This is a genomic window from Nodosilinea sp. LEGE 06152 (assembly GCF_015207525.1).
Classification (GTDB): Bacteria; Cyanobacteriota; Cyanobacteriia; order Phormidesmidales; family Phormidesmidaceae; genus Nodosilinea.
In genome coordinates this window covers 136,724-192,524 of record NZ_JADEWR010000007.1, presented here as the reverse complement: position 1 = coordinate 192,524, position 55,801 = coordinate 136,724, and the positions used below count along the sequence as shown (strand labels likewise).

The following is a 55,801-nucleotide window of genomic DNA, read 5'->3' as shown; positions in this document are numbered from 1 at the left end:
ATCCCTTGGGATTGGGCAAATTCCATGGCGCTGTAGCTCCAGAGGGAGTAGCGTTCGTAGATTGCATCGAAGGGGGCGGCCAGCGCCAGTTCGGTACGCAGGTTGGTGTTAATCGCCAGGGCGGCCCGTTCCCGCTGGGCCAGGTCGCCCTTAGGTACGGCGGGCAGGGGATGCAGCGGTACATCGGCTAAATCTGCTGGTGGTGATTCGCCCCAGCGCACCGCAAACAGCTCCACCGTAGCGCCCTGGTGACGCAGGGCGCGAATCACCTCCTGCACGTGGATGGAGCAGCCCTTGTGACCAAATACCGGAATTCCCGGATCGGCGCAAATGTAGGCAATCCGCATAGTTCACACCTCCTGAAGCTGAGGGGCAGGGCAAAAGTGAGTGCGCAGGGCGGCGGCGTTGCGGGCAATGTCAAACTCGGCTTCAATCAGCGATCGCGCCCTAGCCGCCAATTTCTCCCCAAGTTCGCCCTCGCTTAGCAGCCGTCGCAGCGCCACCGCTAGCGCTTCGCTATCCCCCTGGCCCACCAGCAGCCCGGTGTCACCCTCGCGAATAATTTCGGGAATTCCCGTCACGTCGGTGGCCACGCAGGGAGTCCCCAGGGCCATCGCTTCGAGCAGTGCGGTGGGTAGTCCGTCGCGGTTGCCGTCGCGGCCAATGATGTAGGGGGCGGCGAACACAGCCGCCTGCTGCATCAGCTCAAATACCTCCTGCTGGGGTCGGGGGCCAAGAATGTCTACCCAGTCATCGAGGTGCAGAGCCTGAATCTGCGATCGCAGCGCTCCCTCCAGCGGCCCGGTGCCCACAATTTGGCAGGTAAACTCAAGGCCCTGCTGACGCAGCCGGGCGCAGGCATCGATCAGGTGAGAGAGCCCTTTTTTCTCGACCAGGCGGCACACCGAGAGAATAATGGGCGATCGCCCCGCCGGAGCCTGAAACTGCAGCTCCGGTAAGTTCATCCCGTTGTAGATGCGCTGCACCGCACAGGCATCGGCCCCAAACCGCTGGCGCAGGTAGGCCAGGTTGTAGTCGCTCACCGTCACCACCGAGGCGGCATCCCGCAGTTTGCGGCGCAGGTCTTCAGGGTCTACCGATTCGTGAAAAATATCCTTAGCGTGGGCGGTAAAGCTGTAGGGCACCCCGGCGAAGTGGGCCGCCAGTCGAGCCACGCTGGTGGCCACGCTGCCAAAGTGGGCGTGCAGGTGGGTAATACCTCGCAGACGAAGCTCCTGAGCCAGCCACGCCGCCTGGTAAACCACGCTGGAGCGCTCGGTGGCCGCGTAGCCCAGCTTTTTCCATAGGTCGGGGAACACCTCAGCCGCCTCTTTTAGTTCCGACCAAAAGTAGGTGGCCGCGCTGGGGTTCAGGGTATCAATCGACGGATTGCTGCGCCCCTGATCCGGTTTGCGCAGATAGGTGACTGGAGCCCGTACCCGAGCAATTTTGTCTTGAAAGTGGGTATCAGCTGGGGGCCGCAGGGCAAAGATGTGAACTTCGGCCCCCGCTGCCTCGTGGGCCAGAATTTCGTTGACGATAAACGTCTCCGAGTAGCGGGGGTAGCGTTTGACAACGTAGGCAATGCGGAGCATGGAAAATTGGTGGGTGAATGGTGGATGGGTAGGTGGGTGAATAGGGATGGGGGATAGATGTGAGGCGGCTTCCCGCAGGGTGGAAGGAGACGCTGGTTGAGCCGGCTAGGCGATCGCCCCCGTTAAGAGGCTTGGGGGCTTGGCAGGGTAGCGACCACCAGCAGCCGTTGCAGATCGGCTACCAGGTTGTCTAGACCGTTGAGGTTGACGCTGGCCCCACCAGCGGAGCGAGCTGGCAGGGGTTGATGAATCCAATCGGTTAGAGCCTGAGGGCTGAGGTGGGTGGGATGCAGCACATCGATGAGGTCGTGGCGGTGCAGGCGATCGGCCCGAATCCACTGTTCCTGGCGAGGGCTAACGCGCGGCACCACCAGCGCTGGCTTTTGATAGGCCAGGATTTCACAGGTGGTATTGTAGCCGCCCATCGCCACGACCCGGCTGGCCTGCTTCAGCAGGAGCGTCGGCTCGGCCAGGTAGTCGACCAGGTGCAGCCGAGGGTTGGTCTGGGCCAGGAGGCGCAGTCGCTGCTGCGCTTCAGCGGGCATAAAGGGGCCAGTGAGCAAGACGCCTACGACAGATGCCGGAAATGTCGCCTGGGCAAAGGCTGCGGCCAGGGCAGATCCGTCTTGGCCACCGCCCACCTGACACAGCACCAGTTCGCGATTGTCCTTTGGGCAGGCCGCGCCAACGCCGGGTAGCCCCAGCTGCTGAATTTGATTGTGGGCAGCCGCGCTGGAGTGTCGGGTGCGCGGGTCGAGGTAGCCCACGGGGCGCATTTTAGCGGCAATATCGACCGGGAAGCGGTACTCGCGGCGGGGGTCGTAGATCGCCGGATCGCCGTAAATCCATACGGTGTCGTAGTAGCGACGAATCGCAGCCATACTCTCAGCTCGGTGCCAGTCGCGGCGCACGGCGGCGGGGGTATCAAGCACGTCTCGCAGGCCCAAAACACAGCGGGTAGGCAGGTGACAGCGAATATACTCCAGCGTGGCATCCAGCTCTCGCACAGCACCCCGCGGCACGTTGTCCACGATTAGCACGTCGGGCCGAAAGTTTTTGATGGTGGCTAGAATTAGCTGCGATCGCAGCTTGACAATTTCCTGCAGCTCCAGATTCAACCGCCGCGACTGGTACTGTCCATCGGACAGTTTGGAGAGGGCGGGCAGGGTGAGGGTGTCAATACCGGCGGCAGCTGGCATTGCGTTGGCTTCGCCCATGCCGCTAATTAGCAAAATATCGGCGTCTAGGCCGGCACAGCCCAGGGCTTGGGCAATCAGCAAATTACGCCGCTTGTGGCCCAAGCCCATTGTGTCGTGGGAGTACAGCACGATGCGCGATCGCCCGCTACGGTGAGACTTTGGGGCGCGATCGCGCTTGGCAGGAGGCGCTGCGATCGCTGGGCTAGCCAGTGCTGGCACTAAAGTCGTAATCGGCTTCTGGGTTCGATGCGGTGGACGCAAAACAGCCTCCTCAACAGCTAAAGCGGGAATTAAGCCATAAACTGGTTTTTAAGATGTAAAATCAGCGAAAAAGTTCCAAATATCGCTAAAATCTCTCAATTTTTCTGTTTATAGGCTTTTCAGAGCTGGGTTTCCTACTCTTTAGCATGGCTGACTACTCTAAATAGTCTGTGAAGGTTCTATGAGACCCCTCTCATCAAGCTGAACCACAGCGGCCCAAAATTATGCGGTGGTCATTTTGAAGTTAGGTTGCTAAAGTAAATAAGCTTTGAGGTTTGTAAAGAAAATATTAATAAAGCTTATCTGTAGCAGCGTTCAGTGATACCAAGTTGGGCCGCCTCTAACGGTGGGGAGTTTCTGTAGCTATGTCTGCGATCACCATTTTTTGCGATTTCGACGGCCCGATTGCCGATGTATCTGAGCGCTATTACGCCACCTATCGGCAGGGTCTGGCGTGGATCCAAGCTGCCGCCAAGGTCCAGGGCGAACCCCTGACCGTGCGGTACCTGTCCAAGTCCCAGTTTTGGACCTTTAAGCAGAACCGCGTGCCCGATCGCCAAATCGCCCATTGGTCGGGGCTCAACGGTTCCCAAATTGACGCTTTTTTGGCTCAGGTCAGCCGCATTGTCAACCAGGCCGCCCTGCTCGATCACGACCAGGTGCAGCCCCAGGCCCGAGCCGGGCTCGATATTTTGCGCCAGTCCGGCGTGCGGGTCGTGCTTGTCACCCTGCGCCCCCCCGACCAGGTGCTAGAGTTTCTCGCGCAGCACGATCTGGCTTGGGCCATTAGCGACCTCTATGGCATGCCCCAGGTCGAAGCCGCCTACAACAACCAGGCCAGCCACAAGATAGACCTGCTGCGCACGGCGATCGCCACCCAAACCCGCCAGGGCTACGACCTCAGCCAGGCTTGGATGATCGGCGACACCGAAGCCGACATCATGGCTGGGCAAACCCTGGGCATCGACACCGTCGCCGTCACCTGCGGCATTCGCAGCAGCAGCTACCTACAGAGCTTTCGCCCCACCCATCTGCTGCCCGATCTCTGGACAACCTGCCAAAAGATTCAGCAGCGCGCCATCGTAGCTCGCCAGCGAGGTTAGTAGCCCGCGTCGACGCTGCGATCGCTGGCTGAGCCGAGTTGCGCTCTAGCGATCGCAGCGAGTCAACCCAGGGCTTCGCATCGCTGGTGACAACGGGCTTTTAAACAGCTGGGTTAGGAATAAGGACCGAATTGAAGCCATTTATGGCTTCGGCTCCTGCTTGACCACGGGGCAGGTTGTAAACGTCCACTGGGCTAAGACGTGTTCGGTGCAGGGGTATTGACTGCAATGCCGCTACCAGAGAGTTCGCCGGTTAAAGTGTCTCAACTAAATCGACTGCTGCAATAGCCGTCTCGGTTGTGCCACGGTGTTACGTTCCCGGGTTTGCCGAAGGGGCTAAGCATCTGACGAATATCGATCCCACCAGCGGTTGAGGGGGTAGTACAGTGCCGGCGCCCAGAGACTACTCAAAATAGCTGAGCTAAGCGCTATGCGCTGATGGTAAAGCCAAATACTTCCCAGGGGCGGATAAAGCGACTCGGCTGACACTAGCTGGTTGAAACTAATTTGCAGCGCCAGTACGGTTTCAGCAATGACCGCCATGGCAAACACAATCAGCGCCACCGACACGATGTCTTCCTGTAGGTAGCGCTGCTTTTGCAGGCGCGCCGTCAGTACGCCCACCACAATCAGGCTTAGGGTATGGGTGGGGTGGGGTGCAGTCATGGCATCTTGCAGCAGGCCCAGCACTAGGCCGGCCATCGCCCCCTGCCACTGATTGCGCTTAATGCTCCAGGCCACCACCCAGATCAGCAGCCAGTGGGGCGCGACCCCTAACAACTCCATGCCCGGTATGCGACTGGGCAGCAGCAGCAGGCACACCAGCACCGACGCTGCCGTTACCATGCTGTTGACGGCCCAGGGCTGTCGCCATATCGGCAGTGATGATACCCGCGCGACTGAGGTCATGGCCTGGCCTCGCCCGCTTCTGGCACCACACCGTTTTCAGGCGTGGCACCCGGCAGCACAGGAGCGTCGACGGTTTCCTGAGGTTCAAAGGGATGCACCATAGCCCACTCTAAAATGGACAGCGGCGACGATAGCTGAATGACTGCCTCGGGGGCCGGGCTTTTGGTCAAGTCAATCGACTCAATTCGCCCAATCGGAATATCTCGGGGAAACAGGCGGCTGTAGGAGGAGGTGACAATCACATCGCCGGTTTTGACATCGGGTAGTTTCTCAAAAAACTCTATGACCACTCGATTGTTAGACTGCCCCCGCACCACACCCATAGCCCGGCTACGGCTGACCTTTGCCCCTACCCGACTGGTGGGATCGCTAATCAGCAGCACCCGAGAGGTGCTAGGAGATACCGCGATCACTCGCCCAATCAATCCACCCGGCCCCGTCACTACGTGCCCTACCGCCACGCCCTGACGGCTACCGCGATTCAGCACGACCTGCTGCCACCAGTGGTCAGCGGCGCGGCCAATGACCGCAGCCCGCACCCCTTCCTGAACAGCGGCGGCTTCGTAGTCAGCCATGGTTTGGAGGGAGCGGTTTTGGTTTTCTAGCTCCACAATGCGCTGCTGTAGCTCAAGAATATAGCTATTCTCAAACTGCTGCTCGCGGCTAAGGCCCGGCTGTAGCGGACGTGTTAGCCAGTTGTAGGCTTCGTAAATTAGGGCACCATCGCTAGCCCGCAATAGCCAAGCTGAGGAAACGGCCAGGGTAACCATTCCCGCCTTGAGGGCATGACGTGTCCACCAGCGGCGTAAAGCAAACATAGGTTCTGGGTAGATGACGACTTTGGCGCGGCCCTACAGGCTCGATCGCCCGCTGAACACCCGCCCCATCTGGCTAAAGTTCTCTAGCACCCGCCCGGTGCCCAGGACAACACAGCTCAGCGGGTCGGCGGCGACGTGCACCAAAATGCCGGTTTCGTGGCTAATTAGGGTATCTAGCCCCTTGAGCAGGGCACCACCCCCGGCCAGCATAATGCCGCGATCAATAATGTCGGCGGCCAGTTCGGGCGGGGTCCGCTCCAGGGTGCGCTTCACCGCCTCCACAATCACCGAGAGAGGTTCGGCCATGCTCTCCCGGATTTCGGCACTCTTGACGGTTACGGTGCGGGGCAAACCCGACAGCAGGTGCAGACCCCGCACATCCATGGCAATTTCGTTATCGTCGGGGCTGGGATAGGCCGAGCCGATGGTGATTTTAATTTCCTCGGCGGTGCGTTCACCCACGACCAGGTTGTGCACTTTTTTCATGTAGCTGGAGATGGCCTCGCTGAGTTCATCGCCTGCCACCCGCACCGATTCACTCAGTACGGTGCCCTGCAAACTGAGCACCGCGACTTCGGTGGTGCCGCCGCCGATGTCAACAATCATGTTGCCGGTCGGCTCGGCCACGGGTAGACCTGCGCCGATCGCAGCGGCCACTGGCTCATCAATTAAATAGACGGTGCGGGCTCCCGCCTGCTGAGCGGCATCCATCACCGCGCGGCGCTCAACGCCCGTGACACCGCTGGGAATACCGATCACAATGCGGGGCGACACCAGGGTGCGGCCTTCGTGCACCTGGCGAATAAAGTGCTTGAGCATCAGCTCGGCGGTATCAAAGTCGGCAATGACGCCATCGCGCAGGGGGCGCAGCGCCATCACGTTACCAGGAGTACGACCCAGCATCCGCTTGGCCTCTTCGCCCACCGCCAACGGTTTCTTTTCGACCTGGTCGATAGCGACTACAGAGGGTTCTTGCAGGACCACCCCTTTGCCAGAAACGTATACGAGAGTATTGGCTGTACCCAGGTCAATACCCATGTCGCGAGAAAATCTGTCGAAGAGAGCCACAGGCAATCACGCCCCTAAACTAAGAAAAAACAATTGACCAACGCCAAAGCGCCACCCTGAAGACTAACGCTGATGTCGAAGTGGATTCTATTACGTTTCGTATCGATGCGTCCAGTCAGCAAATAAGTATCTGTTAGCGAAAAATAGACTTTGGCAGAAAAACTCCGGTGCAGCGAGGCTTTGGGGACTTGAAGCGGCAGCCCCTTCTCAAGGCAACCAACGGCCTGATCCTAGACGTAGGGCATGCTAACTAAGTTCCTCAAGGAGGTGACATCCCGCTGACGGATGATCGAGGTTTCGCCTACAATGCGGGGACGTGCGTTGGGCAAGTAGCGATGACAGTTAACGTAGTAACCCTGGTAGGCCGGGTTGGCACTGACCCAGAGGTAAAGTATTTTGAGTCGGGCACGGTGGTGTGCAATTTAACGCTGGCCGTGCGGCGGCGCTCTAGCCGGGACGACAAACCCGACTGGTTTAACCTGGAGCTGTGGGGCAAAAATGCTGAAGTGGCGGCCAACTACGTACGCAAAGGAAGCTTAATTGGCATCAGCGGCTCCCTAAAGCTTGACCACTGGCAAGATCGCTCTAGCGGTGCAGCCCGCTCCAAGCCGGTGGTACGAGTCGATCGCCTCGATTTGCTGGGCTCTCGCCGCGACAACGAGTCAGCGATGACCTACAGCGATGACGAATTTTAGCTATCGCCCCATAACAGGTTTACCCCAGCTTCGCTAGTTGCTTAGCTGGATCTAAGGGGCAGCTGGGCCAACATCCTCTAGCCAGTCAAAGATTTGGCTGAGCTGTTCGGTGGTGACTAGACCGTACTGCCAGAGGGCCATGGGTAGCAGGTTGGTGGTTTGACCCGCCTTGCGCAGTCCCATCGCGATCGCCTCAGACGAGACGGCTAACTCGGTCTGGAGAAACTCAATTAGCTGCTTTTGGCGTTGAGAGGGCATGGTGTGAAGGGCGGAGAGCCGATAGTTAGCGTTTACTATAACGACTCTGACCAGGTTTTGCCTCCGCCCTGCGGAATCTACGCCATTCGACTTAAGGAAGACTACTTAGGACGGCTTTCTAAATAGTCGGTGAGGCGAATCAGGGTGTCATTGAGCTTTTCCTCAATGGTGGGCTCGACCTCGGCGGCGGCCTCTTTTCGTTTGAAGCGCTCAAAGGTGCGGATGATGATGAAGAGCACCAGGGCAATAATTGCAAAGTCGATGACGGTACCCAGGAAGCTGCCTAGGCGAATTCCTGGGCCGACGACGGCCTCACGCCAGTCAGTACCAGCTGACGACAGCAGGGGATTGATAATAGCGGGCATCAAAATGTCTTCCACTAGGGAGCTAATGATGGCACCAAAGGCTCCGCCAATAATTACCGCTACGGCTAGATCGACTACATTCCCTTTCAGGGCAAAGGCCTTGAAGTCATCCCAAAAACTCTGGGCTCTTCCCCGAACGCGTCGTCCGCTAACGCCATTGGCCATAGGTTTGATTCCTCGTAGTATGGATCTATGCACAGGGGCACAGGGACACATTATTACAGGACCCATAAGGAATTTATAAGGAATTTATAGAGTCTGATCCACAAACAGGCATCGTCCTACTGCAAGCATGACCGAGAGCTTAAGGTGGCGTTAACCTCGTCCTGACAACGAGGGCTATAAAATTGCGGCGGCCCGCCTGAGTAAAGACCCATGCTAAACCCGACTCAAGTCGTCGAGCTGCTTATGACAACCCCCAACCATCAAGACGTTGAGGCCGGGGAGACCATCTTTGCGGTTGGCACCGTTGGGGAGGTTATGTATGGGGTAATTGAAGGCACGGTCGAGCTTTGGGTCAACGATCGGGTGGTCGAAACCATCTCTGCGGGAGATGTGTTTGGGGAGGGAGCGCTGGTACAAATTCCCCATCTGCGAGCCTCGACAGCGGTGGCGAAAACCAAGTGCCGTCTGGCGCTGGTCGACGAGGCCCACTTCAAGTTCTTGGTGCAAGAGACGCCGCTGTTTGCCCTGGAGGTGATTCGCAGTCTCTCAACTCGTTTGCGTAAACTCAAAACCGCTTGAGCCGCACCACTTGAGCCGCATGCTAGGGCAGGCCTAGGGCAGGATTATTTACGTTGGCGTAGGGATGACAGGCTGTATGTTTAGCCACCCTTTTTGTTGTCGTCGCCGTCCTATCCTAAACTGCACCTCAGGACGTTAGCGAATACGGTTTAGACCGAGGAGTTACAGGATGGACGCCGCCGCTCTCTGGCAACGCTATAAAGACTGGCTCTACTACCACGAAGGTCTGGGCTTTTACCTAGATGTCAGCCGCATGGGCTTTGACGATGCCTTTGTGGCTGACATGCAGCCCCGCTTTGAAAAGGCCTTTGCGGATATGGCCGCCCTGGAGGCCGGGGCGATCGCCAACCCCGACGAAAACCGCATGGTGGGTCACTACTGGCTGCGCGATGCCGATCTGGCCCCCACTCCCGAACTCAAGCAGGATATTCTCGAAACCCTGACCAGCATTGAGCAGTTTGCCAGTCAGGTACGCACCGGCAGCATTTACCCGCCTGGGCGAGAGCACTTTACCGACGTGCTCTCCATTGGCATTGGCGGTTCGGCGCTGGGGCCGCAGTTTGTTGCCCAGGCGTTAGGGCCAGACTTTCCGCCCCTCGACATCCACTTTATCGACAACACCGACCCCGAAGGCATCGATCGCCTGCTGGCCCGCCTCGAAGACAAACTGCCCACCACCCTGGTGATTGTCACCTCCAAATCGGGGGGTACCGCCGAGACCCGCAACGGCATGGTCGAAGTGCGCACCCGGTTTGAGCAGCGGGGGCTAAACTTTCCTAAGCAGGCTGTCGCCGTCACCGGGCGGGGCAGCAAGCTGGAGAATCAGGCGCTCGGCGAGGGCTGGTTGGCCACCTTCCCCATGCGCGACTGGGTGGGCGGGCGTACCTCGGAGCTGTCGGCGGTGGGGCTGCTGCCGGCCGCGCTGCAAAACATCAGTATTCGCTCCATTCTCGGCGGCGCTAGAGAAATGGATGCCGCCACCCGCGTGCCCGACCTGCGCCGCAACCCTGCCGCCCTAATTGCCCTAGCCTGGTACTACGCCGGCAACGGCAAGGGCGAAAAGGACATGGTGGTGCTGCCCTACAAGGACAGCCTGCTGCTGTTTAGCCGCTACCTGCAGCAGCTGGTGATGGAGTCGCTGGGCAAAGAGAAAGATCTCGATGGCAACCTGGTCTACCAGGGCATTGCCGTCTACGGCAATAAGGGGTCTACTGACCAGCACGCCTACGTGCAGCAGTTGCGCGAAGGGGTGGCCAGCTTCTTTGTCACCTTCATTGAAGTGCTGAAGGATCGATCGGGGGACTCGGTGGAGATGGAGCCCGGTGCCACCAGCGGCGATTTTCTGTTTGGTTTCCTGCAGGGCACCCGCAAGGCCCTCTACGACAACCAGCGCCAGTCGATTACCCTGACCATTCCCGAGGTCAATGCTCATACCGTGGGGGCTATGATTGCGCTGTACGAGCGGGCAGTGGGCTTCTATGCCTCGCTGGTGAATATCAACGCCTACCACCAGCCGGGGGTGGAGGCGGGCAAACTGGCCGCTGCCGGAGTGCTCGATCTACAACAGGCGGTGGTCAACGCCCTGGCCCAAAGCCCACAGCCGCTGACCCTCAATGAACTCGCGGCCCGGGCTGGGGCACCCGACCAGGTGGAGACGATCTATGCGATCGCGCGTCACCTCCACGCCAACCAGCGCAGCCTGGTCATCCAGGGCAACCCTGGGCATCCGGAGGCAATCAAGATCTCGGCTTTGAAATAAATATGTAGGTTGCTGGCTGGCTGGTTTGAATACCCAAACCAGCCAACCCAACTATTAATCGGGAATCCACACGTAGGGGCTGCCCGATACAGTAATGCCCTCAGTCTTAGAAAAGCGGATCACCACCAGCCGAGAGCTGTCGCGGCCCAAATCGAGGTAGCCGCTGGCCCAGACATCTGAGCGCACTACGCCCGTGATTTCGAGTCGATAGCCGCCGGGGGGCAGGTAGAGGGTTTCCTGGCGATCGAAGTTGTGGGGACGGTACACCAGACGGTTGTTGAGATAGACCGAGCCCCAGTCGGTGCCGCGAGCATCGAACTCAACCCGCACCTGCTCAGTCTCGGGGGTCGAGGGCGGGTAGGGGAGAATAATAATCGACGGCTGGCGCAGAATGTTTGGCGACTGCCGAATGATCACTCGCCGATTGGAGCGAATGACACGGTCTGGGTTAACCTCTGCCCCAGCGGAGCTGTTCTCCTGGGCCTGGGCGATCGGTGCCCACACCAGAGCAACCGTGGCGGCTACTCCAAAAAAGAGTCGCCACCAGCGCTGTGACCCCCCTCGGGCGATTTTTGCCCTTTGCCTGCCTGCTTTGGCCCTACAAGACTCGGCTGCCATCCCAACGCTCCTTGACCAGTGGCCTCTAGTTCGATGGTAGTTGCCCCTGGCCCTAATCCAGGGCGGCCTGTGACTCTTAGTCAAGCGGCGGCCCGTTGGCATGTAGATATCCACACCTCAGGCAACCCGCTTAGTTTAGTAAAGTTGACTAAAATCTAAATAAGGAAAAACAGTTTACCCAGGTTTAGCGGCTAAGCTAGCTCTGAAGCCTAATTCAGCTTGGGCGATCGCCCTGACTGGGCACCTAAATCTATTTTGCCAAATCTGTTTCGTTGGAGAGGATAGGGCTTTGAGTAATACCAGCAACTTTCGTGAAGCGATTAGCAAGGCCAAGGGCCAATCCCTAGTCGGCCCCAACGTGATCAAAAACGCCCTGCCCTTTGTGGGCGGTGGCCTAATTTTGACCGCTCTGGGCTCCTTCGGCGGCCTGAGCGTGATGGCCAGCAATCCGACCATCTTTATGCCCACCTTTTGGGTGGCGTTCGTTGCTCAAATTGCGCTTTTCTTTGTGGCCATGAACGTGGCGGCCAAAGGCAACAACAGCACCGCCCTACCGCTACTTGCTACCTATAGCCTGCTCACTGGCTACACCCTCAGCGGCCTACTAGCCGTTGCCCTGGGTACAGCCGGAGTGGGTATCACCGGCATTGGCTTTGCGGCTCTGGCCTGTGGCATTGTCTTTATTGCGGCCCGCCAAATTGGGTCAAACCTCTCAGAAGAAGATGGCTTTGCTCTGACCCGCACTATCGGCATCGGCATAGTTGCTGTCCTTATTGCGGTAGTCGGCCAGTTTATCTTTTCTCTGTTTGGCGGCCCTATTCCCCAGTTTCTTGACATCGCCATCTCTGGCCTAGGCGTGCTGGTGTTTTGTGGCGCTTCGGTGGTTGATTTCTTTGTACTACCCCGCACTTACAAAGACGAGCAGTACCTGTCGGCGGCGCTGTCGATGTACCTCACCTACATCAACCTGTTCGTGTTCATTCTGCGCCTGCTGATTGCCATCAACCGCGACTAATCAGATGGCTGGGGCGATCGCACCCGCCGCAATTGAGCTTTAGTCCAGGTTGAAGAAGCCCCAAAACCAGCTGGTTTTGGGGCTTCTTTGTAGAAAGAATTAGCCTCGATGCGAACCTCTGATACCAATCGTCCATGCCGCTAGCGCGGCACCCCCAACGATAAAAATAGCCATAGCCGGTCCCTGAGCGAAGTCGAAGGGACGGCTATTTATAGAGCAAGTCTCGAATGAATACCCCCGATTGGTAGGGGCGTAGCATGCTACGCCCCTACGGGGTGCCTAATTACGAATCGGAGTTTACCAAGTCGGATTTGGTAGCAGAGCACCTTTCTAAGCCAGGGCTACGCTCCTGCTATCCTGCCCTGCTTGAATCTGACTATTGGTTTGAGGATTAATGCTCGGATTGGACTGGTTTGCGATCGCCGCGTAAACTGCCGCCGCCGCCAGTCGTCCGGTTTGGGCCGCCCCGTTCATATAGCCGTAGTACTCATCGCTGAACTGCTCGCCAGCAAAGGCTAGATTACCCACTGCCACGGTCTGCTGCTGAAGGGGATCCTCAGACTCGACATAGAGAAAGTCTTTGAACTTGAGGTACTGCCCTGGCCTAAAGGTGGTGTAAGCACCGCCAAAGTCAGGGTCTTTAGCCCAAGCCGTGCGGGCATAGCGATCGCCCGCTGCCCCCTGCAATTCCCGCAGGTGAGGGACTGTGCGACCAATCATCTCCCGCCCGCGATCGGCCACATCGCCCTCGGCGCAGCGCAGCTCGTCGCCACCTAGGAAGAACGTCAGCACGCCCTGGTGGTGCTCGGGCTGGCGCTGGGTATCATCCCACAGGCCGCTGTAGCCCAGGTCGCTCCAGGCTCCGCCCGTAAACCCCTTGGGCTGTAGCCAGGGGCGGTGGGTAAATCCGGCAAAGAGTTTTTCGTTGCGGCCAGGGCCACATTCCCGAATAAACTCACGCAGGGTCGTGGGTAGCTCGACCTGCAAATCAATCCGCCGCAGGGCCGGAAACGGCAGGGCTAAGATCACGTAGTCGGCCTCGATCGCCCCCTGGTTGAAGCTCAGGCAGAACCCCTTGTCCTGACTTTGAATGGTCTGCAACCGCCAGCCGGTCTTGACCGGGTGCTGCAGCCGCGCCGCCAGAGTTTGGGGAATGCGCCCGGTGCCTCCCTTAACCAGAAACAGCTCGTCGGCAGTCAGCGGCTCAGCCCGGCGTTTGCGCACCCCGGGCAGGTTGTAGATTAGCTGCAGCGCCGCAGACTCGTGGGCTTCAACGCCGTACTCGGTGCGAATGGTGGCTTCAAGCAGCGATCGCACGTACCGTCGCCCAATTTTGTCGCTGTGCAAATCTAAATAGTCGGCTACCGATAGCGCATCAAACTGAGGCGCGTAGCGATCAAAGTCTTGGACCAGCTGGGCACCATCGCGCCCAATTTGTGCCGCCAGGGGTGTGAGCGCCTCAACCAGTTCCGATTCCTTTAGGGTACGGCCCTCAAAGTAAAAAGCCACCTCTGGAAAAGGCAGGGTCTCGGTCAGGGTACGGCGATCGAAAAGCTCTAGCCCCAGCTCTGCCACTAGCGCCAGCAGATCACGGTGGTCGGAGTTGATGAAGGCCGCCCCCAAATCATTGACCAATCCTGGCACAATCAGCCCCTCACGGGATTGAATACGCCCGCCCACGTAGGGCTTGGCCTCGTAAACCGTGGCGGTTAGGCCCAGCTTTTGCAGCGTGTAGGCGGCATTTAGCCCGGCAATTCCCCCTCCGACTACGGCAATCCGTGGCGCTGAAGTCGGGGTTGGGTGCGTGGGAATTAGTTCTGCCAGGGCCAAAGCCCCTGCGGCCAGGGCTGAGCAACGCAGCAGGCGGCGTCGAGATAGGGCGACACTGGTTGGGGGCCTCTCGCTTTCGCCATCGTCGGCGTCATCAGCATTGCTCAAAGAAAAATCTTCAGACGAAGAAGCCCTCGCAACGGTCTGCTGCAAAAGCTGAAATAAGGACGTGTGTGCCATAAAAATGCCGCTGATCGGCTGACCCGCCCCGCTCAAACACCAGGGGCACCGGAGCAACAGACCAAAAATAGAAGTGAATTTAGCTCAAACCTATTGTAGTTCTACCAATAGACGGTTGGCAGCCGCCTCTGCTCAACTAAAAACTGTGTTTCGCGCCCTATCCTTCCTATACTGATACCTTGGTATCCGTTACCTTTTGTCGTCATCAGAAGTTGCCCCAGACCCGTCGATCTAGATTCAGTTGTTAAGGAGTCCCATGTCTGTCATCCGCGCCCTGCATCAACAGTTGGTCAGCAAAGAACGCTCCGCGGTGGAGATTACCCAGAGCTACCTTGACCAGATTGCAGCCCTGGAACCCCAAATTCGCAGCTACCTGACGGTTACCGGTGAGCAGGCCCTGGCCCAGGCGGCCCAGGTAGATGCCCGCATTGCCGCTGGCGAAGAGATTGGTATGCTGGCGGGTATTCCCATCGCGCTTAAAGACAACCTCTGTACCCAGGGAGTGCGCACCACCTGCGCGTCAAAAATTTTGGAGAACTTCGTGCCGCCCTACGAATCGACGGTAACTGCGAAGCTGCGAGATGCGGGGGCGATCGCTTTGGGTAAAACCAACCTCGACGAGTTTGCCATGGGCAGCTCCACCGAAAACTCGGCCTACCAGCTCACCGGCAACCCCTGGGATGTCAGCCGTGTACCCGGCGGCTCCTCTGGCGGGTCTGCCGCTGCCGTGGCCGCTAGAGAGTGCGCGGTGGCTCTGGGGTCGGATACGGGTGGTTCAATTCGTCAGCCCGCCGCGTTCTGTGGTGTGGTCGGGCTCAAGCCCACCTACGGCCTGGTGTCGCGGTTTGGCCTGGTGGCCTTTGCCTCTTCCCTCGACCAAATTGGCCCCCTCACCCCCACCGTTGAGGATGCGGCTCTGCTGCTTCAGGGTATTGCAGGCCACGACCCCAGAGACTCTACCAGCCTGGATGTCAAAATTCCTGACTACACCCAGTGCCTCAAAACCGATCTCAAGGGCCGTAAGGTCGGCATCATTACCGAAACCTTTGCCGCCGAGGGCATTGACCCCGCTGTTCGAGCGGCGGTCGAAAAAGCTATTCAGCAGCTCAAAGATCTCGGGGCTGAAGTTCAAGACATCTCCTGCCCCAGGTTTTCCTACGGCTTGCCCACCTACTACATCATCGCCCCCTCAGAGGCTTCGTCTAATTTGGCCCGCTACGACGGGGTCAAGTACGGCAACCGCAACAACAGCGACAGCTTGATGTCGATGTACACCAAAACTCGCGCCGAGGGCTTTGGGGCTGAGGTCAAGCGCCGAATCATGATCGGCACCTACGCGCTGTCGGCGGGCTACTACGATGCTTACTACCTCAAGGCCCAGAAGGTGCGCACCCTAATCAAACAGGACTTTGAGGCTGCCTTTAGCCAGGTGGATGTGCTGGTCTGCCCTACCACCCCTACTACCGCTTTCAAAGCCGGGGAGAAGGTCGATGACCCGCTCAGCATGTACCTGGGCGACTTGATGACCATCCCGGTCAACCTGGCCGGGCTGCCGGGGCTAAGTTTGCCCTGCGGCTTTGACGACCAGGGCCTGCCCATTGGTCTGCAGCTGATCGGTAACGCTCTGCGCGAAGACCTGCTGTTTGAGGTGGGCTATGCCTACGAGCAGGCGACGGATTGGCATCAGCGGGTGCCAGGGTAGGGGAGTGGGTGGATGGGGTATGGTCCCTGAGCGGAGTCGTTCGTCCTGTGGACAGGCTTCGCCAACGCGCTAGCGTCTCCCGTGGGGATAAAGGGGGWGGATGGGCGATWTAGGGTGTTGATCGCTGGGCTGGGACGAGGGGGTTTGGTTGGGGCGCTTCTACCGCCGGAAGTCTTTATCCAAACCTTTAGTGACTAAAAAATCGTCACAGGGGAGCATGGGTATATAGAACATATCCTCCATAATGAAGAGCAAGTATTTAGGTGTTCCTGGCGTTGCTGATTGCTTCTGTTCCCCACCTATCCCTCTACTTACTTTCTCTCTACCCTCCCTCCTCCATGTCCATGCTCAAATTTCTTGCTGGTGTTCTGGGCATTGTAGGGATTATTTATCTTTTGCTGTGTGGGTGGCTGTGGCTGGCGCAGCGGCGGCTCATGTATCTACCCAGCCCTGCCATGGGGGCTACCCCAAGTGCCTTTGGCCTGGCCTACAGCGATGTGTGGATTCCGCTGGCTGAGGGTGGTGGGCAGCTACACGGCTGGTGGTTGCCAGCAGACAATGGCGATGAGCTGACTATTCTGTACCTCCACGGCAACGCCGGGAATGTCTCTAGCAATTTGGGCAAGGCTGTTCAGCTGCGATCGCTGGGTGCTTCTGTCCTTGCGATCGACTACCGGGGCTTTGGCCTCAGCTCAGGGCCGTTTCCCGATGAGCAACGCCTCTACGAAGACGCCCTGGCGGCCTGGCAGTTTTTGCAGCACGAAAAGCACGTTGCGCCCAACCATCTGGTTGTCTATGGCCATTCCCTGGGTGGGGCAATTGGCATTGAGCTAGCCAGCCGCATTCCTCACCTGGCGGGCCTGGTGGTAGAAGCGTCATTCACCTCTATGGGCGATATGGCCGCTCTGTCCTCGTACAACCGCTGGTTTCCAGTCAGTCGGTTACTCAACCAGCGGTTTGACTCACTGGCTAAGGTCAGCCGTCTGAAGGTGCCTACGCTATACCTGCATGGCCTGGCCGATGGCTCGGTGCCAGCGTTCATGAGTGAAGCCCTCCATCGCGCCAGTGGTGGACCAAAGGCTCTATGGCTCGTACCCAATGCTGACCACAATGATCTGCCCAACTGGGCGGGCGACGAGTTTGACCAACGACTGCGTCAATTTTTGCAGGACCATGTTTTGGTGCAGCACTGAGCGCCCGGTGGCTTTGCAAAGCTGGCGTAAAACCCATCGCTCCTGGGCTGGGGATTTCCATGAATTTGCTATCGTTAGGGCCATAGCTATAAAGCGATCGCCCTAATTATCGGCGATCGCTTTTAGCTATCCGGGGGCAGACTCGGCAACGGGTGCCAACCCCCGCTGGCTACTGCCCTAATCCTTATTCATTTCCCTATAGAACCTTGTATGGCCCGTCTTTCTACAGAACTTAACCGCTACTTCTTTGAAGAGGTCGGCAAGCCCCAGGTGACCCTGAAAGAGATTCTCACCCTGGCTGGAGAGCGCACCTTTGGTTTTCTGTTTGTGCTGCTGGCCCTGCCTTCGGCTCTGCCGGTGCCCGCCCCCGGCTACTCAACCCCCTTTGGCATTGTGATGTTTCTGCTGGCGGTACAGCTAATTGCCGGGCGCACTCGCCCCTGGATGCCAGAGGGCTGGAACCACAAGCAGTTTGACCTGGTTTCGGTGCAAAAGATCGTCAAGGCGGGCAGTCCCTGGCTGCGGCGGCTGGAGGCGGTTTCTCGGCCTCGCCTGACACCCGTATGCACTAGCCTGGTGGGGCGTACCGTGCTGGGCATTGCGATCGCGCTGATGTCGATTTCGATGATGATCCCCATCCCAGGCACCAACACGCTGCCCGCCATGGGTATTTTCGTCACCGGCTTCGGTCTGCTCGACGACGACGGCATCATCAGTCTGGGCGGCCTGGTGCTGTGCCTGCTGGGGGGCAGCCTGACCACGCTAATTCTGCTGTTTGGCTACGAGGCGGTCAAAACCGGAATTGAGTTTCTGCTGCAGCGCTAGCTGGCTTCCTTAACTGACGCCTAGGGTTAGGCTCCAGCTCAGCAGGGTGCCAGTGGCACTGGGGGCGCTGTCTACGACGCGCAGTCGCCAGGTGCCCTGGGCCGGTTGACCAATCAGCCGCATCAGGGCTGGGGTTGTTTGCAAGCTGTAAATCTGGCGCAGCTCCGTTTGTCGGCCCAGGGTACGGCCTTGAATGAGTACAGTAGTGCCGCCCGGCGCAACTAAGCTCATGCTTAGGTCGCCCAAAAAAGCGTGGTCAACCCTAACCGCTACCTGCACATCGCTAACGGTGCCGGTAGCCGCGATCGCCACGCTGCTCTCTACCCCGCTGGGCTGATTGTCTGGAACCGCTGCCGAAGTTTGGTTTTGCTGCTGCACTACTCGACCCAGCTGCCGACCGGCAAAGGCACGCTGCTGGGCCTCGCGCACCGCTGCGGCCGCATTCACCTTGCCATAGCCAAACCACTGGGAGTGGCCGTTGGCATTGTAGGTGCCGTACTGTAGGCCCAGCTGGGGGTCAGGGGTGCGATCGACCAGTTTGTCGGCGGTAGCCTGAAGAATTTCGCGCACCTGCCGGGCCGTTAGGTTGGGGTTGACCGAGAGCATGAGCCCTGCCACCCCCGCCACCACCGGGCAGGAGCTAGAGGTGCCGCCAAAGGCATTGGTGTAATCGTCGCTGGAGTAACCAGCTGCCTGGGTGCGATCGCTGGTAACCATGCCCAAGCCCGGCAAATACTGCCGCAGCGGCGGGCCTGTCGCCACGCTCCCCACCTGGGGCAGGGCCATGCTGGGGGGCGCATTGTTGCTGGGGGCGGCCACGGCAATATGTTCGCCCCAGTTGCTGTAGGCGGCCTTAGTGCCCAGGCTGGTTGAGGCCGATACCGCAATCACATCGGGGTGAATGGCAAACCCGCTCAGCCACCGAGTGGAGCCGCTGAGAGTGTTGGGGGGCCACTGAATTTCGTTGATCGTGCCGCTGACCGGGCGGTTGGCGTTGCCCGCCGAAAACACAATTACGCAGCCTTTGCCGTTGCGTCCGGTGGTGGCGGCCCGCGTCAGCGCGTTGGTCTGCCGCAGGGTGAGCGGAAAATAGTTGGTCGCGGGCGACCAGCTACAGACAATTACCGCTGCCCCCCGGCGCGCAGCCTCATCGAACAGCTGCTCAATCGAGCGATCGTCGATAAAGCCCGTTGTGCGAATCGGCATAAAAGCGCAGCCGGGGGCCACCCCCACAATACCAATGGCGTTTTCTTCCCCAATTACCAGGCCCGCCACCGCTGTGCCGTGGTTCTCATCTTGCTTAGTGGGCAGGGGCAGGGCGTCCTTGTCTTGGAGGTCGATCGGGGCCACTAGCTTGCCCACACCCTGGAGGTCAGGGTGGTTCAGGTCAAAGCCGTCGTCGCTGACGGCAATTACCACCGATCGCGCTCCCCGCGTAATATCCCAAGCGGCTTCGGCAAAGATGTGCGACCCCGCCGCCAGATTGGCTCCGCCGTTGTGGGAGAGGTGCCACTGCTGGCGGTAGCGATCGTCTGTAGGTCGGTAGAGGCTGCCGGTTTCGATCGCCAGGTTGGGTTCTGCCGCCAGCACCCCATTCAAGGCGATCAGTCGGTTGGCTAACTTGATAGGGTTTTCGGTAGCGGCTGAGGTGGCTCTGACCACAAACGTATTCGGAATGCCCACCAGGGGTTTTTCAATCGCTAGGCCCAGGTCTCTGAGGGTGGCGTCGATGGCGGGGGCGGCCGTTTCAGGGGTGAACTGCACCGTGAGCTGATCGGTCAGGTAAACCCAGGTTTGAGGGCTGTCGGCCAAACGGTACACGTGGCTGGCAAACAGCACCTCTGGGTTGCGGCGGGCGGTGGCCAGGGCGGTTTCGAGGTCAGTTGCGGTCACCTGCCATTCCACCAGCTCCCCCCCGGCTACCGCCCGCAGCGCAATGGGGTTAAGGCGCTGGCGCAGGGGCTCCAGGGCGGCAGGGGCGCTGAGGCGAGTTGTAAACCGAGTCGGCACCTTTTCTAACAGCAGTTCCTCGCCACCGCGCTGCAAAATTTCTCCCCAAAAAGCACGGCGGGGGCCGTCGCCAGGCACACGAGGATCGGCAGGAGATGCGGTCATGGGTAATTGAGCCAGCGGCGGGAACTTTTCGTCAGCGAAACAGTCTGTGACAAGGTTATGGCGCTGGGGAGAACCCCTGGGGCAGTTGCCCGACTGGCCCCAAAACCGGCACTGCGCCATACCGAGATGATAAGATACCCCAGTGTTTTTCAGTTTAGTTGTCCCTCACCCCCTCGTATTCATGGTCGCTTCTCCTCGTTTTTTGCGTTATACCGTGGGCGGTTGGGCCGCCGCTGCGCTAACTGTAGCCCTGGTAGGGGGGATGTCTGGAGCAGCTCTGGCCCAAGCTGACCCGGTACGCCCGCTTAATCAGGCCAGCAGCTCCTTGAGTATTGCTGCGGGGCAGCAGCTCATGACCGAGGCCAGCGCTGCGATCGCTGAGCAAAACTATGACCTGGCCGAAGAAAAGCTCAAGCAGGCCAGAGACAGCTTCAACCAAATTTCGACCTTTTATCAAGAGCTGGCCCAGATGTTTGTCGGGGTTGACACCCAGATCAACCGCAGCAACCGCGAAAAAGCGCTTGAAACGGCTCAGCTGCGCGACCAGGCATCGTACCAGCTGGCGCTGGTCTACCGCTCGCAAAATCAGCCCAACGAAGCGGTACCCCTGCTGATGGAAATTTTGCGCAGTCAGCAGCCGACTCGTGAGCTGGGGCAGCGCGCCTATCAACAGCTATTTGAACTCGGTTTTGTCGATGAGCCCTACGCTGGCCGGGCCGCCACCACCCCCGCCGAACCCGCTACGCCAGCCGAGTAGGCGATACAACAGCCCTTTTTTCGATCACCTATAGCCAGATTCAATGCCTCTGGGGTTATCTAGTGGGCGTTGCTCCTGGCAATATGGGATTAGGGGATTTGAGTACCCCAGCTACCTGTCCCACAAGGAAACTCCGTCATGATTACTCCCGATCAGGTTAGCGCCATGATTAAAGCTGGGCTCCCCGACGCCAGCGTGCAGGTGCAAGATTTAACTGGCGGCGGCGACCACTACCAAGTGGTCGTGGTATCGTCGCAGTTTGAGGGGTGTAGCCTAGTGCAGCAGCATCAGCTGGTGTATAAGGCGGTGCGCGAGGCCATGTCCTCCGAAGCCATCCATGCGCTAGCCTTGAAGACATATACCCCAGAAGATTGGGCTGCTCAAAGCGCCTAGACCTAAATTTTTCTTTGCTTCAACCGTTTAACCCCATTCTGCAAGGTATCGACGTTATGGACTCGGCAACTAAAGAAAGACTCGACCAGCTGGTGCAAAACAACACCATCATGGTGTTTATGAAGGGCAACAAGCTCATGCCCCAGTGCGGTTTTTCCAACAACGTGGTGCAAATTCTCAACGTTTTGGGCGTGCCCTTTGAAACGGTTGATGTGCTGGCTGACCCAGAAATTCGCCAGGGCATTAAAGAGTACTCCAACTGGCCTACTATTCCCCAGGTGTATATCAACGGCGAGTTTGTCGGTGGCTCCGACATTCTCATTGAGCTGTACCAAAACGGCAAGCTCCAGGAGATGGTTGAGATCGCAATGGCGTCTTAGGAGAGGCCTGGCAAAGGAGATTCTTCCTTTGCTCAAAATCTCAGCCCGTGTAGGGTGGGCACTGCCCACCCTATAGAAACCCAACGCCTGCAAGCTAGGCGGTATAGGTAGCGCTGAGACCGAGCGATCGCAGCCCCCGGCGGTAGGTAATCGAGGTTTTGTCGGCCCCGATGTGTGACTCTGCGGCCATGTCCAGGGGCAGATCTTCGGGATATTGAGCTTCTACGACCTCTTTGTCCTCCTCAAACACCTGGTAGTTAAACTCGTACACCGGCTCTAAGGGCATGTCCTTGTCGAAGTTGCGGCAGATGGGCACAAAGACACGAGTTTTACGGGCCGATACCGGGCTGGCCGCGTTGAGAATGCACAGCCGTCCCTCTCCCGGAAAGTGCACCGTGAGCCGCGCTGTGAAAGGCAAAAACACTTCAAACACCCGCAGCCACTTAAAATCTGCCGGAGCACGGTCTTGCATTGCCTTAGGAAAATTGCTCACGGTGCTGAAGTATTCCGCCCGTAGGCCGTGCTCGGTGGGTGTGACTTCGTAGCGGGGCACCACCGGATTATTGATATCGCCGAAGGTTTTGGTGTGCACCCAGGCGAAATGGGCCACGTCTAAGAAGCCCTCTATCTGTCGCCCCGCCGCCGCGTTGAGATTTACCGCATCGGGCAGAATTTGCTGGTACTCGGGGTCGTTCCACTCGGGCAGGGCGGGCAGGGAGTATTGCCCGCCGCCGCTGAGGTTCGTCCAGACCAGACCATAGGCCTCTTGGGCCGGATAGGTTTTGAGACACAGCTTTTTCGGAATGCTGGCCTCGGGGTTGGCGGGCACTTTGACGCACTGACCATCGGCGGAGTAGTGAAAGCCGTGGTACTTACACACCAGCTCATCGCCTGTCACCCAGCCCATACTGAGGGGCACACCCCGGTGCAGGCAGATATCGTTGGCGATCGAAAGGCCGCCGCTGGTGCGCCAAATTACCAGCCGCTGGTCGAGCAGGGTAGCGGTTACCGGCTTGTCGGTCACGTCGCGGCTAAAGGCAATGGGGTACCAGAAGGGATAAAGCGCGTCCCAGTCGGACTCGGTAAAGGTGCATCCCCTGGGGTAAATCTGCGGGTGGGCCATGGTTGCATCTAGCATGGTTGCGTTCAAGATTACGACTAAAAAACTTTTAGTCAGCAATAGCAGACCCAATAACCCTACGTCTGACACTGGCAATACAGCTTGGGAGGCAGGCCGCAGGAGCCGGAGCTTGCTAGGGTATAGCTCTGGCTAGGTCGCTGAGGGTAGGTTCAATAGCCCATCGCCAAACTGGAGTTAGCGACCTGGCAGATAGCGATCGCCACTAATTTGCTGCAAAAAGTGTCACAACCCTGGTGGCGAAGGCTATAAACCCAAATCAACGCCTAACCCGATGTCTCTAGCCACTTTGCCCGCTGACTTTCAGCAGCGCCTCGATCGCTCGGCCATTACGCGCCCTATGGTGGTGCTGTGGCTATTGGCCGCCAGCCTGATCGCCCTTGACGGGTTTGATTTCTTTATCATTGGGGTGGCGCTGCCCTTTCTGCAGCGTGACTTTAGCCTAGGGCCAGCGGCGGTAGGGCTCGTGGCCTCGGCTGCCGTCGCCGGGTCGCTAGTCGGTTCCCTCACCCTCGGCCCCCTGACCGATAGGGTCGGTCGCCAGCCCATGCTGGTGGCAGATGTGATTCTTTTTGTGGTGGCAACCGCCGGTACGGCTCTAGCCTGGAACCTGACCTCGCTGGTGGCCTTTCGCTTTTTGGTAGGTGTTGCCATTGGGGCCGACTACCCAATCAGCGTCGCCTATATCGTTGAAAACGTTCCTACCCGCCATCGCGACCGGCTGGTAATTGGAGCGTTCTCGTTTCAGGCGGTGGGGGCGCTGCTGGGGGCGATCGCCGGTATTCTAGTCATGCAAACCTTTAACCGGGCCTACCCCAGCAACGACCTGATGGCTATTCACTATGCCTGGCGCTGGATGCTGGCGATCGGGGTAGTGCTGGCGATCGGGGTAGCGCTGCTGCGGCTACGGGTTTCCCTGGAAAGCCCAGCTTACCTATTAGCTAAAGGAGACTGTGGAGCGGCTTCAGCGGCCGCTTCGGTGCTGTTGGAACAGTCAATTACTTTGGTACCCGAGGCCGTTGCCACCGCCGCTACCCCTGCCCTCTCGTACCCAGATTTATTCGCTCCGGCCTACCGCCGCCAAACTATTTTGGCGGCGGTGCCCTGGTTCTTGCAGGATATCGCTACCTACGGGGTGGGCATTTTTACCCCGGTTATTTTGGGCGCGCTGGCCTTTAGTCAGTCTACTGGTCTGATGCCCCAAACCCTGGCAGCGGCCCAGGGCTCAGCCCTGGTCGATCTGTTTTTAATCGGCGGTTTTCTGCTGGCGCTGCTGCTGGTGAAGCCCCTGGGACCAATTGTGCTGCAAATTACCGGCTTTTTGGGTATGGCGGTGGGGCTGGGGCTGCTGGCTGCTTCAACAGCCTTGCCTGAGAGCAGCCGCGCGGCCCTAGAGCTGGTCTTTGAGGGCTTTTTGCTGTTTAACCTGCTGATGAATGCTGGCCCCAATGCCACCACTTTCTTACTCTCAGGGGCCGTCTTTCCGGCAGCAATTCGCGCTAGCGGAGCGGGCCTAGCGGCAGCTGTGGCCAAGGGCGGGGCCGTAGTTGGCACATTAGGACTGCCGGTTTTGCAGCAGGCGCTGGGGCTGGCACCGACGCTGGTGCTACTGGCGGTTTTGTGTGTCGCAGCGGCGCTGGTGACCGTTGCCTTTCGGGTGGATACGGCAACGGCAAAAACGGCAGAGACAGTGGATTCAGCTAGCCCTGAGCGCACTGTTTAAGGGGTTTAGCAAGTACCCCTATCCGCTACAAACTGTCCGCTGAGATCGACCAAGGGATGCTCTAACCCGCTGTGGCGATCGCCGCCGCTTCTTCACTTTCGGGGGCTACTTCTTCAAAGCGAATAACGTCTTGACGGGGGCTGGCGTGGCTGACTCGCACCTGCAGCTGTTCGCCCAGCGCCACGGCTCGGTTGAAGCGCATGGCCAGCTCCAGGCCCAAGTCTTCGACCATAATCAGCCCCAGACCTTCGTCTTCCCGCAGCCAGCGCAGCAGCATTACCTCCCAAACCCGGTCCTGGTGACGGCGTAGGTATTCTAAAGCCCAGTAGCGCTTGGTTTGGCGCTCGACTAAGGTGGCTTCGTAGGCGGCAGAACTGGCCCCGATCGCCAGCTCGGTCACCTCAGTTGACGAAAAGGGCAGCGGCTCGCCCCGCAGGTGGGCCTTGAGCTGAAAGTGAGTGACCAGATCGAGGTAGCGGCGAATGGGGGAGGTCACCTGGCTGTAGCTGTCTAGCCCCAGGGTGGCGTGGCGACTGGGGGTAACACCCACTTCGCTGCGGGTCATGCAGCGGCGAATAGCAGAATCGCGCACCCAGCCCGTGGGCAGCGAAATCAGCTCTTCATCGGAGGGCAGTTCGGGCTGGGGCTGGCTGCGAAAGGGAATGGCTAAATCATGGGTTTGGCCGTAGCGAGCGGCGACTTCGCCGGCCAAAATCATCATTTCGGCCACCATTTGCCGCGCCACCGAGTCGTTGAATACCTCGATCACAATGTCGTCTTCGGCCTCAGACACCTTGATGCTCGACTCGGGCATGTTGATGCTGATTGCTCCCTGGGTCAGTCGCCACTGACCTCGCACCTTGGCCCAGTGGGCCAATCCCTGTAGCTCTGGCTCAGCGGTAATGCCCAGCTCTAGCATTTCATCGACGTCGTCGTAGGTGAGGCGGTAGGTGGGGCGAATCAGCGTGGGGTGAATTTGGTAGTCTTGAATGTCGCCGTCGGCGGTGAGGGTGATGCCAAAGCTGAGGGCACAGCAGGTTTGGCCCTGAATCAGGCTCATGGCTCCGGTCGCCAGCTCCATGGGGAACATGGGAATCATGCCGGTGGGCAGGTAGACCGTGGTACAGCGGCGACGCGCCTCTAAATCGAGGTCATCGCCGGGCAGCAGCCAGCGGGTCGGGTCGGCAATGTGAACCCAGAGGCGTTGAGTGCCGTCTTCTAAGATTTCCAGGCTGAGGCCGTCGTCGATTTCCTGGGTGCTGGCATCGTCTACGGTGTAAACCTTGAGGTGGGTGAGGTCTAACCGTTGGGCATCGGGGTCGGGTGGCGGAGACTGAAGACGCTGCTGCGCCATAGTAAGGATTTCCTCAGAAAAATGACTGGGAATTTGGCTACGCCGTAGAGCCAGATTTTCGTGGACGCTCCACAGTCCCAGTGCCACTAGGGTATCAAATGCGCCCGCCGCTGTCGGGGCACTACCCAACGCGTTAAGAATCTCTACGGCCTGGGGGCGCTGATTCGACTCATCGCCAAACAGGGCCAGGCGTTCAAGGGTTTCGAGGCGGGGGCGATCACCCTTGTCCCAATCTACTATTTCACCCGCCAATCCCTGGCGAGCCTTGGTCATAAACGACTCCCACTCCTGCTGGCGCTGGGTTTCGCGCTCGATTTGCAGGCGCAGTTCGTCAACCTGGGCAGCGGGGCGGGGTTCGTAGCGATCGCCCTTCTGCTTGAAAAAAACTTTATCTTCCGCCAGCAGCCGATGGGCCGCGTAGCAAAAAGGGGGGGTTTGTTCTGAAAACAATAGCTGCGCCAAAGCTGCCGGGTCGGCAGACTCCCCGGCTTCGCTCAAAAACTCCCAGGCGATCTCCAAGCTGGACGGATCGATGTAGGACTCGGCCTCAGCGGCAAAGGGGCCAATATCAGCAGGTTTGTAGGTATCGCCGACGACCTCGTAGATGAAGTCGCGCGGGTGCAGGGTGTGGGCTTGACCACGCTCGTCGACAACCACCCAGTTTTTTTTGCCCTCGGGCCGGTCTACTACCCCCAAACGGGGCTGCCCCTGGTGCTTAAATTCGACTAGCGTTCCTTTGTCAACCAAGCCAACACCCTAGCGATCGCCATCTTTAGCCTAGCCTAGCCTTCCCCATTCACATAGGGCAGCAGGGCAATAATGCGGGCACGCTTGATGGCAGTGGTGAGATCCCGCTGTTGTTTAGCGGTCAAGCCGGTGATGCGGCGGGGCAAAATTTTGCCGCGCTCGGTGATGAACTTACGGAGCAAATCGACATCTTTATAGTCAATTGGGTCTCCGGGCTTGATTGGAGATACTCGACGACGGAAGTAGGCCATGGGTGATAATTACTTGATTTCTTTGTGGACAGTGTGCTTGTTGCAGTGAGTGCAGAACTTCTTCAGCTCAATGCGGTTCGTCGTATTGCGACGGTTTTTTTGGGTGGTGTAACGCGATACACCGTTGGAGCGCTTGTCCGGGTTAGTCCGGCACTCTGTGCACTCCAGGGTAATGACGAGGCGGACGCCTTTAGCCATGACAGTTCACCTGAAAATAGGGCGGGCAAAAAATTAAGACACAGCCTTCTATTATTTCACAGCTGGCCCAGATTCGCCAATTATGATTCAGGTCGTGATCCGGAAAAACGGGGAAAAGCACAAAACTTATTGGGCCTAACCCTTGACTCTACAGCCAGCTAGAAGCTTCAGAATGTAGCTATTGAGAGCTTAGAGGTCTGTGATGACGATTGAACTGAAGGTGCCAAATTTGGCCTGCTCCGCCTGCGAAGAAACCGTAACCAAAGCGGTTAAGGCGATCGACCCGACGGCCCAGGTGAGTGCCGACTCCAAAACCAAGCAGGTGAGTGTTGACAGTAGCGTCTCAGAGGCGGCTGTCAAGGCGGCCATTACCGACGCTGGCTATACCGTTGCCTAAGCCAGCACAACAACCCGGTTTCCAGACCAGCATGCCTATCTCCTAGTGCAACGTCAGGAATAAAATCAAGCCTTTCGTAGGTTGGGTGGCGCGCTAGCAGAACCCAACAAAACCCTTGCTGGTGTTGGGTTCCACTGCGTTTCACTCAACCTACACGTTGACTACACATTGAGTCCTGACGACACACCAGGGCCGTGGCCCAGAAATCGGTTTTTCAGCCATTTTGCATCGATGCGCTAGAAAGCACCCATGGAAACTCAAACATTCAAACTGCGGGGCATGAGCTGTGCCGCCTGCGCCAGCAACATCGAAGCTGCCATTCGCACGGTGCCTGGGGTCGAGACCTGCAGCGTCAATTTTGGGGCTGAGCAGGCCGCTGTGACCTACAACCCCCAGCGCACCGGCCTGGCCCAAATTCAGTCGGCGGTGGATGAGGCGGGCTATACTGCTCAGCCGCTGCAAGACGACGTGCTGGCCCCAGAAGATGATGCCGAGCGTCGGGAGCGCGAGGCCGAAAACCGCCAGCTCACCCGCAAAGCTGTCTTTAGTCTGGCGATCGGCGGTATTTTGGTGATTGGCTCGCTGCCGATGATGACAGGCCTGCCGATTCCATTTATACCGATGTGGCTGCACAGCCCCTGGCTGCAGCTGGTGCTGACGGCACCCGTGCTGTTTTGGGCCGGTAGCGCGTTCTTTATCAACGCCTGGAAAGCCTTTAAGCGCCACTCGGCCAGTATGGATACGCTGGTGGCGGTGGGTACCGGCACGGCTTTTCTCTACTCGCTGTTCCCCACGTTTTACCCCCAGTGGTTTATTGACCAGGGGTTGAACCCGGATGTTTACTTTGAGGCGGCAGCGGTGATTATCGCGCTGATTTTGCTGGGTAGGCTGCTGGAGAACCGGGCCAGGGGCCAAACCTCGGAGGCGATTCGCAAGCTGATCGGCCTGCAGGCCAAAACCGCGCGGGTGATTCGCCAGGGCCAGGCCGTGGATATTCCCATCGCCGAGGTGGTGCTGGGCGACGTGGTGCTGGTGCGGCCTGGAGAAAAGATTCCTGTCGACGGCGAGATTGTTGACGGCGCATCCACGCTGGATGAGGCGATGGTGACGGGCGAGAGCGTGCCCGTGCAGAAAACCGTCGGCGACGAGGTGATTGGGGCAACGCTGAACAAAACCGGCAGCTTCAAGTTTCGCGCTACCCGCGTGGGCAAAGACACGTTTTTGGCTCAGATCGTCAGGCTGGTGCAGCAGGCCCAGGGGTCAAAAGCGCCGATTCAAAAGCTGGCTGACCGGGTTACTTCCTGGTTTGTGCCAGCGGTGATCACGATCGCTATTCTCACCTTCATCGTCTGGTACAACGTTATGGGCAACATTACCATGGCGCTGATTACCACCGTGGGCGTGCTGATTATTGCCTGCCCCTGCGCCCTGGGATTGGCCACGCCGACCTCAATTATGGTGGGCACCGGCAAAGGGGCCGAGAACGGCATTTTGATCAAAGGGGCCGACAGCCTGGAGCTGGCCCACAACATTCAGGCGATCGTGCTGGATAAGACCGGCACCATTACCCAGGGCAAGCCGACGGTGACCAATTATGTAACCGTGAACGGTACCGCTACCGAACTGCACCTGTTGAAGCTGGCCGGAACGCTGGAGCGCAACTCTGAGCACCCCCTGGCGGAAGCTGTGGTCAACTACGCCCAGGCCCAAGGGGTGACATTAGAGGATCCCCAAGCCTTTGAAGCCGTCGCTGGCAGCGGTGTTCAGGGTTCCGTTGCTGGGCAGCGGGTGCAGATTGGTACCCACCGATGGATGCAGGAGCTGGGTATGGCGACCGAACGCCTGCAAAATCCGTGGGAGGAGCTGGAATCTCAGGGCCGCACCGTGGTTTGGCTGGCGGTAGATGGCAAAGTAGAGGCGATTTTGGCCATTGCCGATGCGGTCAAGCCCTCCTCTGCCGCCGCCATTGCCACCCTACAGCGCATGGGCCTGGAGGTGGTGATGCTGACCGGCGACAACCGCCGCACCGCCGAGGCGATCGCCCGCGAAGTCGGCATTACCCGCGTGTTTGCTGAGGTGCGCCCCGACCAAAAAGCCGCTCAAATCGAAACCCTGCAGCGGGAAGGCAAGGTTGTGGCGATGGTCGGTGACGGCATTAACGATGCGCCTGCTCTCGCCCAAGCGGATGTGGGGATGGCGATTGGCACAGGGACGGATGTGGCGATCGCCGCCAGCGACATCACCCTGATCTCCGGCGACCTGCACGGCATTGTGACGGCCATTCAGCTCTCCCGCGCCACCATGGCCAACATCCGCCAAAACCTGTTTTTTGCTTTTATCTACAACGTGGCGGGCATCCCGATCGCGGCGGGCATTCTTTACCCCATCTTTGGCTGGCTGCTCAGCCCCATCATCGCCGGGGCAGCGATGGCCTTTAGCTCGGTGTCAGTGGTGACGAACGCCCTGCGGCTGCGAAATTTTCGGCCCAGGCTACAGGGGAGATGAGGGGATAAACGCAAAATTCAAGGTTCAAGATTTTGCATTTTGCACTTTGAATTTCCCCCCATCCCCCCATCCCTCCATCCTCCCTGCCCAATCCATCACAGGCATGTGCTATGAACATTCGACCTTTCCTCCTTATGAGTTTTACCAGCCTGGGCCTAGCGATCGGCCTCGCCACCGGCACCCTGGCGCAGATGCCCCACGATGGTATGGCTGAACAAACCGGGCAGTTTCAGCGCATCGAGCAACCGCTGTGGTCTAAGGTGGCCGTTACCGGAGCGGGGCTGAGTCTGATTGGGCTAGAGCTGTGGTGGTTTTTGCTCAGCAAGCCCAGGTCGCGCCAGGCCAGCGCCACCGACGGCGTGCAGGAAATCACCGTTACCGTCGATGGTGGCTACGACCCTAGCGAGATTGTGGTAGAGGCGGGACAGCCAGTGCGGCTCAACTTTTACCGCAAAGACCCCAGCAGTTGTTTAGAGGCGGTGCGATTTCCTGACTTTCGCATTGCCCGCGACCTGCCCGTAAATCAGACTACGGCGATCGAGTTTACGCCTACCCGACCGGGCCGCTACGAGTTTACCTGCGGCATGAATATGTTTCGCGGCACGGTAAACGTGCGCTCTGGGGCAGGTGGTTCCAATGGTACTGGGGCGACTCAGGCGGCGTAGAGGGTATTTACCTTGGCACCCCGGCTGGGGCTGAGGCGTTCACGGAATGTCTCAGACTGAGAATGGCAATTTTGGCGCAAGCCTCGGCATCCGACAGCGCATCGTGGTGGTTAAGGGGTATGCCCAGGTAGTCGCACACGTTGGGTAACTTGGTGGGGCGGATATTCCACGCCTGGCGCGCTAGCTTGACCGTGCAGACAAACTCTGGCAGCGGTGGTGTAATGTCGGAGGCCCGGCAGCAGGCGTGGAGCACGCTGCGATCGAAGGCGGCATTGTGGGCGGCGAAGAAGTCAACTCCGGCTAACACTGCCGCTATCTCAGGCCAGCGTTCGGCAAAATTGGGCTGGTTGGCCACCTGCTGCCAGCTAATGCCGTGGATGTGCGTGAACTCAAACTGCCGCCGTGGGGGGCGAATCAGGTAGTGGGCTTTGTGGACCACCTCCCCCCGCTCGACCCTCACTAGGCCGATCGAGCAGGCGCTATCTCGGTAGCGATCGGCGGTTTCAAAATCGAGGGCAACGAAGGTGGTCATGGGGCAGGTTCACCGGGCAGAGCCTCCGCTAGGATACCCACTTGGCACCAGCTCGATCGCTGCTCGTTGCAATGCTTATTGACAGGCGCGACCCCGATCGGTTGAGGTGACCGGGGGTCAGTCGAGGTTGGGAAGCTCTTTCTCTAAGGCATTGTTGCCCTCGATGTTGCGTTCGTACCACTGCATTATGGGCGTTGAGGTGATGCCGTGCAGCGCCACTGAGAGGGTAACGGTAATCAGCGTTAGCCAGGCGATCAGTTCGCCGGTTTCGCCCTCTAGGCCCTGACCGAGGGCATAGGTTAGATAGTAGAGCGAGCCGACGCCGCGAATGCCAAACCAGCCAAATAGCCAGCGTGTGCTAGGGTGAACGGGCGAACCAATGGTGCTAGCCCACGCCCCCAGAGGACGAATTACAAATAACAGTGAGCCTGCGATCACCAGGGCGGGGCCGGCAAAGCGCAGCATAGGTTCGTGGCGCAGCAGCGACCCCAGCAGCAAGATAATGCCTACTTCAGATAGTTTTTCGAGCCGCTCCATAAACCGCAGTCGCGAGGCCGATCGCTCTGTATTCTCGCAGTGCTGGTACATGGTGACCCCGGCAACAAAAACAGCCAAAAAGCCGTAGCCGTGGGCTAGTTCGGCCACAGAGTAGCTCAGCAGAATGGTACTCAGCCCGACAAAATCTTCCATTAAGTCGTCAACGGCGTGGCCCTTTTCGACCCGATGCTCTACCCAACAAACCCCTTTAGCTACCACAATTCCTACCAGCAGCCCCGCCGCGATCGCCCAGACCAGATCGACTATCACCCATTGAGTGAACCAGTTTTGCCAGTTGTCATCCTTCAGCCAGTGCAAGCCAAAGTAGACAAAGGGAAACGCCAGGGCATCGTTGAGGCCGCCCTCTGAGGTGAGGCCAAAGCGCAGTTCATCGCGGTCTTTGGGGTCGTACAGCTGCACTTCAGAGGCCAGCACCGGGTCGGTGGGGGCCAAAATTGCCCCCAGCAAAATGCCTTCTCCCCACTCCAGCTTGAGGAAAAAGTGGGCGATCGCCGCGATCGCAAAAATAGAGAGCGGCATCAAAAAGCCAATCAGCCGAATGGTGGAATTCCACGCCCAGGCTTTGATCGGGCGATTCATTTTCAGGCCGCAGCTAAACAGAGAAATGAGCACCACCATCTCTGTGAGCCGCTCTAATAGATTGGCATCGGGCCGCGCCCGAATTAGGTTAACCCCGTAGGGACTGAGCAGGATTCCTACGATTAAATAAATCAAGGCGTAGGACAGGGGCAGCCTACCAATCCATCCAGACCCTAACGTAACGGCTAGCAGCACCAGGCCAATGACAAGCAGATCGAGAATGTAAATATCCACAAATATTTTAGGCAGGGAAATCAACCGTCCCTTCACTGTAGGAGCTAGATTCAATCCCCCAGTGCAACCTCAGGTAGATCTTTCCCTGTCCCATCGTGGGGGAAATTTGGGGGAAGTTTTAGTCGGTGCCGCCCCAGGTCCAGCGGGGGTTACCGTCGCGCAGGCCTTTAAAGGTAATCGCCGTCGTCAGCCCATTGGCATCCCTCATGCCAGTCATATCGAGAATGGCTTTGACCTGACCGTTGGCCAGCTGCACTCGCAGGTAGGAGTGCCCTTCAAAGTCCTCGTTATCAATGCTGAGCATAGCGCCGGAGGCCTGGCAATTGCGGTACTCGGGCCTGAGCGTTCCCACCCAGGTGGTGCTAAAGCGATCGGATTGGGAGAGCTGAATATGGGTGGCAATGTCGCGCAGTTTGATCATGCCGTTGGTGGCAAAGCCGCCTTCAAAATAGGGCTGCATGGTTTCGTGGGCAACGATACGTTCGGGGCAGTTTGCCGCTGGTGCATTCAGCAGCGGTAACACGCTGAGTTCCATGGTGTTGGCAAAGGCTGCTGACCCCAGACTGCTCAACAGGCTCAGGGGTAAACTGCCCAGTAAAGCCCAGCCCAACGTTAATTTCATCGTGACCTATCCTTTATAAGCGCCGCTCAAAATAATGTTCTCTACCAAGCTCAGCTCGGATCGGGAGCTTTCCTACCGGTAAAACTCCACATCTGGGCTTAAATTTGGTTGATATTCACCTCTACAGCGCTCAGGCCCACTATTCCTGACGGACGATGGCCTTCTAGGCCGATCGTTGACCGCCGTGGCTGTGCAGAACTCCAAGCCAGTGTGGCATGATCGGTTTCTGCGCTGCCTGGGACCTTTCGCGACTCTGTATGCTACGCCTCAGCCAAATCAAACTGCCCCTCGACCATCCCGAAGCCGCCCTCGAAGAGGCCATTCTCAAGAAGCTGCACCTGACGGCGGCAGATGTGAACCACTTCAGCATTTTTAAGCGCAGCTACGACGCGCGCAAAAAGGGCAACATTAGCCTCGTTTACATTATGGATGTCGAGACGCCGAAGGAAAAGGCGCTGCTGAAGCGGTTCAAAAAGGACCCCCACGTGGTGCCCACGCCGGATACGACGTACCGTTCGGTGGCCCAGGCACCTGCGGGCTTTGAGAACCGCCCGATTGTGATTGGCATGGGGCCGTGCGGCATGTTTGCGGGGCTGATGCTGGCGCAGATGGGGTTTCGGCCGATTATTTTGGAGCGGGGCAAGGCGGTGCGCGATCGCAGCGTTGATACCTTTGGCTTTTGGCTAAAGAAAACCCTCAACCCCGAATCTAACGCTCAGTTTGGCGAAGGCGGCGCGGGCACCTTTTCAGACGGCAAGCTCTACAGCCAGGTCAGCGACCCCCACCACTATGGTCGCAAGGTGCTCACCGAGCTGGTCAATGCCGGAGCCTCGCCCGAAATTTTATACGTCAATAAGCCCCACATTGGCACCTACCGCCTGGTCAAAATTGTGCAGAACATGCGGGCCAATATCGAGGCCCTGGGGGGTGAGATTCACTTTCAGCACCGGGTTAAAGACATTGATATTGACCAGGGCCAGGTGCGCGGCGTGCGCTTGGAAAACGGTGACTACATCGCCAGCGACCACGTGGTGCTGGCGGTGGGCCACAGCGCCCGCGACACCTTTGAAATGCTCCACGAACGCGGTGTGTATATCGAGCCTAAACCCTTTTCGATTGGCTTTCGCATTGAGCATCCTCAAGCGCTGATCGATCGCTGCCGCCTGGGCGACCAGGCCGGGCACCCCCGCCTTGGCTCTGCCGACTACAAGCTGGTGCACCACTGCGAAAACGGGCGCACGGTCTATAGCTTTTGCATGTGCCCCGGCGGCAAAGTGGTAGCGGCCGCCTCAGAACCGGGCCGCCTGGTGACCAACGGCATGAGCGAGTACGCCCGCGACGAGTCGAATGCCAACAGCGCGATCGTCGTTGGCATTACCCCAGACGACTACCCCGAGGGGCCGCTGGCGGGCATCGCGCTCCAGCGGCGGCTGGAGGAGGGAGCCTTTGCCCTGGGCGGCGGCACCTACGAGGCACCGGGGCAGCTGGTGGGCGATTTTCTGGCCCAGCGCCCGTCGACGGCCTTTGGGGAGGTAATTCCGTCCTATAAGCCGGGGGTGAAGCTGGGGGATTTGAGCGAGAGCCTGCCGGAGTATGCGATCGCCGCCATTCGCGAGGCCATTCCTGCCTTCGATCGCCAGATCCACGGCTTTGCCATGGCCGATGCCGTACTCACCGGCGTCGAAACCCGCACCTCATCGCCCATTCGCATCAAGCGCAACGAGCAGTTTCAGAGCGTCAATACCGCCGGGCTGTACCCCGCTGGCGAAGGGGCGGGCTACGCCGGGGGCATTTTGTCTGCCGGTATTGACGGTATTCGGGTGGCCGAGGCCGTTGCCCTCAGCTTGGTTAAGGGTTAATGCTGGCTCAACTTCTCTGGGTGGGCCGCCGCGAGGGCGGTTTGCGCCGGGAGGGCTTGTTTTCTGGCTCCAGCATGTCGGGGTGCTGCGCCTCGAGCAAAAAGACGCGCCGACCGTCGGTGATGCGGTAGAGGGTTGTGCAGGTACAGGTATGGCCCTCGGCCCGCAGCTGGGTGGCCCGTTCGTTACAGGCGGCCTGAGCCTGTTCAACCTCTTCCCAGTCGCTTTCGAGAAATATTTCTTGAATCAAACTCATTACCGCAGCTCAATACTATGGACCTAGCTTACTGATTTTGGCTCAAACCGTCGTCATCGCTGACAGAGTGGCGTTTGGCGAACAGTCTTTAGGCCTTGCCTAGGGGGCTGTCAAGACTAAATTTGTAGGTTGGGTGGCGGGCCAGCAGAACCCAACAAGACTGACTGCTGTTGGGTTCCACTTCGTTCTCCCAGCCTACGAGAACCCTAGTTTTTAGCATTGACGCTGCACTAAGCTCTCGATTTAGCCGCAGAGAGGGTTCTAGACTCGATTAAAAATTCAGGAATATCCCAGAGAGTATCGGCATCGAGGGCGTACTGTTCGCACACCAGGCTGAGGCGGCTGCCAGCGCTGGCCATTGCATTCACCGAGTGGGTCAGGTTGCCCTGAAAGTGCAGCAGTAGCCCCGTTTGGGGGCGAATCTGCGCTACCCGCTGCCGACCTCGCTGCAGTACCAGTTCGCCGCTGGCCAGGTCGGAGGGTACCTGCACGTAGAGCACGCTCACCTGATCGGGCGGGTCGATGGTTTTGCAGTACGACCGCAGCGATCGATCGACGTGCGGGTCAACCCGCGAGCCCTGCTTTAGCAGCAGCGGGTTGAGGTAGAAGGCGTTGCAGTCGGGCAGTAGCGCCTGGTCGAGGTAGGGCTTGAAGTAGGGAAACTGGCGATCGACCTCGGCCCGCCCCGCCTGGGTAAACACCACCGAGAAACCCTTGGTGGCGACAAAATCGCGGTTGAGATTGTTGGTGGCAAAGTAGCGGCACGACTGAATCGCCCCCTTCAGGTTGTGGAGGTAGGGAACGGCAAAAGCCTGGGGTTGGCAGCGATAGTAGGCCATCGGGTAGGGCGCTTAGGGGTGCTCGGCAAAGGTTGCCGTTTCGCCCGCTTGGGTAAACGAGACAACGGTGTAGGGGTCGACGCGATCGCCCATTTCCATGCCGGGAGAGCCCATGGGCATACCTGGGGCCGCAATGCCGAGCACGTCGGGCTGCTCACTCAGCAGGCGCTGCACATCGGCCGCCGGTACGTGGCCTTCGATTATGTAGCCCGAGGAGTTAGTCGAAGAACTTTCCCTGTGGACAATCGCGGTATGGCAAGAGGCTACCGCTTCTGGCACTCCGTACTGGGCCTTGAGGGCAGCCATGTCTTCGGTGACCACGTCCTGCACTTCAAATCCAGCGGCTCTCATGTGGTCAACCCAGTGGCCACAGCAGCGGCAGGTAGGGCTGCGGTACACGGTTAGCTTGGGCAGATTGGGCTGGACAAATTCAGCAGCTACAGCGGCGGTCGGAGCGGTGAGGAGGCTCAGCAGCGCGATCGCCACCACCAGCATGCTAACCAGCAACCGATTGAGTAAACCACAACGATTCATCAAATACTTTTCTCCGTGCAAAATCAGCATGCCTTACTCTCAGGATACCTCTGGCCTAAGGGCAGCTGGCGCTAACTGTGGTGGTTAGACATATTTAGAAACCCGCAATGCCGCCATGGCTGAGGATGAGACACCAAACGGGCTGCCAGGATGAGTAACCCAGCAGCCCGTTTGGCGATTCTGTTAAGGGCCGCTACGGACAAGCGGCGCTGAGGTAATCTAGCGCTTGCCCAGCCACTTGGCGGCGATCGCGCCCACGGCGGCACCCACCAGCGGGTTGCTAAAGAACTTCATAATGCCGGGCTGGTCAGCCAGTACATCCTGGAAGATATCGGGGTGGCTGTGGTAGGTGAAGGACGCTAGCTTGGTAACGTCGTCTTCGTTCATGCGGCTGGCGTGGTGGGTCGAGAGGCCCAATTGCTTCTCCAGATCGCGATCGCTCAGACCGCGCTCTTTGAGGTGCTTAAACAGGTCGCGGGCGACATCGTCGCGTTCCTGAGGCTTAATTTGGGAGATCGCCTTGCGCAGTTCGGGCTCCATTTGGCTAGAGGGAATGCGATCGGGGTGAAACCCTCGGCCTAGCTCCCGGCGCTCTTCACGCGACGAGCGCTTGGCGAAATCGTCGAAGTTGGCGTACTCGCGCTCGGGCTGAGTCGATTTGCTGTTAATGCTTTCGACATTACCACCGGCCAGATCATTCATAATCTGGCGCTTATAGTCGTTGCTGCTGCTCATAATTTTTGTCCCACTCTTTCTTAAATTTCTTAAAATGGACTTCTTTGAACTAGCTAACTAATCACAACGGAAACCGCTTACTGATACTTGACCTGCTGGGTCGTGTCGTCGTAATTGGCCGTCAAAATCAGCTCTTTGTCGGGAGCGTAAACCAGTACGCTTAGATCGCGGTTAGGAAACTTTTTGTGGAAACCCTGCACCAGCGATTGGGCTAAGGGTTTTACTTCCCGAGGCGCTATGTCCGGCGAAATAACCACGCCGAGCTTGTCGTTGTCGCGCACATAGGCGTCACTGATGAGACCTCGAGCGGTCTGCATGACCCAGCGACCGTAGTTCTCGCCGCTAGCGGTATCGCTGCGTTCGAGTTGACTGTAAGCGGTGGGGGCTAGCCCGGTGCCAGTGCGGGTTTGAGTGGCGGTACCACAGGCGCTAGTGGTAAACAACACAACGCCCAGGCAGAGGGCAATCACCCCAAGGCGGATAGATTTCAAAATATTCACGGAATTTTTCCTCAACGGGTGCAGTTGTAAGCATTGACGTGGCCGAGTTGGCCAAGTGGGCTGAGTGAGTCTATGGCTTTGCCAAGGGCTTTACCGGGGCTCTACGGGGTTAGAGGCATGGGGTAAACCTGTCACCGGGGGTACACCCTTTCGGGGCCTCTCCTCGTGGGGATAGCCTTGATCCATAGGGTGATCAACCTGGTTATAGGGGTTGTCTCGGCCAGCGGACACGCGACCGTCGCCAGCAAGGCCACTGCCCGGAAGCCCCCCACCCGGAAGACCGCTGCCAGAAATAGCAGGATCCCCACTGAAGGTGGCGTTGGGTGAGCCAGCGCTAAACGCGTCGTCGGGAGCCTGGTAAACGCCCCAGTCTTGAATGCCAGCGGCCTTGAGAGTGCGCTCGGCACGGGCGATTTCAGGCTCAGTGTCTTTGAGCATGACCAGGTAGTCGCCCTGGGCCACGCGATCGCGGTAGTGCTTGGCCCGGTGCTCAGGAATGCCCATACCAATCAGGGCACCCACCAGGCCACCAGCGGCAGCCCCAGCTGCACCGCCCACCAGCGTCGCCAATACTGTAGCCGCTTCTCCGGCCAGCACGGCTGGGCCAATTCCGGGAATCGCCAGCGTGCCTAGGCCCACCAGTAACCCGGTTACACCGCCCAGCACGCCGCCTGTGACGGCACCGACGGTACCGCCTGTGTCGGCCTGGTTACCTGCTTCATCGGTGACCTTGACTCCGGCGATCGCGTTTTGCTGTTCCGGGTCTTTGGCAATAACCGACACGTGGCTCATGGCAAAGCCCGAGTCGCTCAACGCCTGCAAAGCAGAGGCTGTTCTGGGGCGATCGGGAAAAATTCCCACCGCGCGTCTGTGTTGTGAAGCCATAGAGTGCTTCCTCCTTTGTGCGAAGCCAGCAACCGTTGCAAAACCGAAAAAGCAAAACGTCGAAAACGCTAGTAGAACTGGCGGCAACTGTTGCGTTGTTTACCGTTCTAGCCGATTGACCAGACCAGCTTCATCGCTCATTAGAGGGAGTCCGGCTGATGAGAAGGAGGAGATTTTTGGCTCTCAGCTTGTTTAAGCAAAGCAGATTTGGGCGGCAAAATAAGCAGCTCAAAACACAGAAGCTAAGCTCGATTTTAATATTCTAAATACATCAATAAAAGATTCAATAGTTTAAAGTTTGAAGATGTCCCTAATAAACTAGCTTTAGGTTGAAAAGTTCGTTTTGGCGGCGAGAAAACTTCAAATATAGAGCCGAACTTACTCTGAAAATAGCCGCACCCTGAACGAAGCTGTTGGCGCAGCCGTCCCAGAGGAGCCAGGGAGCAGCTGCGGCTGTTTCTACCGTTGGACGCGCGCTAGCGGTATGGAAAATTAGCAGGTTTTCTAGCCAAAATTATTCTTCCTGCGGATGCAGGACAGCATTTGAATCAGCGAATCGAGCGAATTGCTGGTCACTATCCGGTAGCTGAGGCCGCCAGCACAGATACATCAGCGGGCCGAACAGGGGCACTAGCGCGATCGGCCAGAACCACCGGTCTGGGTCAACTCCGCGCCGCTGCATGTCATCGTCGAGCAGCGACGTTAGCGGAAAAATAACGCCCATCAGGCAAAAATCTAAGGTGATCAAGTGGACAAAAGCGTAGGTATGAAACTGCGCCCAAAAGTCGGCCCAATCGCCAGTAATAACCGCAAAGGCAATCAGCGCGATCGCAGTTATTAACAGCCCAACGCCGGTTGATCGCCTGTCTAATAGGCTCAGCCACTCGTCTTTTTTGCCGTAGAAAGTGTGGTTGCTCTGCCGCACCAGCAAGTAGGGCAACAGGCAAATCACCCCGGTAAAATTTGAGCCAACGAAAAAAGGCCAGGCTGGAAAAGGCTGCATGTGGCCATCGGCAAACATGAGGCAGGCATAGGTCATAGGCCAGACCCCCATCAGCCAAAAAATGGCCAGCAGGTATGCATTGATCTCGCCCCAGTGCAGCGTCACTATGTGACGGGCAAAGGTCCAGGTGTAGGGGCGATCGAGCGGTGCCAGCCAGAGAACGTAGCCGACAAACCCAATCCAAATAGCGGCCAGCACTAACCGTCTACCCATGTAGTTTTTAAATGTATGAATGAGTTTGATTGTTAAATGAGCTGAGGGGCTTTGTGCTCTATCTAAGTAAGGGTTCTAAATAGCCGTAGGAGGTGTTTTCGAGAAGAATAACGCTTGCTGAGCGTAGCCCGCTCATACCGATTTTCTTGGTCAGCGCCACCAGTGTTCCTCAGCTCCTCTGGGGCGGCTTCGCCAACGGCTTGCTCAGGGAACGCTGGCCGAGCGGAGCTAAAGCCAGCGATAGGTGGCATCAGTTGGGAGAATTGGTGTCGGCGGGCACCTCTTACCGAGGGGCATCTAGCTCAATCGTCTGCTCAGGTGGTGAGGCGTTCTTTGGCGCTAGTTACTAACATGTCAGCGATCGCAAGGCGTTGGGCAGCGCCCTTCTGGTCAACGGGCCATCGCTAACCGAGCCACTCTTGCGCTGGTCATAGCCGCTCGGAGCTGCTTGCCTTTGAGGGAGGGGTAAGCAACGTGCCTTAGCGCTATGATATTTTCCTAAATTTCAATCCCAAGGGGAGGTATGATTTCAGCTTTTTTTTGTGAGGATGTACTCTACTATATTTTTTGCCAGCAATAGCTCTCTAAATCGTTGGAGTTTGCCGTCTGGATAAAGGGATAGTAAGTGAGGCATAACGGGCTTCTGTGGGTATTTTGCCTCATTACTGCAATTTTGAAGGTTTTTTCCATGGCCGAGGCATCTCAGGGAAAATACGATACTCCTCGCTTTTGGAATGAGATCACGCCAGATTCTACGGATGCCAATTTGCCGCCAGCGGCATGGCGGCACGAAGCTACAGTCAACAAGCAGATTCAGGTTTATGCTCAGCTCCATCTGCTGCAACAGCTGATGGATTCGATGCCGGTTTGTATCTCGTATATCGATCAAAACCGCTGTTACCAGTATGCCAATACAACTTATCAAGCCTGGTTTGGCATTAGGCCCGAGGATATCTATGGCCAGCCGATCGAAGCGGTGATCGGTGCGGAGGCGTACCAAAGAGCTAAACCCAACGTCGATCGCGCCCTGGCCGGAGAGCGTGTGGTTTATGAGGCCGTTATGCCCTATACGGCGGGGCATCGCTACGTTCAGGGCACGCTGGTTCCCGATTACAACATAGATGGTGCAGTACAGGGCTATTTTGCGCTAATTCAAGACCTCAGCGATCGCAAAGCCGCAGAAATCGCCCTCCAGCGCAAGGCCGAGCGCGAGCACACTCTGGGGCAAATTACCCAAAAAATTCGGCAAACCCTAGATCTACAGAGCATTCTTGCCACCGCTACGGAGGAGGTGCAGGGCTACCTACGGGTCGATCGCACGCTTATATTTCAATTTACCTCCGACCACGCGGGAGAAATCGTTCAAAGCACGTCCCAGCCGACCTGCCCCATTGCCCCTGATTTGCGGCAGTGGCAGGCAGACGGGCTGCGGCAGAGCTGCCATCGCTACTACGGCCAGGGCACGGTCAAAGCGATCCCCGATTTGGGAGCCGAAGTAGAAGATTTTTGCATGAATCGCTGGATAGAGCTGATGGCGGCCAAGTCAGCGATCGTGGTTCCTGTGCTGCAACCCCAGCCCGATGGGGCAGGCAATCTATGGGGCCTCCTCATTATTCAAACCTGTGCAACCTGTCGCCAGTGGGAACTGGGCGAAGCGGAGCTACTCGAACAGGTGGCCGATCAGCTGGCGATCGCGGTGCAGCAGGCCGATCTGTTGGCCCAGGTGCAGTACCAGGCCCGACGCCTGAGCGAAACTAACCAGGCCCTAGAGCAAGCCAACCAGCGCCTAAAAGACCTGAGCCACCGCGACGAGCTAACCCAGATCGCCAATCGTCGCTACTTCGATACCGTGCTGCAGCGCGAATGGAAGCGCATGGGCCGCAGCCGTTTGCCCCTCTCGCTGATTATGCTTGACGTCGATTACTTCAAACAGTTCAACGATCGCCACGGCCACCCCGCTGGAGATGATTGTTTGGTCACCGTGGCTCAAACCAGTCTGCAGGTAATCAACCGAGCAACGGATGTGCTGGCCCGCTACGGCGGTGAGGAGTTTGCGGTGGTCTTACCCCAGACCGACCTGGCGGGTGCCGTCATTCTGGCCGAAGCCATTCGCACCAGCATTCGCAACCTCAATATTGTCAATTTTGAAACCCCTACCGAGACGGTGTATGTCACCGTTAGCTTGGGTGTAGCCTGCCAAATTCCCAGCCGCGATACTTCTCTGCAAACGTTGATAGCGGCGGCCGACGAGGCCCTCTATCGAGCCAAGCAGGCAGGGCGCGATCGAACAGTCTGCGGCGAGTAAGTGCAATATTGAGCTTTTTAGCCATCAGTCTGTGGCTCAGCCATCGGGCCAACGCCACAACCTAGCCTGGTGTAGCTCGATCGGGTTTTGGCAGCGGGTGTTCGAGGCGCTTGAGTTCAGGTATCCAGTAGCCCACCAGGCCCACCCCGACCATAGCCAGCGCGCAGACCACGTACAGCAGCGCCATACCTGCGCCGGGGCCGGTACCCACCACGCCGCCGAGCAGGTTGGCCAAATGTCCTGTAGGAACCATGGCTGGCTCTAGTATGCGATCGGCCAGGGGACCAGCCATCAGGGTAGCCCCAGCGCTGACCACCTGCAACACCAGGGCATTGGCCGCAAAGACCCGGCCCTGCTGTTCTGGGGCAATTTTTTCCATCCAGAGGGCGGTTTCGGAGCTGCCCAGCAGCGGAAAGTTGAGCGAGGAGCAAAACTGGGCGGGCACCCAGATTCGCGGCGATCGCCCCAGCCCAAATACCGTTTTGCTTAAACCCGCCCCCACAAACCCGGCCAGCATACCCGTCACTCGGCGCTTTGGTCCGCCCCAAACGCTGAGCAAAACCGCTCCGATCACACCGCCTAGGCCCGCTGCCGAGGCGGTACTGGCCAAAACCACAGCGCTGCCGTTCGAGCGAGCCAAAATCATCGGGTCATAGATCGCCCCACCAAAATCGTGGAAGAACCAGAACAGCGCGCTGATCAGCAGCAAAGCCCGCAGGGTGGGCTGTCGCCACACTTCGCGAAAGCCAAAGGTGAGCTTGGCAAAGAGGGTTTCGAGTTCAGCCTCGGCTCGCAGCGGCGGCTGGGGAATGTGGCAGGTGCAGAGGGTGGCGATCGCCACTCCAAAACTCACCAGATCGATTCCCACAATCCCCAGCAGGCCCACCAGCGGATAGAGCACTCCGGCCAGGGCAGGGCCAAGAATGGCGGCTCCGTAGTGCACCACCGAGTTCATGCTGTTGGCCCGAAGCAGCTGGGCGGGGGGCACCAGTGTCGAAATTGAGGTCTGATAGGCCAAACTCTGGATCTGGCTAAAGCCACCGTTGAAAGTCGCCGCTAAATACAGATGCCAGATGTGTAAGCTGTCGCTCAGGTAGAGCAGACCAATACCGACGGTAGATAGAGCGGCAACGGCATCTCCCAGCATCATCAGTCGTTTGCGGGTAAGGCGATCGCGCAGCCGCGCCGTAGGAGAATCGACAATTAGCCCGGCAAATAGGGTAATAGGAATCCGAGGAATTTGAGAAAAGAACCCTAGCAGCGCCACGGCGGTGGCCGATCCGGTTGATTCCCAGACCCAGAGAGTCAGGGCAAACTCGGTCATATAGCTACCAATGGTAGATACGAGTTGACCGAACCAAATAGTTGTAAACGTACGCACAAACTTAATGTATAGCCCTAGAATGCTTCGCCTGAATCACTCGACTTTGAAGATGGAACACAGGCAATAAACTCAGTTTTTAAGACTTCTGGAAACTGTTTCCAGGGAATGATGCCGCTCTTGCTGTCGAGATAGCGCTCACTCAGTTGCAGAACTGCCTCGGCAATGTCGGCATGATTTTCTCCCTTGACTAAGACTTTTGCCAGGGCGTAGGTTGGCCTGTGGTCTGCCGCCAACGCAATAGAGCAGGGATGGTCGCAGGTCCACAGACAGTCTACGCCGCGCACCTCTAGCTCCGACTGGCGCGACCAGCTCTGGTGCAGAGCTTGAATGCGATCGCACAAAACTGCTCCATCTGCGGGCTGTTCTGGAGGTCGTTGCTCTGACTGATGGCAGGAGCGACAGACAAAAAGCGTAGAGTTTGGCATGGTGTTCACAAATTAGGAAGTAGAGGTAACAACATCTCAGGCAGCTTTTTTAGTATCAACTCATCGGTGATCGGGCCTCGGGTAATGCTGCCCCAGAGCTGATAATCAACAAAGAAAATTCGATTGGCTTTAGCCGCAGGCATGTCTCTCAAAACTGAGGTTTTGCTCCAGTTTTCTTTCAGCTTTGCTTCCGGATTGTAAAGCTCTGAAGCATCCCAACCGATGACGATGGCAATATCGGCATCTAGAGTCGGCAAGATTTCTGGCGATGTTTGCTGCCATCGAGCTTCTCCAGCGATGGTCGACCCAGGAAACACGAGCTGAAAGCCAATTTCTTCGAGCAAGTAGCCAACCGTGCTGTCGGCGGCGATCGCCAGATCGGTTATGGCGCTATTGACAGATAGAATCAGGACTTTTGGCCAGGTTTCTACGACCGGCGCTAGGGCTTGACGGGCCTCCTCTAACTGCTGTGAAACATCGGCTTTTACCTGCTCAACCACATCTTCTCGTCCCAGGGATTTAGCAATGCCATCGATATCATTACGCCAGTGTTGCATCCCATCTTTTTCGTCGCTAAACAGCATGGTGGGGGCGATTTGTGACAGCAAGCGGTAGTTGTCGCCGGCCAGCCAGTCTTCGCTCAAAATTAGATCGGGCTTAAGCAGGGTGAGTTTTTCGAGGGAGGGATTTTTGCGATCGCCCAGGTTCACGGGCTGGGTCGAGATGCGATCGCCCAGGTAGGGAATTTGCTCAGCGGGTTGATCAAATTTCTCCACGCCGAGCGCTACGGTTTCGGCATAGGCAGCGGGCTGTGCTCCCAGCGCCAACACAATATCTAAAATGTGTGGGCTGAGCACCGCTATCCTTTCAGGCTGTCCACAAATTGTGGTTTCCCCTCGCTCATGCTCTACCGTGCGACAGTTCTCCCCTAAATCAGAGGTTACTGGTGACGATGGGGTCGAAGTTGGCGACACACAGGCTGTCACCCAAACACAAGCTAGCATGCCCAAGAGCAAAAATTTGCAGGAGCGAAAGAGCTTCTTCATCAGTGTTGAAACAGCTAGAACAGAGACGATACTCACGAAATGTGCTAATTAAGTTGGCGGCGTATCTTCCACTAAATAGGTGAACAAGTCATCGATTACCCCATCGGCGGCCAGGGGATTGCCGCCTCTCCAGGTTGGATAGTTGACTGAGTAAACCCGATCGTTTTGCACCGCCCTTAGCTGTTGCCATAGTGGATTTTGCTTGAGTTTGGCCATGGTCTCTGCTGCTTCGGAACCGTCGGTAGCAACAAACAGCACATCGCCGTCGATATCCATCAATCGTTCCTCAGATAGCTTCACAATGCCGCCGTCGACGGCCTGAGCCGGTGGCCGACGTAGCCCTGCGTCGGCCAAGATGCTGCCGTTAAAAGAGTTTTTTAAGTCCAAATCAATCGTGCCACAGCAGGTGTGAACAAAGGAGACTTCTAGGTTTTGCTGCTTCTTTTCCAGGGCGGTCTTTAGCGACTCAATGCGTTGATAGTAGCGACTCCAGACCTCCTGGGCCAAATCCGATTTCCCCAACACGTCAGCGACAAAGCCAAAGTGACCTCGCCAGGAGGGATACCCCTCCCAATCATCAACGACTGTGGGGGCAATCTGCGCTAGCTGGCTGTAAATGGTTTCGGCAGAGTACTTAGTGCCAATGATCAGATCGGGTTTGAGGGCCACAATCTTTTCAAGGCTAGGTTGCTCTTCCTGGCCCAATGTTTGAATGGAGTTTAGATGCTCCGCCAGGTAAGGCGGCGGTTCGTCAAAATAGACGATGGTGGCGATCGGTTTGACCCCCAGGGCAATCGCATCCCCCAGGCTGGGCACGCTCAAGGTAATCACGCGCTGCGGCTGATTGGGCACACAGGTTTCCCCTAGAGCATGGCGAACCATGCGGCAGTTTGATGCCTCGGGCGCTGATGGTGTTGCAGACGGTGGACTGCCTGAACCCGTACAACTTTGGATCAGAGCTGCTATCAAAACTCCGGCTAGGAACAGTTGAATGCGTTGCCGCCAGGATTTATAGATCATAAGCTTGGCATCCTTAAATTACCTATTCAGCGCGCCTAAAACGACCAGGAAACCGTGCCTCTGACAGTAAACGGTGCGCCGTAAAAAACGCGCAGAGGGCTTTCGGCGGCTTCAAAGTAAGTGATATTAAACAGGTTCTCAAGGTTTAGCCCCACCCGAAAATTTTCTCGTTTATAAAACACCGAGGCATCGGTGCGGGTATAGCCGGGCACCCGGAAAGAATTGTCTAGATCGCCCTGGCGATCGCCCACATAAAACAACCCCAGCCCAAAGCCCAAACCCTGGAGCGACCCCTCCTGAATTTCGTAGGTTGTCCAGAGGCTAGCGGCGTGCTCTGGCACATTGTTGAGGCGATTGCCCACAGCTAACGTGTTATCTGCCGTAATTTGGGCATCGGTGTAGGCGTAGCCCGCCACAATGTTCCATCCCGGCAAAATTTCACCCGTGGCTGTGAGTTCAACCCCACGACTTCTTTGCTCCCCCGTCTGCACCGAGAAGTTGGGGTTAATGGGGTCTTCAGTTAACACATTCGTTCGCGTGATTTGATAAAGCGCCAGGGTAGTCGAAAGTCGGTTGTTGAGCCAGTCTGACTTAATGCCGACCTCATACTGATTGCCGCGCTCGGGCTCAAACAGCGTGTTGTCAAAGGCGGTGCCCACGCTTTGCAAAAATGAGCGGCTGTAGCTGGCATAGAGAGCGTGCTCGTCACTGGGTTGGTAGACGATGCCCAGTCGGGGGCTAAACGCCGTATCGTCCTGAAATGTCTCTGTGCCATCGGCAAAGAGCGTTTGCTGGCTCACCAGGTCGAAGCGCCCCCCCAGCAGTAGTTTTAGCTGCGGCAGCAGGTCAATTTGATCTTGCAGATACACCCCCACCGAGTTGGTAATGAAGGGTTCTCTCGGGTAGTCGGCGATGAACTGCCGCTGAGCTACCCCATACACCGGGTTAAAAATATCGATTGGGTCAAGGCTAAATTCTTGAGCGCTGCTCGCGTAGATGTCGCGGTTGACATCAAAACCTAGTAAAAGCCGGTGCGAAATGCTGCCCGTCTGTACCCTACCCGTCAGGCTGGTATCAAAGGAGTAGTTATCCTGAGATTGATCGCTAGTGCTGAAAATGCTTCGTTCTAGAGTGCGCTGATCGGCAAGCAGATCCGTGGGAAAAAGTGAATTTTGGGGAGTCCGCTGAAAACTGGCCCGAAATGAGTTTTGTAGCTGCCAGTCGGGGTTGATCTGGTGCTCAAGCGTGTAGCCAAGCCGCAGCACGTAGCGGTTGTTTTTGTCTAGCTCATCGTTGGGTTCACCGATAAAGCGATTGCGGGGCAGCTGCCCATTGATGTTGGGCAGAACGGTACCTACGGCAGGTAGCCCGCGATCGTTGGGCTGTTCAGAAATGGTGTATTCCCCTTCAAAATTGACCTGAGTATTGGGGCCAACCTGCCAGCTAATGACGGGCGCAATGACGTAATTGCGGCGCTCAAAAAAATCAATGAAGGTTGACGAACTAGACGCGCCTGCGGTGAGCCGGTAGAGCAGAGTTTCAGACTGGTTGAGCGGCCCGGTAAAGTCTATGGAGCCGCCGTAGGTGTCGAAGTTGCCAATCGTTCCTTCCACAATATAGTGGGGGGTCGCCAAGGGCTTTTTGGTCACAATGTTGACGGTGCCGCCGGGAGCACCCTGGCTAAACAGAGCCCCCGCCGGGCCTCGCAACACTTCAATGCGCTCAATGTTGGGAATCGCAATGCGGGAGGTAATGTTGGTGTCATCGCGCAGCCCGTTGCGCAGGATATTTCTACCCGAAAAACCACGAATGGTATAGCCCTCAAAAGCCGACTGAGACGGGTTGTCGGGGCTGATGCCAACAACCGTGCGAAGGGCTTCGTTAACGCTTTGTACCTGACGATCTTCTAATAGTTCTTGGGGCACTACCTGCACAGAGAAGGGTAGATCGCGCAGGGGGGTATCGGTTCTGCTGCCGACCGCGGCGTTGGGAACGCGGTAATCTGGCTGCCCCTGACCCGTTACCCCAATTTGAATGGCATTGTCAGCACCGTCAAGTTGGGCTACTCCTGGCGCTACGTTAAAGACCAAATTTTCTGCGGCTGTGCCAATCTGGGCGGTGGGTGGGCCGTCGGTGCCGGTGATGGCGACTCGCACAGTGCCGTCGGGCAGGCTGGTTATCTGCACCAGGGCAATGCCTTCGGCAGGGGCAAACTGCTCTGCGGCAGCTTGATTCACCAACTCGAGCACCGCATTGGGAATGTCGGTAATTAGCGCGTTGCCCTCTATCCGCGAAGATTCTGCGTTGAGGGGGCGATCGCTGATCAGCTCAATTCTCAACCCCTCGGGGGCATCTGCGATTTGCACGTCGGTAATCACCGCTGTGGCACTGGCCTGCCCCTGGGCGATCCACTCCTCTACGGTGAGTGCCGCCGGGGCTGGCTCAGATTCTTGAAGTGGCGATGCCCCAGCCGACGGAGCGGTTACGCCCGCCAGCAGACCCATTACAAACAGCCCAAAGCCCAACTTTGAAGTCATCATTCCTCACACCACAACTAGCCGCCGAGTTCGTCGGCGCTTGCAAACGAGAAGTATTCTCAATAGATGAGGTTTAGACTATTGGGTTTAGCGAGGGCTTTTCTCTGCGACCGGGACTTTTTTCTCTTCGATCGGGACTTTTTGGGTATCGGGTTCTTCTTGATACCTAGGCTCTAAGATGGTGCATCGCTGCGGATGCACCCTACAGTTCTCATCCTTTAGTTGATGCCTGGTGATTTGGACGACTGGTATAAAACTTGCGCCCAAAACCAAACCCCTAAGCACCTCGGCAGTTGGCTAGCTGATATGCCTTGGGCGTCATGCCAAACTTGCGCCGAAAGGCACCGCTAAAGGCCGTCGGGCTGGCATAGCCCACGATCGCCGCAACCGCTGCAACCGATCGCTGTTGCACCAAAAGCTGACAGGCTTTTTCCATGCGCTGCTGGGTGAGATAGCCGAACACAGTGGTGTTAAAGGCCTGGCGAAACCCTTCTTTGAGCTTGCGATCGTTGAGGCCTACCTGCCGTGCCAAATCGAGCAAGGAAGGGGGGGTTTGCAGGTTGCTTTGCAAAATTTGCCGCGCCTGATGAATGCGCTCTAGATCGTCTCGTTGGAGGGCCGTCTGCGCGGTGCTGCCGTCAATGGCGTCTAGAAACAGGGCGATCAGTTCGAGGGATTTGGCCTCCAGGTAAAGGGTTTGGGTCAGCCCCTGGTAGGGGCACTGCAAGATTTGCCAGAGGGCCGTCTGCATTGCTGGGGTGATCGCAATTGGGTCGATGAAGGGGGAGTTGCGCTCCCCTGCCAGCATTTGTTGCAGCGTATTGGGCAGCCTGGTGCTGTGACCTTCGCTCAACGCTGCCAGCAGGGGTGGATCGAGGTGAATGTCTACGGCCAAATAGTCGTGATCGGCAAATTCTCGCCATCGGCTGTCTTGAGTTTCTGGGCCGAGTAAATGGGCTTGGCGATCGCTAAACACAGGCCCTTCGTTGTATTGGCTGTGGGCTGTGAGGCCAAACACAAATTCGAAACAGTCGCTTTGTTCTGATGAACAAACTTGCACTAAATCTTTGTGCAAACGGTAGCGGTGCAGGGTTAGATCAATACCGCTGGGCAGCTCAATATCGCGCTTATAGCCAGTACCTAACCAGTCGGGGTAAGTGAGTGTTTGGTCTTGCCTGTTCGCCAAAAGCTCGGGCTGCGTGCTCTGAACATGGTCTCGCAGCCGCTGGCGCAATTCGCCGTCCTGAAAGGTGATCGTCATGGATCGCCGTTGCGTAACAATAGTGAGCTGATGATATCAGATATCAATAAGTACTGCGATCGCAGCCAGAGCTGCGTTTTGGGGCAGTCTGCACAATGCCCTTGCCCCTGTAGCCTTCTCCCTGTGGTTTACCTGTCATTAAAGCGCGCAGGATTGCCAAAAACGGTGCAGTCTAGGCGCTTCAGGTAGTTGGGAGCGAATTGCATTAACGCTATAGTAAACAACTGATGCCCTCGCTTGATGCCCTTACCCGCTTTTAACGCTGGCTGCCAACTATGACGCTGCTGCTTTCTGAAACCGATTATGACGAGCTTTGCCAAAGTTCCTCTGTATCTGCCCCCTCCTCTTGCAGCTCAGTGGATGATGCAGGGGAGGACTATGAGATCAGTCACTGGCTGCCCGCCCGCCTGGGTCGTGGCCGCACCCGCTGTCTGGAGCTATCGCCTGGGGTATGGCTAGACCTGATCGACAAAGAATTCACTCAGCCCTGGGCGCTGCGGGTGCCGGTGCATGAGCATTTGGTGCAGTTCACCATCATGCTGTCGGGTGTGGTTGACTACGACGATGTCTACCCGACCCTGGGCGAGGGGGTTGGCTACCTGTCGGGCAGCGGGCTTTCGCATGGGTATGTGGCGCGGTACGGGCGATCGCGCCACATACGAGGCATCAACATTCACCTGCGACCCGATGTGGTCGAGGCGTTTTTGACGGGGCAGCCACCAGCGCTACGGCAGTCTCTGCTCAAACCCAACGACTGGAAAACAGCCTGGTTCCCTCCGGTTACGTCTGCAATGCGGGCGCTGGCCCAGCAGATGCTGCGGTGTCCGTTTTATGGCGCGGCTCGGCGGCTCTACTTACAGGCTAAGGTGTTTGAGCTGCTGGCGTTTCAGATCGATGCTCTGCAAGCCGACCAGGGCGCAAAAGCCCCGACCCTCGCCCTCAAGCCCAGTACGGTGGACTGTATCTACCAGGCCCGAGCCATCCTAACGGCCCAGCTTGAGAATCCGCCCTCGGTGACAGAGCTGGCGCAGCAGGTGGGGTTGTGCGATCGCACCCTCCGCCGTGGCTTCCGCGATCGCTTCGGCATGACCATCATTGGCTACCTGACGCAGCAGCGCATGGTCAAAGCCGAACAACTACTTCAGCAGGGCGACTATACCGTGGCCGAAGTCGCTAACAAGGTGGGCTACACCCATTTAGGACACTTTGCCGCCGCGTTTCGCAAGCAGTTTGGGGTGAGTCCGAGGGAGTGTTTGGTGAGCAAGTCCGTTTTCGGATCATCCTGACCGTTTTTGGATAGACAGGGCTCTACTCCCATCCCTACACTGATTTCTCAGCTAATTAAGAAAGGTTCGCAACAAAACGAACGCAGTGTGGGAGGACGTGAAATGAGTCTACGGTCGTGGCAACTGGGGCTGTTGCTAGCCCTGTCGGGTAGTTTGGTGAGCGGTTGGGAAATGCCGCTGAGGGCGCAGGAGAGTGAGGTGGGGCAACCGGCGGCGCTAGAGCTGACCCAAACCGCTACCGTGCAGGTAACGGCAGTGCGGCTGGAGCCGACAGAAGCCGGTTTCCGAGTCATTCTAGAAACCGCCGGTGGGGAGCTGGCTGCTCCCACTATCCAGACCACCGGCAACGCGCTGATTGCCGATATTCCCAATGCCACCCTGGCCCTGCCCGAGGGCGAGCCTTGGCAGCAGGTCAGCCCATCGGACGAGATTGCCTTGATCAGCGTCAGCGACCTGGGAGACGGCCAGGTGCGGGTTGCCATTACCGGCGTGGAAGCCCCGCCCACCGCCGAGGTGCAGGCCGCCGCTCAGGGGCTGGTGTTTAGCGTGCTGCCGGGCATGGCGGACACGGCGGCGGCAGAAGAGGCCATTCAAATTGTGGTTTCCGCCACCCGAACTGAGGCCGCGATCGCCGACGTGCCGCGATCGGTAACGGTAATTGAGCGGGAGCAAATTGACCAGCAAACCCAGGTTTCCCGTGGTCTGGGGGATATTTTGGGCCAGCTGGTGCCGGGGCTGGCACCGTCTACGGGCAGCTCCAGCCAGTTTGGCCAGTCGCTGCGAGGGCGCAACACGCTGGTGCTTATTGATGGCGTGCCCCAAACCCCTAGCCGCAACGTCTTTCGCAATTTCGAGATTGTTGACCCCAGCGCCATCGAGCGAATTGAAGTAATCCAGGGACCCACGGCTATCTATGGCGACGGGGCAACCGGGGGCGTGATCAACATCATCACCCGCACGGCACCGGCAGAGGGCACCGTAGCCCGCACCCGGCTGGGTTTGAGTACAGATTTTGCCGATGTTTCGGGTAGCTTGGGGGGCACCGTAGAGCAGTACCTCGGCGGTCGGCTCGACGATAGTGACTACGCCTTCACCCTTTCCTACGACCACAGCGGGGGCTTTTTTGATGCCCTGGGCGATCGCATTCCCCCTGATCCCAATGACCAGGGCGGCTTGGCCGATACAGACACCTTCAACGTGTTGGGCAAAATTGGGGTAGATTTTGCCGAAAATCAGCGGCTACAGCTTACGGTCAACCACTACAACGCCGTTCAGACCACCAGCTTTACAACCGACCCCAGTGTTGCCGATGTTCCGGGACGGCAGCGGTCCCGAGCCATCCCAGGACTCGATTTAGATACACCCCAAACGAACCGCAACACCGTACTGAGCCTCGACTACACCCACAGCGATGTGCTGGGGGGAGACTTGCAGGGCCAGCTTTACTACCGCGACTACCTGACCCGCTTTGTGCCCTTCGACGCACGGGATTTTGCCAGCCTGGGCAGCGTCATTTTTCAGTCGGAGGTCGATTCTACAGAGTATGGCGGGCGGCTCCAGTTCAATACGCCCCTGGCCAACGAAGGAGCCCTCAGCCTGCTGTGGGGAGCAGACTATAACAACGAGCGCACCTCCCAGCCCATCAACATTTTTGACCCAGCCGCATTCGATGCCAGCGGCGGGTTGACCTTTCGCCGCATTGGCGAGAGTCTCTGGGTGCCGCCCTTGAACCAGTCGAGCCTGGGCCTGTTTGCCCAGCTTAACTGGGAGATCAGCGATCGCGTTGCCCTGCTGGGCGGTGTTCGCCACGAGCGGGTCGGCCTGACGGTGGATGACTTCACCACCCTGGCAGGCAACGCGGTTCAAGGGGGCGACCTGGCCTACGATGCCACCCTGTTCAACCTGGGCGGTGTCGTCGATCTCAGCGACGACATCAGCCTGTTTGCCAACTTTGCCCAGGGGTTTTCGCTGGCGGATGTCGGCTTAGTGCTGCGCAATGCTCCGGCGGGCTTTTCGGTGAATACCCTGCGGCCTGAAGCCCAGCGGGTAAACCATTACGAACTGGGCCTTCGCGGCAGCTGGCCTAGGCTTCAGGCATCGCTGGCTGGGTTCTACAACACCTCTGAGCTGGGGACAACGTTTACGGCCCCTGGCGAAATTCTGCGGGCTCCTGAGCGAGTCTACGGCGTAGAAGCCACGGTCGATGCTCGGCTCAGCGACACCTGGCTACTGGGCGGCACCGCCAGCTGGGCCGCAGGCGAAATCGACCGGGGCAACACCGGCACCTACACCCCGCTAGATGGTTTCCGCATTCCGCCGCTCAAACTCACGGCCTACGTGGAGAACCAGACTACTCCCGGCTGGAGCAATCGCCTGCAGGCGATCTATTCCGGCAGTCGCGATGTGTTTGCGGATGAGGCCGTATTCGGTCAGCGCGCCGTCAGCAGCTACTTCACGATGGACTACATTAGTGCGCTAGCCGTTGGCCCCGGCACGCTAGAAATCGGCATCGCCAATCTGTTGAATAGCGACTACTTTCCTGTCGTGTCGCAACTTCAGCCCAGCGAGGTGAGCAACGCCGCCGGCAGAGGCCGCTTCCTGCGGATTGGCTACTCGTTTGAATGGTGAGAGGTAGGCACTGCTGAACTGAGGTATGAATCGGCGTAGGGGCAAACGGTTGTTTGCCCCCGACTAATCAGGGGTAGGCAACCAGGTTTTAGTACCATACCGAATCCTATTTGGTTATACTGAATCCGCCTTAGCTGCCCTCGGTTGGACTGGGCAAACACCGTTTGCCCCTACGCAGGCTACCTGTTTGGAATCGGGGTTGCGGTCAAATTTGATATTACGCCCGGTTTGTAGGGACAGTGCAATGCCCCTACGAGGCCCTGTTTTTATCCAGGGTTTCTCAATGCGGATTTCGGATCAGCTGGCTTGGATAGTCAGTCGGCCAAGTGCTTCTCCAGATCATCCAGCAGCAAATGTGCCGCCTGAATACCGCCAGCAGTGGTCCACACGACATCGCTGACTGGGTAGGCCTTGCCCTGCTGAACAACGTCGAGCTGCTGCCAGAGGGGATGATTTAGCCAAGACCGGGCGATGTCGCTGGCCGATTGGCCGCCGTCGTAGCTGACATCCGTAAAGTAGAACAGGACATCTCCATTCATCTGCGGAATCTGCTCAAGGGAAACTTCCTGGGCGAAGCCGGCCTCAGATTGTGTGGGAGGCCGCTGGAGACCCACCTCCTGAACGATTTGTCCAGGGAATGAGTCCTTCAGGTAAAGGCGGGCATTGCCTGGTAAAAAGCGCACCAGAGACACCTGAAGATTGCGGTCTGCGAACTGCTGGAGCAGATCGGCCACCCGAGCATTCCAGTCGGCCAGCAGCTTTTCGGCTTCGGCTTCGCGGTTGAGGGCTTTGCCGTAGAGGCGCAGGTTGTCTTGCCAGGGTTCGCCGATGGTTTCTGAAAAAACCGTGGGTGCGATCGCGCTCAACTGATCATAGATTTGCCCCTGCCGCACCTGGCTACCGATGATGAGATCGGGCTGTAGCGCTGCAATTTGCTCCAGGCTGGGCTGCAGTTCGTCGCCAACAATGGGTACGTCGGTCATTTCTTCCGCAATGTAGTCTTAGTAAGGCTCCCCCGACCACGACTTGACTGCACCCACCGGGGTAAGCCCCAAGGCCAGCACCATATCGGTGGCCTCGTTTGTCAATACCACCACCCGCTGCGGACGGCTGGGGACAGCGGTACTGCCCATGGCGTGGCCCACAGCGCGCTGGGTGGCGGCTGGGGCCGCTGATTGGGCTGCTTCTTGAGACCCAGAGGGTACACCAGCACAGCTAGCCAGCACCAGGCAGAGGCCAAGACCACAGACCATCGATTGGCGTTTCACCGCTTCCTCTCCACCACAAAAAACTACTCTGCCTCACCAGACATTCAGGCGTGCTCCATGCAGGGGCTGACCGGAACGCACAGGGGCGTACCGGCCACCGGGTCGCAAATGATGCGGCTCTCTAACCCAAACACCTGGCGCACCAGTGCCTCCGTTACAACTGTCTGAGGCGACCCCTGAGCCAGCACATTCCCTTCCCGCAGCGCGATTAACTGGTGGCTGTAGCGACAGGCCATGTTCAGGTCGTGGAGCACCATGACAATGGTGCGATTTCCCTGGCGGTTGAGCTGATAGAGCAAGTCCAGCACTTCGATTTGATGAGCTAGATCCAAGTAGGTGGTGGGTTCGTCCAGCAGTAGGGTTTCGGTGTCTTGGGCCAGGGCCATGGCGATCCAGGCTCGCTGGCGCTGACCGCCGGAGAGGGTGTCGAGGGGGCGGTTGGCAAACTCGTGCAGGTGGGTGGTGGCGATCGCCTCCTCCACCTTCAGCTCATCCTCTTTTGACCACTGCTGCAGCCAGCTCTGGTGGGGGT

At 57.9% G+C, this 55,801-nt stretch carries 53 protein-coding genes (2 of these 53 cut by a window edge); 19 read left to right on the top strand and 34 right to left on the bottom strand.

The window, feature by feature from the left end; genetic code table 11:
• The 3 genes from IQ265_RS11955 to IQ265_RS11945 all read right to left on the bottom strand — a co-directional run.
• Window positions 1–347, bottom strand: partial view of a glycosyltransferase family 4 protein gene (locus tag IQ265_RS11955; RefSeq protein ID WP_194053706.1) — the 5' portion only. Its footprint begins 850 nt before the window's first position; 347 of the gene's 1,197 nt are visible here — the first part of the coding sequence; its start codon is at window positions 345–347; its stop codon lies off the left edge, out of view.
• Window positions 348–350: 3 nt separating this feature from the next.
• Window positions 351–1,595 carry a glycosyltransferase family 4 protein gene (locus tag IQ265_RS11950; RefSeq protein ID WP_194053704.1) on the bottom strand — a complete coding sequence of 415 codons (1,245 nt, stop codon included), beginning with the start codon at window positions 1,593–1,595 and terminating at the stop codon, window positions 351–353.
• A 122-nt stretch (window positions 1,596–1,717) separates the two neighbouring features.
• A complete protein-coding gene (locus IQ265_RS11945; RefSeq protein ID WP_228037827.1) occupies window positions 1,718–3,055 on the bottom strand; it encodes a glycosyltransferase in 1,338 nt (445 codons plus the stop codon).
• A 365-nt stretch (window positions 3,056–3,420) separates the two neighbouring features.
• Between IQ265_RS11945 and IQ265_RS11940 the strand changes: the two genes are divergently transcribed.
• Window positions 3,421–4,158 (top strand): HAD hydrolase-like protein, encoded by a 738-nt coding sequence (locus IQ265_RS11940; RefSeq protein ID WP_194053701.1) that lies wholly within the window; start codon window positions 3,421–3,423, stop codon window positions 4,156–4,158.
• A gap of 336 nt (window positions 4,159–4,494) precedes the next feature.
• Here the strand turns inward: IQ265_RS11940 and mreD are convergent, their stop codons facing one another.
• Genes mreD through IQ265_RS11925 form a run of 3 tightly spaced genes read right to left on the bottom strand, consistent with a single transcriptional unit; the run spans window position 4,495 to window position 6,953 of the window.
• The gene (gene mreD, locus IQ265_RS11935) at window positions 4,495–5,004 is read right to left on the bottom strand and encodes a rod shape-determining protein MreD (RefSeq protein ID WP_347404957.1); all 510 of its coding nucleotides are present in this window, start codon (window positions 5,002–5,004) and stop codon (window positions 4,495–4,497) included.
• A 59-nt stretch (window positions 5,005–5,063) separates the two neighbouring features.
• The gene (gene mreC / locus IQ265_RS11930) at window positions 5,064–5,885 is read right to left on the bottom strand and encodes a rod shape-determining protein MreC (protein ID WP_194053697.1); all 822 of its coding nucleotides are present in this window, start codon (window positions 5,883–5,885) and stop codon (window positions 5,064–5,066) included.
• A 33-nt stretch (window positions 5,886–5,918) separates the two neighbouring features.
• A complete protein-coding gene (locus tag IQ265_RS11925; RefSeq protein WP_072016034.1) occupies window positions 5,919–6,953 on the bottom strand; it encodes a rod shape-determining protein in 1,035 nt (344 codons plus the stop codon).
• 335 nt (window positions 6,954–7,288) lie between these two features.
• Between IQ265_RS11925 and IQ265_RS11920 the strand changes: the two genes are divergently transcribed.
• Window positions 7,289–7,648 (top strand): single-stranded DNA-binding protein, encoded by a 360-nt coding sequence (locus IQ265_RS11920; RefSeq protein ID WP_194053695.1) that lies wholly within the window; start codon window positions 7,289–7,291, stop codon window positions 7,646–7,648.
• 51 nt (window positions 7,649–7,699) lie between these two features.
• Here the strand turns inward: IQ265_RS11920 and IQ265_RS11915 are convergent, their stop codons facing one another.
• Both IQ265_RS11915 and mscL read right to left on the bottom strand, forming a co-directional pair.
• A complete protein-coding gene (locus tag IQ265_RS11915) occupies window positions 7,700–7,906 on the bottom strand; it encodes a DUF2949 domain-containing protein (RefSeq protein WP_035984934.1) in 207 nt (68 codons plus the stop codon).
• Between the two features lie 101 nt (window positions 7,907–8,007).
• Window positions 8,008–8,436 (bottom strand): large conductance mechanosensitive channel protein MscL, encoded by a 429-nt coding sequence (mscL, locus tag IQ265_RS11910; RefSeq protein WP_194053693.1) that lies wholly within the window; start codon window positions 8,434–8,436, stop codon window positions 8,008–8,010.
• A gap of 210 nt (window positions 8,437–8,646) precedes the next feature.
• Here mscL and IQ265_RS11905 point away from each other — a divergent pair, with 210 nt between their 5' ends.
• Together IQ265_RS11905 and IQ265_RS11900 are read left to right on the top strand one after the other, a co-directional pair.
• Entirely contained in the window at window positions 8,647–9,015 is a 369-nt protein-coding gene (locus IQ265_RS11905) for a Crp/Fnr family transcriptional regulator (RefSeq protein WP_194053691.1), read from the top strand.
• A 169-nt stretch (window positions 9,016–9,184) separates the two neighbouring features.
• Window positions 9,185–10,774, top strand: a complete 1,590-nt coding sequence (locus IQ265_RS11900) for a glucose-6-phosphate isomerase (protein WP_194053689.1) — start codon at window positions 9,185–9,187, stop codon at window positions 10,772–10,774.
• A 54-nt stretch (window positions 10,775–10,828) separates the two neighbouring features.
• Here IQ265_RS11900 and IQ265_RS11895 read toward each other — a convergent pair whose 3' ends face one another.
• Window positions 10,829–11,392: a hypothetical protein gene (locus IQ265_RS11895; RefSeq protein ID WP_194053687.1), complete on the bottom strand. Its 564-nt coding sequence runs from the start codon at window positions 11,390–11,392 to the stop codon at window positions 10,829–10,831.
• A 289-nt stretch (window positions 11,393–11,681) separates the two neighbouring features.
• Here IQ265_RS11895 and IQ265_RS11890 point away from each other — a divergent pair, with 289 nt between their 5' ends.
• Window positions 11,682–12,407: a Bax inhibitor-1 family protein gene (locus tag IQ265_RS11890; protein WP_194053685.1), complete on the top strand. Its 726-nt coding sequence runs from the start codon at window positions 11,682–11,684 to the stop codon at window positions 12,405–12,407.
• Window positions 12,408–12,737: 330 nt separating this feature from the next.
• On the opposite strand, the gene IQ265_RS11885 is transcribed toward IQ265_RS11890, so the two are convergent.
• Window positions 12,738–14,417 carry an NAD(P)/FAD-dependent oxidoreductase gene (locus IQ265_RS11885; protein WP_194053683.1) on the bottom strand — a complete coding sequence of 560 codons (1,680 nt, stop codon included), beginning with the start codon at window positions 14,415–14,417 and terminating at the stop codon, window positions 12,738–12,740.
• 256 nt (window positions 14,418–14,673) lie between these two features.
• Here IQ265_RS11885 and gatA point away from each other — a divergent pair, with 256 nt between their 5' ends.
• From gatA to IQ265_RS11870, 3 genes are all read left to right on the top strand, one after another.
• Window positions 14,674–16,119: an Asp-tRNA(Asn)/Glu-tRNA(Gln) amidotransferase subunit GatA gene (gene gatA, locus IQ265_RS11880; protein ID WP_194053681.1), complete on the top strand. Its 1,446-nt coding sequence runs from the start codon at window positions 14,674–14,676 to the stop codon at window positions 16,117–16,119.
• Window positions 16,120–16,463: 344 nt separating this feature from the next.
• A complete protein-coding gene (locus IQ265_RS11875; protein WP_228037826.1) occupies window positions 16,464–17,312 on the top strand; it encodes an alpha/beta fold hydrolase in 849 nt (282 codons plus the stop codon).
• 210 nt (window positions 17,313–17,522) lie between these two features.
• Window positions 17,523–18,137 carry an exopolysaccharide biosynthesis protein gene (locus tag IQ265_RS11870; protein ID WP_194053679.1) on the top strand — a complete coding sequence of 205 codons (615 nt, stop codon included), beginning with the start codon at window positions 17,523–17,525 and terminating at the stop codon, window positions 18,135–18,137.
• A gap of 9 nt (window positions 18,138–18,146) precedes the next feature.
• Here the strand turns inward: IQ265_RS11870 and IQ265_RS11865 are convergent, their stop codons facing one another.
• Window positions 18,147–20,252, bottom strand: a complete 2,106-nt coding sequence (locus tag IQ265_RS11865) for a S8 family serine peptidase (protein WP_194053677.1) — start codon at window positions 20,250–20,252, stop codon at window positions 18,147–18,149.
• A gap of 181 nt (window positions 20,253–20,433) precedes the next feature.
• Here IQ265_RS11865 and IQ265_RS11860 point away from each other — a divergent pair, with 181 nt between their 5' ends.
• From IQ265_RS11860 to grxD, 3 genes are all read left to right on the top strand, one after another.
• Window positions 20,434–21,009, top strand: a complete 576-nt coding sequence (locus IQ265_RS11860) for a hypothetical protein (RefSeq protein WP_194053675.1) — start codon at window positions 20,434–20,436, stop codon at window positions 21,007–21,009.
• A gap of 138 nt (window positions 21,010–21,147) precedes the next feature.
• Window positions 21,148–21,402, top strand: coding sequence for a BolA family transcriptional regulator (locus IQ265_RS11855; protein ID WP_194053674.1), 255 nt, complete (start codon window positions 21,148–21,150; stop codon window positions 21,400–21,402).
• 56 nt (window positions 21,403–21,458) lie between these two features.
• Window positions 21,459–21,782: a Grx4 family monothiol glutaredoxin gene (gene grxD / locus IQ265_RS11850; RefSeq protein WP_194053923.1), complete on the top strand. Its 324-nt coding sequence runs from the start codon at window positions 21,459–21,461 to the stop codon at window positions 21,780–21,782.
• A gap of 94 nt (window positions 21,783–21,876) precedes the next feature.
• On the opposite strand, the gene IQ265_RS11845 is transcribed toward grxD, so the two are convergent.
• Complete coding sequence (locus IQ265_RS11845) at window positions 21,877–22,920, bottom strand: aromatic ring-hydroxylating dioxygenase subunit alpha (RefSeq protein ID WP_194053673.1); 1,044 nt, start codon at window positions 22,918–22,920, stop codon at window positions 21,877–21,879.
• 274 nt (window positions 22,921–23,194) lie between these two features.
• On the opposite strand from IQ265_RS11845, the gene IQ265_RS11840 reads away from it, so the two are divergent.
• Window positions 23,195–24,643, top strand: a complete 1,449-nt coding sequence (locus IQ265_RS11840; RefSeq protein ID WP_194053672.1) for an MFS transporter — start codon at window positions 23,195–23,197, stop codon at window positions 24,641–24,643.
• A gap of 61 nt (window positions 24,644–24,704) precedes the next feature.
• Here IQ265_RS11840 and IQ265_RS11835 read toward each other — a convergent pair whose 3' ends face one another.
• Genes IQ265_RS11835 through rpmG form a run of 3 tightly spaced genes read right to left on the bottom strand, consistent with a single transcriptional unit; the run spans window position 24,705 to window position 27,193 of the window.
• On the bottom strand, window positions 24,705–26,744 hold the full coding sequence (locus IQ265_RS11835; protein WP_194053671.1) for a ribonuclease R family protein: 2,040 nt from the start codon (window positions 26,742–26,744) through the stop codon (window positions 24,705–24,707).
• A gap of 35 nt (window positions 26,745–26,779) precedes the next feature.
• Window positions 26,780–26,995 carry a 30S ribosomal protein S18 gene (gene rpsR, locus IQ265_RS11830; protein WP_017298240.1) on the bottom strand — a complete coding sequence of 72 codons (216 nt, stop codon included), beginning with the start codon at window positions 26,993–26,995 and terminating at the stop codon, window positions 26,780–26,782.
• A gap of 9 nt (window positions 26,996–27,004) precedes the next feature.
• Window positions 27,005–27,193, bottom strand: a complete 189-nt coding sequence (gene rpmG, locus IQ265_RS11825) for a 50S ribosomal protein L33 (RefSeq protein WP_072015960.1) — start codon at window positions 27,191–27,193, stop codon at window positions 27,005–27,007.
• 202 nt (window positions 27,194–27,395) lie between these two features.
• On the opposite strand from rpmG, the gene IQ265_RS11820 reads away from it, so the two are divergent.
• From IQ265_RS11820 to IQ265_RS11810, 3 genes are all read left to right on the top strand, one after another.
• On the top strand, window positions 27,396–27,590 hold the full coding sequence (locus tag IQ265_RS11820) for a heavy-metal-associated domain-containing protein (RefSeq protein WP_194053670.1): 195 nt from the start codon (window positions 27,396–27,398) through the stop codon (window positions 27,588–27,590).
• Between the two features lie 249 nt (window positions 27,591–27,839).
• Complete coding sequence (locus IQ265_RS11815; protein WP_194053669.1) at window positions 27,840–30,095, top strand: heavy metal translocating P-type ATPase; 2,256 nt, start codon at window positions 27,840–27,842, stop codon at window positions 30,093–30,095.
• Window positions 30,096–30,205: 110 nt separating this feature from the next.
• Window positions 30,206–30,760 carry a cupredoxin domain-containing protein gene (locus IQ265_RS11810; RefSeq protein ID WP_194053667.1) on the top strand — a complete coding sequence of 185 codons (555 nt, stop codon included), beginning with the start codon at window positions 30,206–30,208 and terminating at the stop codon, window positions 30,758–30,760.
• A gap of 7 nt (window positions 30,761–30,767) precedes the next feature.
• Here the strand turns inward: IQ265_RS11810 and IQ265_RS11805 are convergent, their stop codons facing one another.
• From IQ265_RS11805 to IQ265_RS11795, 3 genes are all read right to left on the bottom strand, one after another.
• Window positions 30,768–31,292 (bottom strand): 3'-5' exonuclease, encoded by a 525-nt coding sequence (locus IQ265_RS11805; RefSeq protein ID WP_194053665.1) that lies wholly within the window; start codon window positions 31,290–31,292, stop codon window positions 30,768–30,770.
• Between the two features lie 117 nt (window positions 31,293–31,409).
• Window positions 31,410–32,663 carry a sodium:proton antiporter gene (locus IQ265_RS11800; protein WP_194053663.1) on the bottom strand — a complete coding sequence of 418 codons (1,254 nt, stop codon included), beginning with the start codon at window positions 32,661–32,663 and terminating at the stop codon, window positions 31,410–31,412.
• Window positions 32,664–32,781: 118 nt separating this feature from the next.
• Window positions 32,782–33,285 (bottom strand): hypothetical protein, encoded by a 504-nt coding sequence (locus IQ265_RS11795; protein ID WP_194053661.1) that lies wholly within the window; start codon window positions 33,283–33,285, stop codon window positions 32,782–32,784.
• A gap of 257 nt (window positions 33,286–33,542) precedes the next feature.
• Between IQ265_RS11795 and IQ265_RS11790 the strand changes: the two genes are divergently transcribed.
• On the top strand, window positions 33,543–35,144 hold the full coding sequence (locus IQ265_RS11790) for an NAD(P)/FAD-dependent oxidoreductase (protein WP_194053659.1): 1,602 nt from the start codon (window positions 33,543–33,545) through the stop codon (window positions 35,142–35,144).
• Between the two features lie 7 nt (window positions 35,145–35,151).
• Here the strand turns inward: IQ265_RS11790 and IQ265_RS11785 are convergent, their stop codons facing one another.
• The 7 genes from IQ265_RS11785 to IQ265_RS11755 all read right to left on the bottom strand — a co-directional run bounded on the left by IQ265_RS11785 (window position 35,152) and on the right by IQ265_RS11755 (window position 40,109).
• Window positions 35,152–35,400 carry a hypothetical protein gene (locus tag IQ265_RS11785; protein ID WP_194053657.1) on the bottom strand — a complete coding sequence of 83 codons (249 nt, stop codon included), beginning with the start codon at window positions 35,398–35,400 and terminating at the stop codon, window positions 35,152–35,154.
• A 230-nt stretch (window positions 35,401–35,630) separates the two neighbouring features.
• Window positions 35,631–36,239 (bottom strand): 2OG-Fe(II) oxygenase, encoded by a 609-nt coding sequence (locus IQ265_RS11780; RefSeq protein WP_194053655.1) that lies wholly within the window; start codon window positions 36,237–36,239, stop codon window positions 35,631–35,633.
• Between the two features lie 12 nt (window positions 36,240–36,251).
• Entirely contained in the window at window positions 36,252–36,803 is a 552-nt protein-coding gene (locus IQ265_RS11775; RefSeq protein WP_228037824.1) for a DUF411 domain-containing protein, read from the bottom strand.
• A gap of 189 nt (window positions 36,804–36,992) precedes the next feature.
• The gene (locus IQ265_RS11770) at window positions 36,993–37,508 is read right to left on the bottom strand and encodes a hypothetical protein (protein WP_194053653.1); all 516 of its coding nucleotides are present in this window, start codon (window positions 37,506–37,508) and stop codon (window positions 36,993–36,995) included.
• 77 nt (window positions 37,509–37,585) lie between these two features.
• On the bottom strand, window positions 37,586–38,008 hold the full coding sequence (locus IQ265_RS11765) for a hypothetical protein (protein WP_194053651.1): 423 nt from the start codon (window positions 38,006–38,008) through the stop codon (window positions 37,586–37,588).
• Window positions 38,009–38,098: 90 nt separating this feature from the next.
• Window positions 38,099–38,893 carry a hypothetical protein gene (locus tag IQ265_RS11760; protein WP_194053649.1) on the bottom strand — a complete coding sequence of 265 codons (795 nt, stop codon included), beginning with the start codon at window positions 38,891–38,893 and terminating at the stop codon, window positions 38,099–38,101.
• A gap of 514 nt (window positions 38,894–39,407) precedes the next feature.
• A complete protein-coding gene (locus tag IQ265_RS11755) occupies window positions 39,408–40,109 on the bottom strand; it encodes a DUF2834 domain-containing protein (RefSeq protein ID WP_194053647.1) in 702 nt (233 codons plus the stop codon).
• A gap of 688 nt (window positions 40,110–40,797) precedes the next feature.
• Between IQ265_RS11755 and IQ265_RS11750 the strand changes: the two genes are divergently transcribed.
• Window positions 40,798–42,414 carry a diguanylate cyclase gene (locus IQ265_RS11750; RefSeq protein WP_194053645.1) on the top strand — a complete coding sequence of 539 codons (1,617 nt, stop codon included), beginning with the start codon at window positions 40,798–40,800 and terminating at the stop codon, window positions 42,412–42,414.
• Between the two features lie 61 nt (window positions 42,415–42,475).
• Here IQ265_RS11750 and IQ265_RS11745 read toward each other — a convergent pair whose 3' ends face one another.
• From IQ265_RS11745 to IQ265_RS11720, 6 genes are all read right to left on the bottom strand, one after another.
• Window positions 42,476–43,738: an MFS transporter gene (locus IQ265_RS11745; RefSeq protein ID WP_228037823.1), complete on the bottom strand. Its 1,263-nt coding sequence runs from the start codon at window positions 43,736–43,738 to the stop codon at window positions 42,476–42,478.
• Between the two features lie 74 nt (window positions 43,739–43,812).
• Window positions 43,813–44,223 (bottom strand): DUF1636 domain-containing protein, encoded by a 411-nt coding sequence (locus tag IQ265_RS11740; RefSeq protein ID WP_194053637.1) that lies wholly within the window; start codon window positions 44,221–44,223, stop codon window positions 43,813–43,815.
• A gap of 5 nt (window positions 44,224–44,228) precedes the next feature.
• Window positions 44,229–45,080: an ABC transporter substrate-binding protein gene (locus IQ265_RS11735; protein WP_347404953.1), complete on the bottom strand. Its 852-nt coding sequence runs from the start codon at window positions 45,078–45,080 to the stop codon at window positions 44,229–44,231.
• A 237-nt stretch (window positions 45,081–45,317) separates the two neighbouring features.
• Window positions 45,318–46,121 carry an iron-siderophore ABC transporter substrate-binding protein gene (locus IQ265_RS11730; RefSeq protein ID WP_347404952.1) on the bottom strand — a complete coding sequence of 268 codons (804 nt, stop codon included), beginning with the start codon at window positions 46,119–46,121 and terminating at the stop codon, window positions 45,318–45,320.
• A gap of 203 nt (window positions 46,122–46,324) precedes the next feature.
• Window positions 46,325–48,826: a TonB-dependent siderophore receptor gene (locus tag IQ265_RS11725; protein WP_228037821.1), complete on the bottom strand. Its 2,502-nt coding sequence runs from the start codon at window positions 48,824–48,826 to the stop codon at window positions 46,325–46,327.
• A 277-nt stretch (window positions 48,827–49,103) separates the two neighbouring features.
• Entirely contained in the window at window positions 49,104–50,087 is a 984-nt protein-coding gene (locus IQ265_RS11720; RefSeq protein ID WP_194053634.1) for an AraC family transcriptional regulator, read from the bottom strand.
• Between the two features lie 275 nt (window positions 50,088–50,362).
• On the opposite strand from IQ265_RS11720, the gene IQ265_RS11715 reads away from it, so the two are divergent.
• Both IQ265_RS11715 and IQ265_RS11710 read left to right on the top strand, forming a co-directional pair.
• A complete protein-coding gene (locus IQ265_RS11715; RefSeq protein WP_194053633.1) occupies window positions 50,363–51,373 on the top strand; it encodes an AraC family transcriptional regulator in 1,011 nt (336 codons plus the stop codon).
• Between the two features lie 102 nt (window positions 51,374–51,475).
• Entirely contained in the window at window positions 51,476–54,001 is a 2,526-nt protein-coding gene (locus tag IQ265_RS11710) for a TonB-dependent receptor (protein WP_278002741.1), read from the top strand.
• A 314-nt stretch (window positions 54,002–54,315) separates the two neighbouring features.
• Here the strand turns inward: IQ265_RS11710 and IQ265_RS11705 are convergent, their stop codons facing one another.
• The 3 genes in view from IQ265_RS11705 to IQ265_RS11700 are tightly spaced (at most 44 nt apart) and all read right to left on the bottom strand, a layout consistent with a single transcriptional unit that may run on beyond the window.
• A complete protein-coding gene (locus IQ265_RS11705) occupies window positions 54,316–54,984 on the bottom strand; it encodes an iron-siderophore ABC transporter substrate-binding protein (protein WP_228037820.1) in 669 nt (222 codons plus the stop codon).
• Between the two features lie 18 nt (window positions 54,985–55,002).
• Window positions 55,003–55,269, bottom strand: a complete 267-nt coding sequence (locus IQ265_RS28770; protein WP_228037819.1) for a hypothetical protein — start codon at window positions 55,267–55,269, stop codon at window positions 55,003–55,005.
• A 44-nt stretch (window positions 55,270–55,313) separates the two neighbouring features.
• Window positions 55,314–55,801, bottom strand: the 3' portion of a protein-coding gene (locus IQ265_RS11700) for an ABC transporter ATP-binding protein (protein WP_194053625.1). The gene runs 328 nt beyond the window's last position; 488 of the gene's 816 nt are visible here — the last part of the coding sequence; its start codon lies off the right edge, out of view; the stop codon is at window positions 55,314–55,316.

What these genes read in the sequence shown, in the direction of transcription:
- IQ265_RS11950 (WP_194053704.1), bottom strand. Translation starts at nt 1,595, where the DNA reads ATGCTCCGCATTGCCTACGTTGTCAAACGCTACCCCCGCTACTCGGAG.
- IQ265_RS11940 (WP_194053701.1), top strand. Translation starts at nt 3,421, where the DNA reads ATGTCTGCGATCACCATTTTTTGCGATTTCGACGGCCCGATTGCCGAT.
- mreD (WP_347404957.1), bottom strand. Translation starts at nt 5,004, where the DNA reads ATGGTAACGGCAGCGTCGGTGCTGGTGTGCCTGCTGCTGCTGCCCAGT.
- mreC (WP_194053697.1), bottom strand. Translation starts at nt 5,885, where the DNA reads ATGTTTGCTTTACGCCGCTGGTGGACACGTCATGCCCTCAAGGCGGGA.
- IQ265_RS11920 (WP_194053695.1), top strand. Translation starts at nt 7,289, where the DNA reads ATGACAGTTAACGTAGTAACCCTGGTAGGCCGGGTTGGCACTGACCCA.
- IQ265_RS11915 (WP_035984934.1), bottom strand. Translation starts at nt 7,906, where the DNA reads ATGCCCTCTCAACGCCAAAAGCAGCTAATTGAGTTTCTCCAGACCGAG.
- mscL (WP_194053693.1), bottom strand. Translation starts at nt 8,436, where the DNA reads ATGGCCAATGGCGTTAGCGGACGACGCGTTCGGGGAAGAGCCCAGAGT.
- IQ265_RS11905 (WP_194053691.1), top strand. Translation starts at nt 8,647, where the DNA reads ATGCTAAACCCGACTCAAGTCGTCGAGCTGCTTATGACAACCCCCAAC.
- IQ265_RS11900 (WP_194053689.1), top strand. Translation starts at nt 9,185, where the DNA reads ATGGACGCCGCCGCTCTCTGGCAACGCTATAAAGACTGGCTCTACTAC.
- IQ265_RS11895 (WP_194053687.1), bottom strand. Translation starts at nt 11,392, where the DNA reads ATGGCAGCCGAGTCTTGTAGGGCCAAAGCAGGCAGGCAAAGGGCAAAA.
- IQ265_RS11885 (WP_194053683.1), bottom strand. Translation starts at nt 14,417, where the DNA reads ATGGCACACACGTCCTTATTTCAGCTTTTGCAGCAGACCGTTGCGAGG.
- gatA (WP_194053681.1), top strand. Translation starts at nt 14,674, where the DNA reads ATGTCTGTCATCCGCGCCCTGCATCAACAGTTGGTCAGCAAAGAACGC.
- IQ265_RS11875 (WP_228037826.1), top strand. Translation starts at nt 16,464, where the DNA reads ATGCTCAAATTTCTTGCTGGTGTTCTGGGCATTGTAGGGATTATTTAT.
- IQ265_RS11870 (WP_194053679.1), top strand. Translation starts at nt 17,523, where the DNA reads ATGGCCCGTCTTTCTACAGAACTTAACCGCTACTTCTTTGAAGAGGTC.
- IQ265_RS11865 (WP_194053677.1), bottom strand. Translation starts at nt 20,252, where the DNA reads ATGACCGCATCTCCTGCCGATCCTCGTGTGCCTGGCGACGGCCCCCGC.
- IQ265_RS11860 (WP_194053675.1), top strand. Translation starts at nt 20,434, where the DNA reads ATGGTCGCTTCTCCTCGTTTTTTGCGTTATACCGTGGGCGGTTGGGCC.
- IQ265_RS11855 (WP_194053674.1), top strand. Translation starts at nt 21,148, where the DNA reads ATGATTACTCCCGATCAGGTTAGCGCCATGATTAAAGCTGGGCTCCCC.
- grxD (WP_194053923.1), top strand. Translation starts at nt 21,459, where the DNA reads ATGGACTCGGCAACTAAAGAAAGACTCGACCAGCTGGTGCAAAACAAC.
- IQ265_RS11845 (WP_194053673.1), bottom strand. Translation starts at nt 22,920, where the DNA reads ATGCTAGATGCAACCATGGCCCACCCGCAGATTTACCCCAGGGGATGC.
- IQ265_RS11840 (WP_194053672.1), top strand. Translation starts at nt 23,195, where the DNA reads ATGTCTCTAGCCACTTTGCCCGCTGACTTTCAGCAGCGCCTCGATCGC.
- rpsR (WP_017298240.1), bottom strand. Translation starts at nt 26,995, where the DNA reads ATGGCCTACTTCCGTCGTCGAGTATCTCCAATCAAGCCCGGAGACCCA.
- rpmG (WP_072015960.1), bottom strand. Translation starts at nt 27,193, where the DNA reads ATGGCTAAAGGCGTCCGCCTCGTCATTACCCTGGAGTGCACAGAGTGC.
- IQ265_RS11820 (WP_194053670.1), top strand. Translation starts at nt 27,396, where the DNA reads ATGACGATTGAACTGAAGGTGCCAAATTTGGCCTGCTCCGCCTGCGAA.
- IQ265_RS11815 (WP_194053669.1), top strand. Translation starts at nt 27,840, where the DNA reads ATGGAAACTCAAACATTCAAACTGCGGGGCATGAGCTGTGCCGCCTGC.
- IQ265_RS11810 (WP_194053667.1), top strand. Translation starts at nt 30,206, where the DNA reads ATGAACATTCGACCTTTCCTCCTTATGAGTTTTACCAGCCTGGGCCTA.
- IQ265_RS11805 (WP_194053665.1), bottom strand. Translation starts at nt 31,292, where the DNA reads ATGACCACCTTCGTTGCCCTCGATTTTGAAACCGCCGATCGCTACCGA.
- IQ265_RS11795 (WP_194053661.1), bottom strand. Translation starts at nt 33,285, where the DNA reads ATGAAATTAACGTTGGGCTGGGCTTTACTGGGCAGTTTACCCCTGAGC.
- IQ265_RS11790 (WP_194053659.1), top strand. Translation starts at nt 33,543, where the DNA reads ATGCTACGCCTCAGCCAAATCAAACTGCCCCTCGACCATCCCGAAGCC.
- IQ265_RS11785 (WP_194053657.1), bottom strand. Translation starts at nt 35,400, where the DNA reads ATGAGTTTGATTCAAGAAATATTTCTCGAAAGCGACTGGGAAGAGGTT.
- IQ265_RS11780 (WP_194053655.1), bottom strand. Translation starts at nt 36,239, where the DNA reads ATGGCCTACTATCGCTGCCAACCCCAGGCTTTTGCCGTTCCCTACCTC.
- IQ265_RS11775 (WP_228037824.1), bottom strand. Translation starts at nt 36,803, where the DNA reads ATGCTGATTTTGCACGGAGAAAAGTATTTGATGAATCGTTGTGGTTTA.
- IQ265_RS11770 (WP_194053653.1), bottom strand. Translation starts at nt 37,508, where the DNA reads ATGAGCAGCAGCAACGACTATAAGCGCCAGATTATGAATGATCTGGCC.
- IQ265_RS11760 (WP_194053649.1), bottom strand. Translation starts at nt 38,893, where the DNA reads ATGGCTTCACAACACAGACGCGCGGTGGGAATTTTTCCCGATCGCCCC.
- IQ265_RS11755 (WP_194053647.1), bottom strand. Translation starts at nt 40,109, where the DNA reads ATGGGTAGACGGTTAGTGCTGGCCGCTATTTGGATTGGGTTTGTCGGC.
- IQ265_RS11750 (WP_194053645.1), top strand. Translation starts at nt 40,798, where the DNA reads ATGGCCGAGGCATCTCAGGGAAAATACGATACTCCTCGCTTTTGGAAT.
- IQ265_RS11745 (WP_228037823.1), bottom strand. Translation starts at nt 43,738, where the DNA reads ATGACCGAGTTTGCCCTGACTCTCTGGGTCTGGGAATCAACCGGATCG.
- IQ265_RS11740 (WP_194053637.1), bottom strand. Translation starts at nt 44,223, where the DNA reads ATGCCAAACTCTACGCTTTTTGTCTGTCGCTCCTGCCATCAGTCAGAG.
- IQ265_RS11725 (WP_228037821.1), bottom strand. Translation starts at nt 48,826, where the DNA reads ATGACTTCAAAGTTGGGCTTTGGGCTGTTTGTAATGGGTCTGCTGGCG.
- IQ265_RS11720 (WP_194053634.1), bottom strand. Translation starts at nt 50,087, where the DNA reads ATGACGATCACCTTTCAGGACGGCGAATTGCGCCAGCGGCTGCGAGAC.
- IQ265_RS11715 (WP_194053633.1), top strand. Translation starts at nt 50,363, where the DNA reads ATGACGCTGCTGCTTTCTGAAACCGATTATGACGAGCTTTGCCAAAGT.
- IQ265_RS11710 (WP_278002741.1), top strand. Translation starts at nt 51,476, where the DNA reads ATGAGTCTACGGTCGTGGCAACTGGGGCTGTTGCTAGCCCTGTCGGGT.
- IQ265_RS11705 (WP_228037820.1), bottom strand. Translation starts at nt 54,984, where the DNA reads ATGACCGACGTACCCATTGTTGGCGACGAACTGCAGCCCAGCCTGGAG.